55 protein-coding genes, 5 pseudogenes and 1 other annotated feature (2 of these 61 running past the window's edge) are annotated in these 55,213 nt (G+C 58.9%); of the genes and pseudogenes, 31 read left to right on the top strand and 29 right to left on the bottom strand.

What is annotated here, in order from left to right; genetic code table 11:
• A protein-coding gene (locus tag U5G49_RS30770; RefSeq protein WP_312861318.1) for a class I tRNA ligase family protein crosses the window boundary here: on the bottom strand, positions 1–162 show its 5' portion. 114 nt of this gene lie to the left of the window's left edge; the window shows 162 of its 276 coding nt (coding positions 1–162); its start codon is at positions 160–162; the stop codon falls past the left edge of the window.
• Positions 163–229: 67 nt separating this feature from the next.
• Entirely contained in the window at positions 230–1,204 is a 975-nt protein-coding gene (locus U5G49_RS30765; protein WP_246289204.1) for an AraC family transcriptional regulator, read from the bottom strand.
• Between the two features lie 83 nt (positions 1,205–1,287).
• Here U5G49_RS30765 and U5G49_RS30760 point away from each other — a divergent pair, with 83 nt between their 5' ends.
• Positions 1,288–2,028 (top strand): SDR family NAD(P)-dependent oxidoreductase, encoded by a 741-nt coding sequence (locus tag U5G49_RS30760; RefSeq protein ID WP_193445418.1) that lies wholly within the window; start codon positions 1,288–1,290, stop codon positions 2,026–2,028.
• Between the two features lie 119 nt (positions 2,029–2,147).
• On the opposite strand, the gene U5G49_RS30755 is transcribed toward U5G49_RS30760, so the two are convergent.
• The gene (locus U5G49_RS30755) at positions 2,148–3,041 is read right to left on the bottom strand and encodes a LysR family transcriptional regulator (protein ID WP_047620188.1); all 894 of its coding nucleotides are present in this window, start codon (positions 3,039–3,041) and stop codon (positions 2,148–2,150) included.
• Positions 3,042–3,193: 152 nt separating this feature from the next.
• Here U5G49_RS30755 and U5G49_RS30750 point away from each other — a divergent pair, with 152 nt between their 5' ends.
• The 6 genes and pseudogenes from U5G49_RS30750 to U5G49_RS30725 all read left to right on the top strand — a co-directional run bounded on the left by U5G49_RS30750 (position 3,194) and on the right by U5G49_RS30725 (position 8,060).
• Positions 3,194–3,856 (top strand): hydrolase, encoded by a 663-nt coding sequence (locus tag U5G49_RS30750; protein WP_047620189.1) that lies wholly within the window; start codon positions 3,194–3,196, stop codon positions 3,854–3,856.
• Between the two features lie 202 nt (positions 3,857–4,058).
• Complete coding sequence (locus tag U5G49_RS30745; RefSeq protein WP_047620190.1) at positions 4,059–5,090, top strand: LLM class flavin-dependent oxidoreductase; 1,032 nt, start codon at positions 4,059–4,061, stop codon at positions 5,088–5,090.
• A gap of 37 nt (positions 5,091–5,127) precedes the next feature.
• A complete protein-coding gene (locus tag U5G49_RS30740; RefSeq protein ID WP_193445324.1) occupies positions 5,128–6,057 on the top strand; it encodes a LysR family transcriptional regulator in 930 nt (309 codons plus the stop codon).
• 126 nt (positions 6,058–6,183) lie between these two features.
• Positions 6,184–7,119 carry a pirin family protein gene (locus tag U5G49_RS30735; RefSeq protein WP_193445323.1) on the top strand — a complete coding sequence of 312 codons (936 nt, stop codon included), beginning with the start codon at positions 6,184–6,186 and terminating at the stop codon, positions 7,117–7,119.
• Between the two features lie 77 nt (positions 7,120–7,196).
• Positions 7,197–7,482, top strand: a pseudogene (locus tag U5G49_RS30730) (GNAT family N-acetyltransferase); the annotation flags it as partial.
• A gap of 83 nt (positions 7,483–7,565) precedes the next feature.
• Positions 7,566–8,060: a hypothetical protein gene (locus U5G49_RS30725; protein ID WP_376770329.1), complete on the top strand. Its 495-nt coding sequence runs from the start codon at positions 7,566–7,568 to the stop codon at positions 8,058–8,060.
• Between the two features lie 225 nt (positions 8,061–8,285).
• Here U5G49_RS30725 and U5G49_RS30720 read toward each other — a convergent pair whose 3' ends face one another.
• The gene (locus tag U5G49_RS30720) at positions 8,286–9,212 is read right to left on the bottom strand and encodes a LysR family transcriptional regulator (RefSeq protein WP_193445322.1); all 927 of its coding nucleotides are present in this window, start codon (positions 9,210–9,212) and stop codon (positions 8,286–8,288) included.
• 252 nt (positions 9,213–9,464) lie between these two features.
• Between U5G49_RS30720 and U5G49_RS30715 the strand changes: the two genes are divergently transcribed.
• A complete protein-coding gene (locus U5G49_RS30715; protein WP_193445321.1) occupies positions 9,465–11,270 on the top strand; it encodes an amidohydrolase in 1,806 nt (601 codons plus the stop codon).
• Between the two features lie 555 nt (positions 11,271–11,825).
• Here the strand turns inward: U5G49_RS30715 and U5G49_RS30710 are convergent.
• Together U5G49_RS30710 and U5G49_RS30705 are read right to left on the bottom strand one after the other, a co-directional pair.
• The gene (locus U5G49_RS30710; protein ID WP_193445429.1) at positions 11,826–12,212 is read right to left on the bottom strand and encodes a hypothetical protein; all 387 of its coding nucleotides are present in this window, start codon (positions 12,210–12,212) and stop codon (positions 11,826–11,828) included.
• Positions 12,213–12,309: 97 nt separating this feature from the next.
• Positions 12,310–12,528 (bottom strand): helix-turn-helix domain-containing protein, encoded by a 219-nt coding sequence (locus U5G49_RS30705; RefSeq protein ID WP_193445320.1) that lies wholly within the window; start codon positions 12,526–12,528, stop codon positions 12,310–12,312.
• Positions 12,529–12,863: 335 nt separating this feature from the next.
• Between U5G49_RS30705 and U5G49_RS30700 the strand changes: the two genes are divergently transcribed.
• Complete coding sequence (locus tag U5G49_RS30700; RefSeq protein ID WP_193445319.1) at positions 12,864–13,082, top strand: hypothetical protein; 219 nt, start codon at positions 12,864–12,866, stop codon at positions 13,080–13,082.
• A 34-nt stretch (positions 13,083–13,116) separates the two neighbouring features.
• Here the strand turns inward: U5G49_RS30700 and U5G49_RS30695 are convergent, their stop codons facing one another.
• Complete coding sequence (locus tag U5G49_RS30695) at positions 13,117–13,662, bottom strand: helix-turn-helix domain-containing protein (protein WP_210262315.1); 546 nt, start codon at positions 13,660–13,662, stop codon at positions 13,117–13,119.
• Positions 13,663–13,833: 171 nt separating this feature from the next.
• Between U5G49_RS30695 and U5G49_RS30690 the strand changes: the two genes are divergently transcribed.
• Positions 13,834–14,130, top strand: a complete 297-nt coding sequence (locus U5G49_RS30690) for a hypothetical protein (protein ID WP_018245238.1) — start codon at positions 13,834–13,836, stop codon at positions 14,128–14,130.
• Positions 14,120–14,710, top strand: coding sequence for a type II toxin-antitoxin system VapC family toxin (locus U5G49_RS30685; protein ID WP_193445318.1), 591 nt, complete (start codon positions 14,120–14,122; stop codon positions 14,708–14,710). Before U5G49_RS30690 ends, U5G49_RS30685 begins: the two co-directional genes overlap by 11 nt.
• 387 nt (positions 14,711–15,097) lie before the next feature.
• On the opposite strand, the gene U5G49_RS30680 is transcribed toward U5G49_RS30685, so the two are convergent.
• Positions 15,098–15,934, bottom strand: coding sequence for an alpha/beta fold hydrolase (locus tag U5G49_RS30680; protein ID WP_193445317.1), 837 nt, complete (start codon positions 15,932–15,934; stop codon positions 15,098–15,100).
• Between the two features lie 80 nt (positions 15,935–16,014).
• Positions 16,015–16,770, bottom strand: a complete 756-nt coding sequence (locus U5G49_RS30675; protein ID WP_193445316.1) for an SDR family NAD(P)-dependent oxidoreductase — start codon at positions 16,768–16,770, stop codon at positions 16,015–16,017.
• 116 nt (positions 16,771–16,886) lie between these two features.
• Here U5G49_RS30675 and U5G49_RS30670 point away from each other — a divergent pair, with 116 nt between their 5' ends.
• Positions 16,887–17,798: a LysR family transcriptional regulator gene (locus U5G49_RS30670; protein ID WP_193445315.1), complete on the top strand. Its 912-nt coding sequence runs from the start codon at positions 16,887–16,889 to the stop codon at positions 17,796–17,798.
• Positions 17,799–17,937: 139 nt separating this feature from the next.
• Here the strand turns inward: U5G49_RS30670 and U5G49_RS30665 are convergent, their stop codons facing one another.
• Positions 17,938–18,816, bottom strand: a complete 879-nt coding sequence (locus tag U5G49_RS30665) for a LysR substrate-binding domain-containing protein (RefSeq protein WP_193445314.1) — start codon at positions 18,814–18,816, stop codon at positions 17,938–17,940.
• A gap of 140 nt (positions 18,817–18,956) precedes the next feature.
• On the opposite strand from U5G49_RS30665, the gene U5G49_RS30660 reads away from it, so the two are divergent.
• The 10 genes from U5G49_RS30660 to U5G49_RS30615 all read left to right on the top strand — a co-directional run bounded on the left by U5G49_RS30660 (position 18,957) and on the right by U5G49_RS30615 (position 28,973).
• Positions 18,957–19,718, top strand: a complete 762-nt coding sequence (locus U5G49_RS30660; protein ID WP_193445313.1) for an SDR family NAD(P)-dependent oxidoreductase — start codon at positions 18,957–18,959, stop codon at positions 19,716–19,718.
• 23 nt (positions 19,719–19,741) lie between these two features.
• Positions 19,742–20,581: a transketolase gene (locus U5G49_RS30655; protein ID WP_193445312.1), complete on the top strand. Its 840-nt coding sequence runs from the start codon at positions 19,742–19,744 to the stop codon at positions 20,579–20,581.
• Complete coding sequence (locus U5G49_RS30650; protein WP_193445311.1) at positions 20,578–21,615, top strand: transketolase family protein; 1,038 nt, start codon at positions 20,578–20,580, stop codon at positions 21,613–21,615. Before U5G49_RS30655 ends, U5G49_RS30650 begins: the two co-directional genes overlap by 4 nt.
• Before the next feature lie 59 nt (positions 21,616–21,674).
• Positions 21,675–22,682 (top strand): TRAP transporter substrate-binding protein, encoded by a 1,008-nt coding sequence (locus tag U5G49_RS30645; protein WP_193445310.1) that lies wholly within the window; start codon positions 21,675–21,677, stop codon positions 22,680–22,682.
• Positions 22,683–22,707: 25 nt separating this feature from the next.
• Positions 22,708–23,238: a TRAP transporter small permease gene (locus U5G49_RS30640; protein ID WP_193445309.1), complete on the top strand. Its 531-nt coding sequence runs from the start codon at positions 22,708–22,710 to the stop codon at positions 23,236–23,238.
• The gene (locus tag U5G49_RS30635) at positions 23,235–24,494 is read left to right on the top strand and encodes a TRAP transporter large permease subunit (RefSeq protein ID WP_193445308.1); all 1,260 of its coding nucleotides are present in this window, start codon (positions 23,235–23,237) and stop codon (positions 24,492–24,494) included. Before U5G49_RS30640 ends, U5G49_RS30635 begins: the two co-directional genes overlap by 4 nt.
• Positions 24,495–24,504: 10 nt before the next feature.
• A complete protein-coding gene (locus tag U5G49_RS30630) occupies positions 24,505–26,010 on the top strand; it encodes a sugar ABC transporter ATP-binding protein (RefSeq protein ID WP_193445307.1) in 1,506 nt (501 codons plus the stop codon).
• Positions 26,007–26,996 carry an ABC transporter permease gene (locus U5G49_RS30625; RefSeq protein ID WP_193445306.1) on the top strand — a complete coding sequence of 330 codons (990 nt, stop codon included), beginning with the start codon at positions 26,007–26,009 and terminating at the stop codon, positions 26,994–26,996. The genes U5G49_RS30630 and U5G49_RS30625 overlap by 4 nt, the downstream gene beginning before the upstream one ends.
• A gap of 41 nt (positions 26,997–27,037) precedes the next feature.
• Entirely contained in the window at positions 27,038–28,015 is a 978-nt protein-coding gene (locus tag U5G49_RS30620) for a substrate-binding domain-containing protein (RefSeq protein WP_193445305.1), read from the top strand.
• Between the two features lie 64 nt (positions 28,016–28,079).
• The gene (locus U5G49_RS30615) at positions 28,080–28,973 is read left to right on the top strand and encodes an amidohydrolase family protein (protein WP_193445304.1); all 894 of its coding nucleotides are present in this window, start codon (positions 28,080–28,082) and stop codon (positions 28,971–28,973) included.
• 93 nt (positions 28,974–29,066) lie between these two features.
• Here the strand turns inward: U5G49_RS30615 and U5G49_RS30610 are convergent, their stop codons facing one another.
• Positions 29,067–29,996 carry a sugar ABC transporter substrate-binding protein gene (locus tag U5G49_RS30610; protein ID WP_018244093.1) on the bottom strand — a complete coding sequence of 310 codons (930 nt, stop codon included), beginning with the start codon at positions 29,994–29,996 and terminating at the stop codon, positions 29,067–29,069.
• Positions 29,997–30,706: 710 nt separating this feature from the next.
• On the opposite strand from U5G49_RS30610, the pseudogene U5G49_RS37340 reads away from it, so the two are divergent.
• Positions 30,707–30,916 (top strand): annotated as a pseudogene (locus U5G49_RS37340) (ISL3 family transposase); the annotation flags it as partial.
• A 121-nt stretch (positions 30,917–31,037) separates the two neighbouring features.
• Here U5G49_RS37340 and U5G49_RS30600 read toward each other — a convergent pair.
• The 11 genes from U5G49_RS30600 to U5G49_RS30550 form a co-directional block, all read right to left on the bottom strand.
• Positions 31,038–32,219 (bottom strand): amino acid aminotransferase, encoded by a 1,182-nt coding sequence (locus U5G49_RS30600; protein WP_018245236.1) that lies wholly within the window; start codon positions 32,217–32,219, stop codon positions 31,038–31,040.
• Between the two features lie 55 nt (positions 32,220–32,274).
• Positions 32,275–33,057 carry an ABC transporter ATP-binding protein gene (locus tag U5G49_RS30595; protein ID WP_018245235.1) on the bottom strand — a complete coding sequence of 261 codons (783 nt, stop codon included), beginning with the start codon at positions 33,055–33,057 and terminating at the stop codon, positions 32,275–32,277.
• Position 33,058: 1 nt separating this feature from the next.
• On the bottom strand, positions 33,059–33,919 hold the full coding sequence (locus U5G49_RS30590; protein WP_026188656.1) for an ABC transporter permease: 861 nt from the start codon (positions 33,917–33,919) through the stop codon (positions 33,059–33,061).
• A gap of 24 nt (positions 33,920–33,943) precedes the next feature.
• Positions 33,944–34,960, bottom strand: coding sequence for an ABC transporter substrate-binding protein (locus U5G49_RS30585; RefSeq protein WP_193445303.1), 1,017 nt, complete (start codon positions 34,958–34,960; stop codon positions 33,944–33,946).
• A 125-nt stretch (positions 34,961–35,085) separates the two neighbouring features.
• Entirely contained in the window at positions 35,086–36,231 is a 1,146-nt protein-coding gene (locus U5G49_RS30580; RefSeq protein WP_193445302.1) for an alpha-hydroxy acid oxidase, read from the bottom strand.
• A gap of 3 nt (positions 36,232–36,234) precedes the next feature.
• Positions 36,235–37,524 (bottom strand): hypothetical protein, encoded by a 1,290-nt coding sequence (locus U5G49_RS30575; RefSeq protein WP_193445301.1) that lies wholly within the window; start codon positions 37,522–37,524, stop codon positions 36,235–36,237.
• A 32-nt stretch (positions 37,525–37,556) separates the two neighbouring features.
• Complete coding sequence (gene hutC, locus U5G49_RS30570) at positions 37,557–38,288, bottom strand: histidine utilization repressor (RefSeq protein WP_018245230.1); 732 nt, start codon at positions 38,286–38,288, stop codon at positions 37,557–37,559.
• 36 nt (positions 38,289–38,324) lie between these two features.
• Positions 38,325–39,338 carry a zinc-dependent alcohol dehydrogenase gene (locus tag U5G49_RS30565; protein WP_130729930.1) on the bottom strand — a complete coding sequence of 338 codons (1,014 nt, stop codon included), beginning with the start codon at positions 39,336–39,338 and terminating at the stop codon, positions 38,325–38,327.
• A 4-nt stretch (positions 39,339–39,342) separates the two neighbouring features.
• Positions 39,343–40,671: a histidinol dehydrogenase gene (hisD, locus tag U5G49_RS30560; protein ID WP_193445300.1), complete on the bottom strand. Its 1,329-nt coding sequence runs from the start codon at positions 40,669–40,671 to the stop codon at positions 39,343–39,345.
• A gap of 281 nt (positions 40,672–40,952) precedes the next feature.
• Positions 40,953–41,723: an SDR family NAD(P)-dependent oxidoreductase gene (locus U5G49_RS30555; RefSeq protein WP_193445299.1), complete on the bottom strand. Its 771-nt coding sequence runs from the start codon at positions 41,721–41,723 to the stop codon at positions 40,953–40,955.
• 121 nt (positions 41,724–41,844) lie between these two features.
• A complete protein-coding gene (locus U5G49_RS30550) occupies positions 41,845–42,222 on the bottom strand; it encodes a winged helix-turn-helix transcriptional regulator (protein ID WP_026230379.1) in 378 nt (125 codons plus the stop codon).
• A 94-nt stretch (positions 42,223–42,316) separates the two neighbouring features.
• On the opposite strand from U5G49_RS30550, the gene U5G49_RS30545 reads away from it, so the two are divergent.
• A complete protein-coding gene (locus U5G49_RS30545) occupies positions 42,317–43,063 on the top strand; it encodes an NADPH-dependent F420 reductase (RefSeq protein ID WP_193445298.1) in 747 nt (248 codons plus the stop codon).
• On the opposite strand, the pseudogene U5G49_RS30540 reads toward U5G49_RS30545, so the two are convergent.
• Positions 43,047–43,360 (bottom strand): annotated as a pseudogene (locus tag U5G49_RS30540) (transposase domain-containing protein); the annotation flags it as partial. The gene U5G49_RS30545 and the pseudogene U5G49_RS30540 overlap by 17 nt on opposite strands.
• 56 nt (positions 43,361–43,416) lie before the next feature.
• On the bottom strand, positions 43,417–44,004 hold the full coding sequence (locus U5G49_RS30535) for a TetR/AcrR family transcriptional regulator (RefSeq protein ID WP_112907553.1): 588 nt from the start codon (positions 44,002–44,004) through the stop codon (positions 43,417–43,419).
• Between the two features lie 98 nt (positions 44,005–44,102).
• Here U5G49_RS30535 and U5G49_RS30530 point away from each other — a divergent pair, with 98 nt between their 5' ends.
• The 4 genes from U5G49_RS30530 to U5G49_RS30515 all read left to right on the top strand — a co-directional run bounded on the left by U5G49_RS30530 (position 44,103) and on the right by U5G49_RS30515 (position 49,868).
• On the top strand, positions 44,103–45,215 hold the full coding sequence (locus tag U5G49_RS30530) for an efflux RND transporter periplasmic adaptor subunit (protein WP_018245222.1): 1,113 nt from the start codon (positions 44,103–44,105) through the stop codon (positions 45,213–45,215).
• Positions 45,215–48,325, top strand: coding sequence for an efflux RND transporter permease subunit (locus U5G49_RS30525; RefSeq protein WP_193445297.1), 3,111 nt, complete (start codon positions 45,215–45,217; stop codon positions 48,323–48,325). The genes U5G49_RS30530 and U5G49_RS30525 overlap by 1 nt, the downstream gene beginning before the upstream one ends.
• A 2-nt stretch (positions 48,326–48,327) precedes the next feature.
• Positions 48,328–48,951 carry a TetR/AcrR family transcriptional regulator gene (locus tag U5G49_RS30520; protein ID WP_018245220.1) on the top strand — a complete coding sequence of 208 codons (624 nt, stop codon included), beginning with the start codon at positions 48,328–48,330 and terminating at the stop codon, positions 48,949–48,951.
• 83 nt (positions 48,952–49,034) lie between these two features.
• Positions 49,035–49,868 (top strand): SDR family NAD(P)-dependent oxidoreductase, encoded by an 834-nt coding sequence (locus U5G49_RS30515; RefSeq protein WP_193445296.1) that lies wholly within the window; start codon positions 49,035–49,037, stop codon positions 49,866–49,868.
• A 311-nt stretch (positions 49,869–50,179) separates the two neighbouring features.
• Here U5G49_RS30515 and U5G49_RS30510 read toward each other — a convergent pair.
• Positions 50,180–50,277, bottom strand: a pseudogene (locus U5G49_RS30510) (IS5/IS1182 family transposase); the annotation flags it as partial.
• A gap of 85 nt (positions 50,278–50,362) precedes the next feature.
• On the bottom strand, positions 50,363–50,614 hold the full coding sequence (locus tag U5G49_RS30505) for a hypothetical protein (protein ID WP_193445428.1): 252 nt from the start codon (positions 50,612–50,614) through the stop codon (positions 50,363–50,365).
• Here U5G49_RS30505 and U5G49_RS30500 point away from each other — a divergent pair.
• The 3 genes and pseudogenes from U5G49_RS30500 to U5G49_RS37185 all read left to right on the top strand — a co-directional run.
• A complete protein-coding gene (locus tag U5G49_RS30500) occupies positions 50,513–51,217 on the top strand; it encodes a carbonic anhydrase (RefSeq protein WP_018444453.1) in 705 nt (234 codons plus the stop codon). The two genes, U5G49_RS30505 and U5G49_RS30500, sit on opposite strands and share 102 nt — an antisense overlap.
• A 7-nt stretch (positions 51,218–51,224) precedes the next feature.
• Positions 51,225–52,751, top strand: coding sequence for a SulP family inorganic anion transporter (locus U5G49_RS30495; protein WP_193445295.1), 1,527 nt, complete (start codon positions 51,225–51,227; stop codon positions 52,749–52,751).
• Positions 52,752–52,776: 25 nt separating this feature from the next.
• Positions 52,777–52,991 (top strand): annotated as a pseudogene (locus U5G49_RS37185) (IS3 family transposase); the annotation flags it as partial.
• Positions 52,876–52,988 (top strand) — a sequence feature (AL1L pseudoknot). It overlaps the preceding pseudogene by 113 nt.
• Positions 52,992–53,396: 405 nt before the next feature.
• Here U5G49_RS37185 and U5G49_RS30490 read toward each other — a convergent pair.
• The 3 genes from U5G49_RS30490 to U5G49_RS30480 form a co-directional block, all read right to left on the bottom strand.
• Positions 53,397–53,921 carry a hydrolase gene (locus U5G49_RS30490; RefSeq protein ID WP_193445294.1) on the bottom strand — a complete coding sequence of 175 codons (525 nt, stop codon included), beginning with the start codon at positions 53,919–53,921 and terminating at the stop codon, positions 53,397–53,399.
• 66 nt (positions 53,922–53,987) lie between these two features.
• Positions 53,988–54,533 (bottom strand): MOSC domain-containing protein, encoded by a 546-nt coding sequence (locus tag U5G49_RS30485; RefSeq protein ID WP_113543887.1) that lies wholly within the window; start codon positions 54,531–54,533, stop codon positions 53,988–53,990.
• A 248-nt stretch (positions 54,534–54,781) separates the two neighbouring features.
• Positions 54,782–55,213 carry the 3' portion of a hypothetical protein gene (locus U5G49_RS30480; protein WP_047623185.1) on the bottom strand. Its footprint extends 198 nt past the window's final position, so only the last 432 of its 630 coding nucleotides appear in the window; its start codon lies off the right edge, out of view — the gene reads right to left on this strand; its stop codon occupies positions 54,782–54,784.

Here is a 55,213-nt window from a genome sequence, read left to right as displayed (position 1 = left end):
GCTCGCCTTGCTGTGCCCAGTTTCGCCAGAACAGGTTTCGTCGGAACCGTAATCGAGCCTTCTGAGATAGTTCGCCAGAGCATCGAACCAGACATAGATAACGTCGTTGCTCCCAGGCACGGGCACGCCCCAGCCGCGTGCTCGTTCAGCACTACGCGACACGCTGATGTCCTCTAGTCCCCACCGAAGCCTTCGACTTTCTTCTTCCGTCAGCGGATAACGACTGGGTTCACCGCTCCAGATCAGCCATCGGCGCGCTGCCGAACATGCTCTTGTACTCGCGGCTGAATTGCGACGGGCTTTTATAACCTACCTCATACGCCACGCGCGAAACATTGGTGCTGCCGCCGGCAAGGAGCTTCCGCGCCTCAAGCAAACGGATATGGCGTTGAAACGCAAGTGGGCTGAACCCGGTGACTTCCTTGAAATGCCTGTGAAAGCTTGTAACGCTCATGTGAGAAGCCGCCGCCAGCTCAGGAATATTGACAGGCTCGCTATGATTGGAAGCGAGCCAATCGGCCGCCGACTTGAGTTGTTGAAATCGGCCGTTTCTCTGGCTGACCTGTCGGAGCGTGTCGCCCATCGAGCTCTGAAGCAGGCGATAATAAAGCTCAAACTCGTAGTGCGGTGCCAGCGCACCGATATCGTCGGGCGCTTTCAGCAGCCCTACGAGGCGAGCAAATGCGTCGCCGACGGGTCCGTCCAGACCGCCGGCGGCGACTGCGCATGTCCAACGGTCCTCACGCTTGGGGATATCGAGCATGACGCGCGTCAGAATATCGGCATCAAGATGAAGGCTGATGCCGACATAGGGGAAATTAGGCTTAGCGCCGGTCAATTGGTGGCTGTAGGGCAGGCCAAAGGACGATACCGCGCAAGCGCCTGTGGCCAGTTCGAACCGATTGGCGCCCATGATCAAGACTTTGGTTCCGCGCAACACCGCATAGAACATGGGTTCGAACACCGCCGGAGTGGGCGACGTGGCCCTTGTGCTTGTCCAAATCGTCAAGCGCGGAACGGGGGTAGGAACGCCGACTGTACCCGCATGCGCCGAAACAAATGGAGCAACGGCGTTCAGCAGAAGCGTCGATGGCTTCACAGGGTCGAACATCACGCCAGCATGTAGTGATTTGGTAGGATCAGGCAAGTGTCTGGGAAGATCAGGAATGTTGCCTGCGTCGCAACCGCCTATTTTGAGGCTCAACAAAAGCCTGCCGGAGCAGCCCGTAGCGAGGAATGAGCCTCCAAATCGGCGTCAAGGCGACAGGAATAGGAAAGGGTTCGACCATGCAGGAACTAGCTGGAAAGAACGCGCTCGTCACCGGTGGATCGCGTGGCATCGGGGCTGCGATCGCGATTGCTCTGTCGGAGAAAGGTGCGAACGTTGCGATAACGTACGAGCGATCCGCCGACAGCGCGGAGCGACTTTTCCGGACTATTGAAAGGAATGGGGGCAAGGCAATGGCGATACAGGCCGACAGCGCGGATCCTTCGGCCATCCAGCGGTCGGTGGACGAAACTGTCCGCACGCTGGGCGGTCTCGACATTCTCGTCAACAATGCGGCGATCGCGCGATACAACAACATTGCAGATTTCACGATCGAGGACATCGACGCGCTGCTTGCCGTTAACGTGCGTGGGCCTGTTCTGACCGCAAAGGCTGCCATCCCCCACCTCAAGGAAGGCGGGCGCATCATTACCATCGGATCAGCGGGCGCGGATCGCATAGCCGGCGTGCCTGGTACGGTCTACTATATGACCAAAGGCGCGCTCCAGGCATTCAACCGTGGCCTCGCCCGCGAACTGGGCGCCCGAGATATAACGGTTAATCTCGTCCAGCCTGGATCGACAAATACTGACGCGAACCCCGAGACGGGGGAATTCGCCGACTATCAGCGTGGTCTCACCGCCCTTGGCCGCTTCAACCAGCCGGAGGATGTCGCAGCAGCAGTCGCTTTCCTCGCAACGCCGGCCGCCCGGCAAATCACCGGCACCATCCTTACGGTGGACGGCGGCGCGCTTGCGTAGTGTTTGGTAATGGCTATTGGTTGCTCGGGCTGACGGCGTTCTACTCAAAGTATCTGCCGACATAGTCGCGGGCCTGCGCGTCAGCTCCGGGACCGTCTCGATCTGCCGCTCTATATCCGTTAGACGGGCTGTTCGTTTCCTTGCCCGCTATGATCGAAACACTCGATGAGCATTTCGGTCAGGACGCGGACCTTTCTAGAGGGGTGCTGTCCCGGCGGACGAACGACATAGATTCCGGCCGGTGGTGGCGGATGATTTTTCATGACCGTCACTAGCGCGCCGGAATTGATATAGCCCTGGGTGAGGCCATCGGGGAGGGCAGCGATACCCAAACCGGCCGCGGCAGCGACGACGAGAGCCGCCCCGTTGTCAGCCTTGAAACGGCCCTGCGGGCGAATGGTCAGGATCTTGTCGCCGTCCATCACCTGCCACGTTTCCATCCCCTGCATAAGCGCCTGATGCGTGACGAGTTCCTCCGGTGTTTCGGGGGAGCCATGGGCTTTGATATAGGCGGGGCTCGCGACATATTTTCCGTGGAGGGGGCCGACTCGTCTTGCAATCAGGTTGGAATCTTGCAGCGTGCCAACCCGGATCGCGCAATCAAACCCTTCCGCGATCATATCAACGAAACGGTCGCTATAGCTGGTCTGGATCTGCAGTTGCGGATGGCGAGATGCCATTTCCGCCAGAACAGATGCAAAGTGGGTGGGGCCGAAGGAAAGGGGTGCGGCTACTCTCAGGCGGCCGCTCAGTTCGCCGGCGGGCAGGATCGTGTCTCTGGCCAAATCGATCTCGGCGCTGACCCTGGCGGCATAATCCCGGAAAGTGGCGCCTGCTTCCGTCAAGGACGCGCCGCGTGTCGACCTTGCAAGCAGCTGGACGCCAAGCTCAGCCTCAAGCCTTACGAGCCGTCGGCTGACCATTGATTTGGAGACACCCAGCCGGAGCGCAGCAGGCGTCACTCCGCCGGCATCCGCAACCTCCACAAACGTCCGCAGATCTTCGATCTCCATCCTGCGTTCCTCGTTCCGCGACACTGTTCGGCACAAACGATGACTACCGCATCGAAATCGGGAATGACAAGATCCTTTCTCAGACGGCGCTTCGGAGGGTGTTCGCCCCTCCTGCAGTGTGTCTCAATCAACCGCCAACATAGGATGTAAATATGACCTTTCGTAACGGCCTTGACTCACTTCTTCGTCCCGAAGACTCCGTCCTCGTCATGATCGACCACCAGCCTTATCAGCTCGCAAACGTGAACAGCCACGATCCGCAGGCGGTCGTGAACAACACGACGGCGCTTGCGAAAGCGGCAAAGGTTTTCAACGTCCCTACGATCCTGACAAGCGTGATTGCCGGTCGCGGTGGCTTGCTCTTCAAGCACCTCACTGAAGTTTTCCCTGGGCAGGAGGTGATCGACCGCACATTCATCAACACCTGGCAGGACTCGAAAGTGGTGGACGCGGTCAAGGCCACCGGCCGCAAGCAGCTCATCATTGCTGGTCTGTGGACCGAAGTCTGCGTTGCGATGCCGGCTATCCAGGCTGCCGGCGAGGGCTGGGACGTTACGGTGATTACCGACGCATCGGGTGGCACCTCGGTCGAAGCGCATCAGGTCGCCATCCAGAGGATGATCGGAGCCGGCATCAACATGATGACCTGGCTCGCGATCGCCGCCGAATGGCAGCGCGATTGGGCTCGCGAGGAGACCGCGGCTGCACTGACGGACGTCATCATCGAGCATGCCGGTGGTAGCGGCATCGCCTATCTGTGGGAGCAGCAGCTCCTCAATACGCCGGTTCAGGCGGCCAGCCGGGTCGGTCTTTAAAAGCTGACTGGGATGGCGGAATCTCGAATTGGTGTCACCGTAAAGGCCCCAAAGTCGAGCCTCGCCATCCCGACTCAAGTTCACGCTTGGCCCAGCCGTCCACCGACGCTGCGACCACCGTGACGGCGACAATCTGAGGGCGGAAATGAAACTGGCCTGGTAGCGACGACAACGAACCGCGCAATCAACTTAAGGACCAAGCATGGAAATTGGTATCGACAGTTTCGCAGCCATCCTTCCTGATCCGAAAACGGGTAAGCTCCCGTCACCGTCGGATCGCATGGCCGAGCTTATCGAGGAGGTCGTTGTCGCTGATCGCGTCGGGCTCGACGTCTTCGGTATCGGTGAGCATCATCGGGCTGAGTTTCTCGACTCCGCTCCGACTGTCATTCTGGCCGCCGCCGCGGCCCGCACTACCCGTATCCGGTTGGCGAGCGCGGTCACGGTTCTAAGCGCGGCCGATCCGGTGCGTGTCTTCCAGGAATTCGCGACGCTCGACTTGATTTCCAGGGGGCGTACCGAGCTCGTGGTCGGTCGAGGCTCCTTTGTCGAGGCCTATCCGCTATTCGGCCTGGATACGCGTCATTATGACGAGCTCTTCGCCGAAAAGCTCGATCTGTTTCTCAAGCTCGGCGAGACGAGAGATATCACCTGGGAAGGCCGCTTTCGTCCGCCACTCAAAGGGCAAGGCGTCTTTCCGCGTCCACATCAATCGCGGCTTCCAGTCTGGATCGGCGTCGGCGGTTCTCCAGAATCCTTCGCACGCGCCGGTGTGCTTGGCCTTCCTTTGATGGTGGCGATCATCGGCGGCAGCTTCGAGCGCTTCCGGCCATTTGTCGATCTCTATCGCGAAAGTGGCCTGCGCGCCGGGCATGATCGCCAAAAACTTAAGGTGGGAGTCCATGCAATGGGTTTCGTCGGCGAGACCGACACTGCTGCAAAGGATGCCTTCTTTCCCGGATGGGCGCATCTGACGACGAAGATAGGCCGTGAGCGCGGCTGGTCGCCTCCGACGCGACAACAGTTCGAGATCATGGCGGGTCCCGACGGTGCATTCCTGATCGGCGATCCGAAAACTGTAGCGGCCAAGATGCTGCAGGCAAGCGAAACGCTTGGCGGCCTTTCGCGCATCACCTTTCAAATGAGTACGGCTTCGCTTGAAACGGCCGCGATGAAGCAGTCGATCGAGCTTCTGGGCACGCAGGTCGCTCCGATCATCAGGGCGGCACGATAGGACGGGTATCCACAGTGTCGCAACGGAGGAATGCCAGATGGACATCGAAGATCTGCGGGTATTCGTCGAGGTTGCCGATTCGGGAGGTATCACTTCGGCTGCGCGTCGACTGGGGGTCTCCAAGTCGATGGTCAGCCGCGCCCTTATCAGGATCGAGGGAGCACTCGGAACCCAGCTTCTTGCCCGAACGACCCGGGGAGCCGGTCTGACGGAAGCAGGGGTCCTGTTTCGGGATCATGCAGCGCGGGTATGTGCCGAGATCGACACTGCGCGCGAGGCGATCCTGCCCGAAGGTGACCTTCGTGGACGCTTCCGAATTGCAGTTCCGCTGACATCGGGTCCGGTACATTTCGCACCGGTTCTGGCCAAGATGGCGCGCCACCACCCGCAGCTTCAGATCCATGCCGACTATAGCGATCGGTTCGCTGACTTGATCGTCGATGGGTTCGATTGTGCAATCCGTGTCGGTGCTCTTCGCGAGTCGAATTTGATCGCAAAACGCGTCGGCCAGATCTACGGCAAGCTGGTGGCGAGTCCGGACTATATAAGATTGCATGGCTCGCCGGAGAAGCCGGAAGAGATAGCATCACACCACGCTCTGGTCGGTGCGGAGACTTGGCGATTCAGGGATGGCGAGAAAATCATCACAGTGCAACCGCAGGGCCGCTTCAGGACCGACAACGGCATGGCGCTTGCGAGCGCGGCCGCTGAAGGGCTCGGCATCGCCTGGCTCCCCGATTGCGTCACCCGCGACTACCTCGCTTCAGGGGCTCTCGTTCCTATCATGACACGTTTCCCGCTGCCGGTCGGCGGGGTCTATGTCGTGCGGCCTCCCAGCCCGCACCCATCCCGAAAGGTTCGGATCCTCTCGGAGTTCTTGATCGAATCCTTTGAGAAACACGGGCATCTTTGGGGTGCCGAGACTGATGCCGCGACAGCGGGTTCCGCTTTCCGCGACACAGTGTAGCGTTTCCCAAACCTAGTCGCGGGTGCTGTAGCTTTCTAGTTTCGGTGGCGGCTTTGGCCAACCGGGTAGCAGAGCGGAAGGGAAGCTCGGCGGCGCTAACCCTGCAGACTGAAAAGGAGAACATGCATGAGTTGGAACCCCGCAATCGCGCCAGCCTGTCCGGAGGATATCGGCTTGGATGCGATCGACACTCTCATCATCCCACGTTCGCGCGACCTTGGTGGCTTTGAAGTTCGGCGCGCCTTGCCTGCACCGAAGCGCCAGATGGTGGGACCTTTCATCTTCTTCGATCAGGTCGGGCCTGCGGAATTCCTGACTGGACAGGGCATCGATGTGCGGCCGCATCCGCATATTGGCCTCGGCACCGTTACTTACCTCTATCGCGGCGAATTTCATCACCGCGACAGCACCGGGGCCGACCAGATCATCCGTCCCGGCGAGTTGAACTGGATGGTTGCCGGGCGAGGTGTTTCCCACTCCGAGCGCACCACAGCGGCGGGTCGAAACGGGCCACAAAGCCTGCTGGGAATCCAGACCTGGGTGGCGCTTCCCGACAGCCACGAAGACATGACGCCCATGTTTGAACATTATGGTAAGAACACGCTTCCGATGGTCGAGGATCGCGGTGTCAAGCTGCGGCTTATCCTGGGTAATGCCTACGGCGAGGCCGCTCCCGCAACGATGTTTTCCGATACTTTCTATGCCGATGTTGCACTGGAGGCAGGCGCTCGCCTGCCCTTGCCGGATAATCATGAGGATCGCGGGATCTATATCGTTGAGGGCTCGATCTCGATTGCTGGCCAGGACTTCGAAGCACCGCAGATGATGGTGTTCCGTCCCTGTGACAGGATCACGGTCACCGCCGGGGGCCAAGGTGCAAGGCTGATGGCACTTGGCGGAGCCACACTTTCAGGACCACGCCACATCTGGTGGAACTTCGTCGCTTCTTCCAAGGAGCGTATCGAAGAGGCCAAGGCCGAGTGGCGCGCCCAGAACTGGGGGAAGGGGCGTTTCGATCTCCCGGTTGACGACAGGGATGAGCACATTCCCTTGCCCGATTGATTTTTGCCGATCGGCTTCAATTTGGAGACCAACTGAGAGGGGCGGGTCGGCGCCTTAAACACGAAGGAAATACGATGAGCGAAGAGGTTGAACGGGAAGATGGCGTGTCGAAGGGGCGGTACCGGATTGTCGTTGATCGATCCGAGGCCGAAATGACATAACAGCCGAGCGGGGCAAAAGCTGATCATCATCGACCACACGGATGTTCCTGCCGCGTTGCGCGGTCGAAAAATCGGCGAGCAATTGGTCCGGCAGGCGGTAGAGGACGCCCGGCGCGAAGGCATCTCGATCATACCGCTTTGCCCATTCGCGAAAGCGCAGATAGAGCGCCATGCGGAATGGCAGGATGTTTTGAGAAAGTGAAAAATTTTGCCGAACGCGGAAGAACACCCACCTGTTTCAAGAGGCGAAGCAGGCCCTTCAAGCTGCTGCCGGAGAGATAAACAATGGCCGAAAACACTCCTGATCTAACTTTGGCAGAGCGCCAGATCGCCGAGGTCATCAGTCGCACCGACAAGACTCTTGCTGCCGCGGTCTCCTGTGCTCTGGAGGATGCGACCAAACAAGCTGCCGAGGATATGCGAGCGATCGGCCAGGAAGATGCTGTGCCGGCAATGACATATTTCGCTGCAGTTGTTCACCAGCGAATGTATTGTCTCATGTGTGGCGCAGACCCGGATACATTCGAAGGGGAAACCCTGAAACTGCCTACCACGTCATCCGCAACTCCCAGAATATCGCCAAGCATTATTGGTCAGCAGACGTTGAGCCTTACCCAGCGAAAAGCGGTGGATCATCCATTGGCATCCAGCACCGCGCCATTATTGCGTCGGCGGCACCTTTCGTTGCGGATCAGCTCGGCACTAACAGAAAACCATTTCGACGTTCGGAAGGAACTGGCCGCGTCGGCGATCGCTGATCCAGGTCAGATTTATGTATAATCGGGAATCGCGGCGGCCTATTATCCGCCGGCAATTCTGCCAACGCATCCTCCGCAACATATGCACGCTGCCAGACAGCTTCCGGCAACCGGCTACCCAATACACACCCGACCCGCCCGCTTGACCGCGAAGGTTCGATCGGGAACTTGATTGAATTCAGGCCAAGTGATCTCTTGTGCCAAGCCGCAGAGTGGGAGCGAGCCGGTCGACCTCGCAATCTTGACGTTACCCACACGCTGATCGTTCGTCTTGCCTGCCGAGGCCCGCCGCGCCGTCCTTGACGGCCGCGCTTCCGAAACGTTCGATGAGCATTTCAGTGAGGGTTCTCACCTTTCGCGAGGGATGCTGGCCGGGTGGCCTTACGACGAAGATGCCGGCTGGCGGAATCGGATGGCGCGTCATGATTGGCACCAGTGCGCCCGAACGAATATGATCCGCGACAAGCGGTTCCGGCAGGTAGCCGATCCCAATACCATCCAGAGCGGCAGATACGAGCGATATTCCGCTATCGGCTACGAACCGTCCCTGCGGACGCACCGTAATAATCCTATCGCCGTCCATGAATTGCCACCTCTCGTCGTCTCGCATGACGACTTGATGATTTGCAATCTCGTCCGGTGTTACGGGAGCGCCGTGAACTTCTATGTATTCGGGACTCGCAACCAGTATCCCGAAGATCGATCCGACACGTCGTGCGATTAGGACAGAATCTTGGAGGTGGCCAACCCGAATGGCGCAGTCAAACCCCTCTCCGACGAGATCTACGAAACGATCGGTATAGGAAGAAAGGATTTGTAGTTGGGGATGTCTGCGCGCCATTTGAGAGAGGATAGGAGCAAAATGTGTTGGGCCAAAAGAAAGCGGCGCAGCGACACGTAACCGGCCGCGAAGATCTCCGGAGGGAAGAGTGGCCTCCCTCGCAACGTCAAACTCGCTGCAGATTTTTGCTGCGTGCTCGCGAAACGTCGCGCCAGCTTCGGTCAAGGAGGCGCCGCGCGTCGTTCGCGCGAGCAATTGAACGCCCAGGAATTGCTCAAGTCGCGCAAGCCTTCGGCTGACGAGCGATTTGGAAACGCCAAGCCGGCGCGCTGCCTGTGTGACGCCGGTGGCGTCAGCAACCTCCACGAAGGTGCGCAGTTCCTCAATATCCATTGGTGTTTCCTTTTAGGCGACATGGTGTCTCAGTTTGATGGCCTACCGTAGCCGAACTTGCAATGGCACTGTCCACCTGGACGTTTTCACAAGGGTTTTTGTCTTCCGACAAGTCGGCCTTCAACGACGACATGCGAAAAAAGTGATGACCTTTCGCGACGGCTTGGACTCACTTCTTCGCCCATCGCGCGCATCCGCATGGCACCGGCTCCGAATGACCGCATTTCGTAAAATCAGTCGAACGAGGGTAAAATGATCAGAAAGATATTCATCGCGTTTTTGACAAGTTTTTCTTTGTCTGTAGCTCAGGCACAAACGACGCAGGAACAGCCCAGCGCCGATCTGATCGTTATCAATGCAAAGATCTTCACCGGCAGCCGTGCCCAGCCCGAAGCTTCGGCTTTGGCGGTCAAGAACGGCCGCATTTATTCCGTCGGCTCTGATGCGGACATTCTCGGTCTAAAGAACTCCAACACCGAGACTATTGATGCTCGCAGCCGCACACTCATCCCCGGCATCATTGATGCCCATATCCATGTCCTCAACGATCTGGCTTATAACTACAATGTTCGATGGGATGGCGTGCCGACGCTGCGTCGGGCGTTGACGATGCTGAGCGAGCAGGCCGCACGCACGCCGAAAGGTCAATGGGTCAAGGTGATCGGAGGCTGGTCACCCTACCAATTTGAGGAGAACCGCTTCCCCACGCTGGATGAATTGCGCAGCGCCGTGCCCGATCGCCCCCTGATCGTGCAATATGCCTATAACCAAGCCTTCTTGAACAAGCAGGCGATGGAGGCGCTTGGCGTGGGTACCGATCGGTTTCCAAAGGTGCCGGACACCGAATTCGAAAGGGACAGCCGCGGTAATCCCACTGGTGTGATCCACGGTTATACTTGGTTGTTTCTCGCCCTCGAGAGCATGGTGCCGCAGCCCACGTTCGACGAACAAGTGAGTTCGATGGTCTATAGCATTCACGGTCTGAACCGGTTCGGCGTGACCTCGATCATCGATAACGGCGGTAGGTGGCCCTACCCGGAGGCCCAGGCGAGGGTAGACGTGCTTGCACGAGACAACCGTCTCAATGTGCGCATGCCCTTTGTGGACTTGCAACTCGGCGACGGCGGACCGGTGAACATGGTGGATCTGGAAATCGAGGCGATCACGAAAACGGCGCCGATAAGTGCAGGGCAAAACCTCCACCCCACCCTGGCACATGGCCATGAATATCGAGGTGCCGGGGAGGTTCTGAGCGGGGAAATGCACGATCATGAGAACTTCGACCGTCCGGCGGTCATCATCGAGCCCGAGAAGATGCGGCGCTTCGTCGAGCAGGATGTGATGAAGCTGGTCCAGCGCCGCATCCCGTTCCGCATGCACGTCAGCTACAACGAGAACATCTCCCCCTTTCTCGACGCGCTGGAGAAGGTGAACGAAACGATCTCGCTCGATGGCCTGAAATGGAGTCTCGAGCACGCTGAGACCATCAGTCCGGAGAACATCGCTCGGGTGAAAAAGCTAGGTGGCGGAATTGCCCTGGACGCCAAAATGGCGTTGCACGGCGATGGTTTCATCAGGACATATGGTCGCCAGAAGGCGTTGGAGACGCCGCGTCTGCGCATGCTCGTCGATAGCGGCATACCGCTGGCCATGACCACCGACGCCTTCCGGGCAGCCACGTTCAACCCTTGGGTGGCTGTAAGTTGGATGGTCTCTGGCAAGGCTGTGTCCGGATCCGAGATACTTGCCGAGAACAATCGCCTGTCACGCACCGAGGCGCTGAAACTGTTCACCAGCGGTGCCGCCTGGTTCATGAATGCAGAAGCCGAACTAGGCATAATCGCACCCGGAAAACTGGCAGACTTCGCCGTTCTCGACAGGGACTACTTCGCCGTGCCGGAAGATCAAATCAGCTCTATATCCTCTGTACTGACTATTATGGACGGAAAGGTGGTGTTTGGCGCGCAGGACTACAGCGCTCTATCGCCAAAACTGCCCGACATCCTTCCGGCTTGGTCACCCGTAAAATACTTCGGCGGCTATCATGGGGAAAAATGAGCCCAGCGGAACGGTTCCCCCTGCTCCAACGACAGTTCCATTTGCAGGAGCTCATTGGACCGCGGTTTCGCCGCCCGGCCGTACCCGGCCGCGGCGAAAGAACCATCGCCTTCGAGGAGAATGAAAGTGGCTGACTTCACCCTGCCTGCGAAGAGCCCATCATCACTTTTCGCAGATGTGCGCGGACATCACGTGCGATCTTTCGGGAACGTGGTTGAGTTGGCCGAAGTCATCTAGTGGCGCAGCCGCGCACGCCCCACGCACGAGCCCAAAACGATTTCACCACAAACGCGCTGGGTGACGGAATCCACCTTCAGCTGGTCGATACGCAACTGGGGTGGCCGTGTGCGCCCCATGCTTCGCCGTGCCAATGGCGCGGCGTCGTCCACCCACAGAAGCTGACGCAAGATGTGGCTACGTGCCGAAGGCTGAAAGGCTCGCAGATGATTGACCAACGGAGATGTTTCACCTCGCTTTTTCAATGGCGCTCAGCCTTCGGTTCGTATCTAGCAGTCGTCATGAGTGAAAGACGGACGAGTTATCGAGGAACCGACATCATCCCAAAAAGATTCTTTGGTCGGCGCAACGGTAGCGATATCGGCGCGGGAGATGACGGCGGAGAAAATCGTCGTCTTCAAGCGATAGGTTCGTCATCCAAATCTTATTTGCCCAAGGCGACGATGGGGCTATTGAGACGATATGAACTTCTGACCCATCAAAGATCAAACCGCTGCCCGCGTCCATCGAACAGGACCAGCGCACTCCCGGTTTGGTGCTCAATGACCCGGTAAATTGCGGTCGGCAAGCTGACGCGCGAGCGTCTCTAAAAAGCAAGGTTGCGACGAATGACTTCAGGCGCTCGGCAAATTGATTTGGGCCAGCCGACTCGTCCCAGCCGGGCTGAGTCAGGCGCTTAATTGTCCCTATAAGCTGTACCAGCATTGGACGGCTTCCCATTGAAGCGCGACCTCTACTCAGTGAGCTGCGGCAGGCACTCTCCTTGAAGTAGCTGTGTAACGATTTCAGCGCGGCGCGCGTCTCAAATCTTGTCTAAAACCCCTAGAGCGGCTGCGGTTCTTCGGATCCTCGACGCGTCGAAATCCGCGTCGTTCTCCAGAGCTGTCACCTCCGCAACAGTCAGACCAGTAGTTTCTGCGACGTCGTCCAGCGAATAGCCGTGAGCCTGGCGAGCCTCTGCAAGCAGGGCGCCGATGGACGGGACAACAGGGGATTTCGCAATCTTCGAGGCCATGTTCATGTCGTTGAGGCTCCTTTTAGCGGCCGGAAAACGTGCAAACCGTTTTCTAGTTCCACCGCTGCCGACCGCGTCCGGCAGCGGACGATTTCTCCGATTTCCGCGGGTGCTCTTTCTATCAGTTTGTGCGACGGAGTACAGATCTGACGTGATGAAGGAGCGCACGCCCCTTGCATGCGGCCGACGAGAGGTATCGTAGATGCCGCCTCAGGCGAAACAAACAGATCGAACTGCTGTCTTTCGCTACCTCGGGTTCATTCTTAAAAAAACGACTCTTCAGACTACATCGTCCGACAGATCCGCTATAAGGCATCCGCTCGTACAGATCAGGAGAAAACATGGAGACCGTGGAGATCAGCAACCGCAGTGACTTGGCGCTCTGGGCGATCCAACGCGCGCAAGCAATCGTTGCGGCCGAAGGCGCGGCCTTCGCGATGGCTGCTCGTGATATGAATGAGGAAGCGCTGGCGGAGACTGCCGCCGCACTTGGCAAGGCCATCAGCGATGCCATGCTCGAGGTCTTCGACGGCCTGCTAGAAGAATATTCTCAAGCTTGAGTCTCGGGATAGCAGGCGCTTTCTGACCAATATTTTAATATAATTTTTGGTCAGTAATCGAGTGAAAAGCCAGGAGACCGACGATCTGTTTGATTGACTTGCCGGTGTTCACTAGAAAGTCGCTGGCCCGCTGGATGCGCACCGTCATTTGATATTGCTTGGCCGACATGCCGGTCTGCGCGCGAAAAAGGCGCCGAAAATAGAGGTAGCTGACACCGAGTTCCTCGGCGAACTGTTCAACCGAAAGCGACAGGCTGCAACGCTCCATCAAAATCATTCGCGCACAACCGACGAGCCTGCCGGATACGCTTCTGTTGATATCGGTGGGCCGGCATAAAAGGGCCAGCAACTGAAGTCCAAGGGTTGAGATGCGCGGCTGATTGCGCGCGGTATCGTGCTGCGCCAACGCGTGGATCGAAGTGAACAAATCTGAAATCTCGGAGCTGCTTGGTCGCTCCGGTTGCGCCGAGCCGGCGTCGCATCCGAAATTGAAGGCGCTTCCCCGGCATTCGATCCAGTGCTCGACCCATCCGGTGCGGCGATCCGGGGCATGCCGGTGCCTGGCACCGGGAAAGAGCAGGAAAATAGAGCCTTCGGGTATCGTTGTCGGTCTCCACCCGCCCGGTGCCCGCTCCCCGTCGTCTTTCCCATGGTGGATTGCCGCGAACTCCTGGATCGCAACCCCTACCGCTGTTGAACCTTGCCCTCCTGTTCAACACAATCTATATTCTGTTCAACACAGGAGAATCTTATGGCTACCCAACCACGAACTGTTGCGGAAAGCGAAGCGGAAGTCGCGTTGACTCGCAATCGGCTCGTACTTGAGCAAGCGAAGGCCGTCGGTCTCCTTGGTACGGCGAAGAATACCCGCTTGTCGGGGCGAGTGCCGTCGGAGTTGATCGAGGCAGCCAAGAAGCGTGCCCATGTTACATCTGACACTGAGTTGCTGGAATTGGCGCTTTCACGGCTGGCTCTCGAAGACGACTTTGGCGCACGTCTGGTGGGCCGCAAGGGCCGCATCCCGACGGATATCGACCTTGGGATTTGAACTCTCTGAAATCCTGCGATCACTAAAGCCCCAGAAGCGCGTCTGGACACTCGAGCGCAGGCCCGACGAAGATCTTCCTTGGGCTGCCGACGAACCGGCAATCGGAGGGCCTCTGTTCCTGGATACGAGCGTCTACCTGGATGTGCTTCAAGGGCGCTCGCCGGTGGAGGTCGATAGGCTGATCACGTATCGCCTATGTCACCATTCGGCGGTCTGCCTGTCTGAGCTGACCCATGCCTTCGGCCGACTGGACCCCAAGCACGCCACTACAAAAGCGGTCCTCGAAACGATCGCGACGACGCTCGAAGACATTCCCGTACACCGACTTCACACTCCAGATGCAGCCGTCTGGGGACATGCCGGGGTGTTGGCGGGTCTGCTCTTTCGCTTGAGCAAGCTCCCAAAGGGGGAGGGACATGAGCGCCGCTTCGTCAATGACGCCATGGTTTTCTTGCAGGCACGGCTGCTGGGTGCGAGCGTGCTGACTGGCAATGTTCGCGACTTTGATTTCCTCTCACAGATCATACCGACCGGTCGGGTCATCCTCTATCGAGCCCCAGTGGAGGCGCGATCATCATAACGCCGAACTCTCCCTCGGTCGCTATTCTGCACGAAGCGAAATAGCCGGGGAGGCGCTGGCAACAGATGTAAAACTGCAGCATACGCAGGCATTTCTGCGTTTTGTGGACGCCGGCTTGATCCGGTACAGAGCGGGACCCGTCTCGACTACCGCCGGCGCAATCAAGCTTGCCGTAGAGTTTGAATGACTCAAACTGCGTGCACAGAGATCCACCTTGAACGGCTGGCAGATGCTCAACCTTGTTGACGGACGGATTTTGACGGCGCGCAGCGGTGCGATTGTCGGAGTGAGGCGATGTGTCAAATTCAGCTGCGTCAAGCCATTTGCGCGCTTTCCTGGTCCGGATCCGTGCGGCGTCATGATGGGGATGGAAAAGAGTTCGGTCGGCTAACTTGATAACAAGAAGCTAGAGAGCAGTTCGTTGAAACGGTCTGGTGCCTCAAGAAAGGGGAAGTGCGCTCCACCTTGATTGTCTTCGAAGATGATGAGCGTTGATCCCGCGATTTGGCCGTGGATCCACTCCTGCGAGCGCGCATCGACGTGACTGGCACGGCCGCCGACGATCAGCGTTGGCCGGTCGATCCGGGTAAAGATATCACTCCAGTCGATTGTGCAGTGATTGACGAATAGGCTCGCAACCTGACCGGGATCGACTCTGAGATTCTCCGCCAGCAACCACTCCTTCAGATCTGCCGGAATCTGCTTGGTCACCATCGAGTCTAGAAAGGCGCCTCGTGTTGCATGCCCATCAGCGCCTATGATCTGCTCAGCAATTGCAAGCATCGTTGTGCTGTCGAACAGGGCTCCGGCATTGACCGCATCTTGTTCGCTCATGCCGGCTTGGCGCATAACGGAGGCCGGTTCATCAACGAAGACAAGGCGGTTGAAATGCCTCGTGCCGAACATGTCGATCATTGCCCAGACCACAGAGGCTCCCATCGACCATCCGACGATGTCGGCACGTTCGATTTGTTCATGCCGCATCAGTTCCTGAACGTCGCCAGCGAACCGATATATCCGATAACCATGCGTCGCATGAGGCGATTGACCATGACCACGGAAGTCTAGGGCAACGACACGCCGGTTCCTGGCGAAATGGGCGATCTGATGCCGGAACATCGCTGCCGACTGTGACCAGCCGGGCAACAGGATCAGCACTTCGCCCGATCCCTCGTCAGTATAGGCGAGTGTTGCCCCGTCCGATGTCTCGAATGTCTTCTTCATCTGCCGTTCTCCTCCTCACAGTCTTCGTCAATTCGCCATCGCTTGGCTTTCGCCTCCCGCGGTCCAAGCAATGGCGCAGATCAGTATCGCATGAAGCCCCCGTCTACATTGAGCGTCACGCCGGTGATGAAGCCGGCGGCCGGCGAGACGAGAAAAGCAGTCGCCTCTGCTATGTCCTCAGGCTGTCCCGTTCGGCCAACCGGGGTTGTGGCAATAATGCCCTCTCGCTGCTTGTCCGTCAGTGACGAGGTCAGATCTGTATCGGTCAAGCCGGGGCATATTGAGTTGCAGGTCACACCGAAAGGACCGGCTTCTAGCGCGATACCCTTGGTAAATGCGATCACAGCGCCCTTCGCGGCGGCATAACAGCTGTTGCCGAACAGACCACCGCCTCGCTGGCCGGCTACTGAGGCGATGTTGACGATGCGGCCCCAATTCGACGCTGCCATATGGGGAAGGACGGACTTTGTCAGCAGAAAAACCGAGGTAAGGTCGATGGCGATCAACCGCTGGAATTCAGCAAGCCCTACATCTTCAATTGGGCCTGTTGAGACGATGCCGGCATTATTCACCAGTATATCTATTCCCGAGAATCGAGCCGCTGCTTCCCGCGCTAGCTGAAGGACGCACATGGGATCGGCTAGATCGACCTTCATGAAGGCCGCGGAATCGCCGCGCTCGGCAAGGTGGCGGACGCGGCGTTCACCGGCCTCGTAGTCTATGTCCGAAATGATGACGTGCGCTCCGCGTGCCGCCAGCCGGTCAGCTATTGCCAAGCCTATCCCGCGTGCAGCCCCCGTGACCAAGGCCACGCGGTCCGTCAAGTTCCGTTGCATACTCCCCCCGTTACCGATAGCGTTTCGGCAATGTCTCCGCGATCAGGAGATTAGATCTCGCCCCGGCAGGGTACAAACGACTTGTCCTTGCCCTTTCGTTAAGCGGAGCTTCACCGATGTCGCGGCTGGGCGTACCCCTAAGCAGCCTGGAAATCTTCGCCGAAGCTGGACAGGCATGTTCATTCAAGCGCGCAGCGGAACGGGTTGCGCTATCGACAAGCGCTGTCAGTCAGGCGGTCAGAAAGCTGGAGGAGCGGCTGGATCGCCGCCTTTTCGACCGTGTTGGCAACCGGTTGAAACTGACGCCAGAGGGCGAAAAGTTGCTCAAGCACGTGTTGCATGGGTTTGATGAGATGCGAACCGGTCTCAGGAGCATCGCCGACATTCGCGAAGATCCGATTTCGATCTGCAGCCCACCGGGAATAGCGAGCCAGCTCCTTTCCGTCGTCGTCCAATCGCTGCTGGCTTCCAAAGAGCGGGATATTCGCTTGGTTGCGGACGAGGCACCTGACTTTCGTTCCTACCGTGATTTCGATATCGCAGTCCTTTATGGCGAAGCGGCAGCGCGGCTGCATAATCTGGAGTCGCTTGGACCAGACGTTTTCGCGCCCGTCTGCGCTGCGGAGGTTAAGCACAGTCTTCAGTCCGTGGGGGATCTGGCGAACATGCCATTGATCGTCAACGAGACCAATGCGGTCACCTGGGTCGAATGGCTTGATCTGAACAATATTTCCCTAGCGCGCACCAACTGGTTGCGCTTCAATCGCGCGTCGCAGATCATACCAGCTGTGCTTTCCGGACTCGGCGTGGCGCTGGAATCACTTCGGGTGCTCGCGCCTCAGCTTGAGCGTGGCGAACTGGTGCTTTGCGATCTTCCCGGCAGCAAGCCAATTTCCCGGGAACTCACCTTCCTGCACGTCACTGCCAATCCAGCTCGAGTTGAGCGGGCAACAAAGGTCGCGAATCTCGTGCGATGTCAGTGCAGGACGGCCCTTGATGGGCGTCGGACCGCCCGAGACCAACTGTAGCCAGGTGATTGATCTGAGATAGTCACTGCGCGCCCAGCTTCGTCGGTTCAAATCTCATCAGGGCGCCTCCTCCAAAAACTGAGTTATCGCCCAAAAACTCGGTTCTGACGAGACGCGCAGATTCTGTGCCCACTACGCGTCAACTCATTGATGATTGCGACGTGAGCCAGTCGGCGAACACCTTCGAGAGCCGACGCTGGCTACCGGCTTTCGGGTAAGCCAAATAGTGGCCAATGTAACGATTGTCCCTGCTGGTGCTGAAAGGGCGCACAAGGCGACCACTTTCCAATTCCCGATTTGCGAGGGTGTTGGATTCTAAAGCGACCCCCAGGCCGTTGGCCGCCGCGTCCACGGCGAGAAAACTTCTGTCAAAGCTCATCGCGGGAAGAGGAGGGGGGCCGAGATTGTTAAGTTCGAACCAATCGATCCATTGAATGCGCTTTAAATCGCTTCTGATCAGCGGTAAGCGCGCAAGATCACGAGGCGTTTTCAGCCGCTCTGCCATCTTCGGACAGCACAGGGGCGACACTATTTCCTCTCCCAATGGCACGACGATAAGATCCTCTCGGTTAGAAGGCTCGCCGTAAACAATATCGACGTCGAAAAGGCCGTCGACGAACCGTGCGTAGTTCGTGCTTGCCGCCACCCTGACTTCTACCCCTTCGTTCTTGCTGAGAAAGTCCGGAAGCCGTGCCGACAGCACCTGCGCGGCATAGCTCGGCGCGCAATGAACCCGCAAAAGATGCGCCTTGTTCGATGAAATCATCTCAACACCACGGCGAAGTTCTTCGAAGGCGTTGGACGCGTGCGACAGAAGCGTCTGCCCTGCGAGCGTCAGCGTAACCTTGCGTGTGCTGCGCTCGAAGAGAGATATGCCAAGGTCGCGCTCCAGCTTTGATATCGCGTGGCTGACGGCACTCGGCGACAGGTGCAGCTCTTCTGCGGCTGCACGGAAAGAAGCAAGCCGCGCCGCGGCTTCGAAGATGCGAACTGCAGATAGGGAAGCCATCTGTAACATGACATTAGTGAACCAGATTCACCTACCGTTGTAAACTTCGCGTTTGTCGAACGTCATCAACTCAGACAGTCTCGACCCCGCAAGCCCACTGACTTGTCAATGATTTGCCAGATGCTCGGGATGCATCGGGAGGAGATTACATGCTACTGAATGGGAAGACCGCGGTCATTTCGGGCGCCGCGAGCAAGCGTGGCATCGGCCGTGCAACCGCACAGTTATTCGCCGAGCATGGCGCCCGCGTCGCCATCCTCGATATCGATGCCGACGCCGCAGCGGAGGCCGCCGAAGCGTTGCCGAGCGTCAACACCGGCAACCACGTCGGGCTGCGTTGCGATGTCGCAGAGAAGGCTTCCTGCGTGGATGCTGCATCCAAGGTCATCGCCTCGTTCGGTTCAGTAGACGCGCTGATCAACAATGCCGGCATAACCCAGCCCGTCACCACCCTCGATATCACGGAAGCCGACTGGCATCGGATCGTGGCGGTCAACATGACCGGCGTGCTCTTCCTCAGCCAGGCCTTCATCCCATACATGCGCGACAATGGCGGTGGATCGATAGCTTGCATGTCCTCCGTCTCGGCGCAGCGTGGCGGTGGCATCTTCGGCGGGCCACATTACTCCGCAGCCAAGGCAGGCGTGCTCGGCCTCGCCAAGGCGATGGCGCGAGAATTCGGTCCATCCGGCATCCGGGTCAACTCCGTCACACCTGGCCTTATTCAGACGGACATCACCGGAGGCAAACTCACTGACCAGATGCGCGCCGACATCATCAAGGGCATCCCGTTGAGCCGGCTCGGAGAGGCCGCCGACGTCGCCAACATCTACCTGTTCCTCGCCTCAGACCTGTCGGCCTATGTCACCGGCGCCGTCATCGACGTCAACGGTGGCATGCTGATCCACTGAGTCCAATCAGGAGATACATCGACATGACCCAGATTGGCCACAATATCAGCCTGACCGAGCGCGCCCGACGCATCCGGCGTCACGCGCTGCGCATGGGCGAAGTGCAGGGGCAGGGCTACATCGCGCAGGCGCTTGGCGTCGCCGACGTGCTTGCCGTATCGTACTTCCACGCCACGAGCTACCGGCCCGAAGATCCGGAATGGGAGGGCCGCGACAGGTTTCTATTGTCGATCGGCCACTACGCGATCGCTCTTTATGCAGCTCTGATCGAGGCCAAGATCATTCCCGAGGATGAGCTGGAAACCTATGGCACAGACGACAGCAGGCTGCCGATGTCCGGCATGGCCGCCTACACGCCTGGCATGGAAATCACTGGCGGGTCGCTGGGACACGGACTCGGCATCGCAGTCGGCATGGCCTTGGCGCTGAAACGGAAGAAATCGTCGTCATTCGTCTACAATCTGTTTTCGGATGGCGAACTCGACGAGGGATCGACCTGGGAAGCGGCCATGTCGGCGGGTTCCTACAAGCTCGACAACCTGATTGGCATTGTCGACGTCAATCAGATGCAAGCTGACGGCCCGTCGATCGGCGTGCTCAACTTCGAACCGTTGGCACCCAAGTTCGAAGCCTTCGGCTGGTTCGTCCAACGGGTCGATGGCAACGACATCGATGCTCTCGTAAAGGCGTTCGACGCTGCTCGCCACCACACGGAGGCAAAGCCTCGCATCATCATATGCGACACGAAAATGGCGAAGGGCGTTCCCTTCCTCGAGGCGCGAGATCGAAACCACTTCCTGCGCGTGGAACCGCATGAGTGGGCGGATGCCCTCAGGATCATCGATGCGGGAGGGGAAGCATGAGACGTTCGAAGTACATCCGGCCGGCGCATCTGGACAAAGGTGGCGACAAGCCCCGCTTGACGACGTCGGCGATGATCGCCTCCATAGCCGGCCCGGATCAACCGACCAAGCCCGCGCCCTTCGGCAACGCATTGGCAGCGTTGGCCCAAAAGGACGACCGGATCGTCGGCATGTCCGCCGACCTTGCTAAATATACCGACCTACATGTCTTCCGCGCCGCCCATCCGGACCGCTTCTATCAGATGGGCATGGCAGAACAGCTCTTGATGATGTCGGCGGCGGGCATGGCGCGCGAAGGCTTCCAGCCATGGGTGACGACATATGCCGTCTTTGCCTCCCGGCGCGCCTACGACTTCATCTGCCTGGCGATCGCCGAGGAGATGCTGGACGTGAAGATCGTCTGCGCCCTTCCGGGCCTGACGACCGGATATGGGCCGAGCCACCAGGCGACAGAAGATCTCGCGATGTTCCGTGGAATGCCGAACCTGACGATCATCGATCCGTGCGACGCGAGCGAAATCGAGCAGGCGGTGCCGGCGATCGCCGCCCACAAGGGGCCGGTCTACATGCGTCTTCTGCGCGGCAACGTCCCTTTGGTTCTGGAGGAATACGACTACAAGTTCGAACTTGGCAAGGCGAAGCTTCTTCGGGACGGCGGGGACACTCTCATCATCTCGTCGGGCCTGATGACCATGCGCGCGCTCGAGGCTGCCAAGCAGCTTCAGAAGGATGGCGTTGACGTTGCGGTACTGCATGTTCCGACCATAAAGCCGCTCGACGAAGCGACCATCGTCGCCGAGTGCCGCAAGGGCGGGCGGCTCGTGGTCGTGGCGGAGAACCACACGGTCATTGGTGGTCTCGGAGAGGCGGTCGCCGGAACGCTGATGCGTGCTGGTGTTGCGCCTGCGGCCTTCCGACAGATCGGCCTGCCCGACGAATTCCTGGAGGCGGGCGCCTTGCCGACGCTCCACGACCGATATGGGCTCTCCACCCTCAAGGTGACGGAGGCTGTCAAGGCCTGGCTCTCGACCTGACGACGGCGGCCGGTGGAGGAGACGCCGGCCGATCCAACAAGCTTGTGATGGAGGATGATATGAGCTTGCAGATGAATAGAAGATCTTTCCTGGCGAGCACCACCGCCGCGCTCGCGGCTCCGGCGATCGTGCTTTCGAGCCGGTCCGCCAGCGCCGCCGCCACGACTTTGACCCTCGGCCATGGTGCGGCTCCTGGCAACCCCAGGACAGTGGCAGCCAACAAGTTCGCGGAACTCGTCAAGGAGAAGACCGAAGGTCGTATCCAGGTCAACGTCGCAGGTGCCGAGACTCTCGGAAGCGACCCTGCGATGCTGACCAGCCTGCGGACCGGAGCTCTGGACTTCACCGCAAACAGCCAGGGCGCCACTTCCGCAATCGTCCCCGAGTTGAACGCGCTCGGTCTGCCTTTCGTATTCGAAAACACCGATAAGGCGATGGCGGTGCTCAACGGTCCGGTGGGGACCGAACTCAACAGGCGGTTTGAAGCGGTCGGCGTCGTCCCCCTCGATTGGTGGGACAACGGCATCCGTCATCTCACGAATTCGAAGCGCAAGGTCGCGTCACCGGCGGATTTGAGCGGCATGAAGATCCGCACCCCGGCCGATCCCATGACGATCGACATCTTCCAGGCACTGGGAGCGGGCACCGAGCAGATCGCCTTCGGCGAACTCTACATCGCCCTGCAGCAAGGGGTCGTGGACGGACAGGAGAACCCTCTGGCGAATATCGAGAGCTCGAAGCTGCACGAGGTCAACAGGTACATCAGCCTGACCGCCCACAAGTGGGAATCCACTCCGTTCCTGATGTCGAAGATAGCGCAGGCCCGGCTGGGACCGGATCTCGAGGCCGTCAGGGCTGCGGCCAAGGAGGCCGGAGCACTCCAGCGGAAGCTCTCGAACGAGAAGGCTGCTGAAGTCCTGGAGAACTTCAAGAAGAACTCCGCCGTCGAAGTCGTGGAAGTGGACCGCGAAGCCTTTGTGAAGGCCACCGCGTCTGTCGCGGACACCTGGAAGAAGAAGCCCTTCGGCGATTTCGTCGCCCAGGTGGAAGCCGCAGCGAGGGGCTGACGCCCCTCCCACATCCGGAGGCCTCATGAGCAGGTTTTATTCAGCCGTCGATCTCATCGCCGGCATCATTGTCGCATTCGCGCGTCTTGTCATCATCGTCAGCGGCATCGCGCTGACATTGGTCACTACCGCGAACGTCGCAGTTCGATACCTATCGGCCAGCGGAGGCCTGTCGTTCGCCCAGGAGCTGCCCATGCTGATATTCCCCTGGTTCATCATTGCGGGGATCGTCTTGGCAGCCCATGCCGGTGGACACATGGCCGTCGAATGGCTGTACGACAAGCTGGCCGGCCAGTCCCGGACGATGGCCCTGATCGTAGCAAACGCGATCAGCGTCGCCGCATTTCTGGTGCTGGCATATCAGGCGACCGTGGTGGCTGAGATCGCCGGGGCCGAACACAGCCCCGTTCTACAGCTTCCCAACAGCATCGGATACTACGCGCTGTCGATTGGCGCAGTGCTCGTGTCCATCGTCACCGTCGCCGCGACCGCTCGCGTTCTCCGCCTCGGCTGGGATCACCGCCTCGAACTCAAGCCCGAGGAGGTCGCGCTGTGACTATCGTGATGATCATCTCTTTTTGCATACTTATGGTACTTGCCGTTCCCGTGGGCTATGGGCTCATCATCGCGGCAGGCCTAGGCGTGCTCTTCAACGGCTATGTCCCTCTGTCGGTGGTGGCCCAGCAGGTCTACGACCAGACCCAGTCGTTCCCGATGCTGGCGCTTCCATTCTTCATGCTGGCAGGCACCCTGATGCTTGGCGGCGAGCTCGGGCGTCAGCTCCTGGAGCTCGCCTCTCGCGCGATGCAGCGGTGGAGGGGCGGACCGCTCTCGACCACTGTCGTATCCTCGGTCGTCTTCGGCGGCGTGTCCGGCTCGGCTGTGGCGAATGCGAGTGCGCTCGGCTCGGTGCTCATCCCATGGCAGAAGAAGCAGGGCTTTCCCCCAGCGCTCTGCGCCGCCAACAACGCAACTTCGGCCGTCATCGACGTCCTCATTCCGCCCTCGATCCCAATGATCCTCTATGCCCTGATCAGCGGCGTCAGCGTCGGCGATCTGTTCATATCGGGGATCGTTCCCGGTCTGATCATGGCTGCCAGCTTCGTGTTCGTATGCTGGTTCATCTCGGTCAGACGCGGTTACCAGGCGCAGCCTGTGAAGGTACGCAAGCGGGAGCTTGCCAGACTGGCACTCCAGAGCCTCCCCGCGATCCTGCTTCCGGTCCTCATCATCGTCCTCCTGCGATTCGGTTTCGCGACGCCGACCGAAGTTTCGGTCCTGTCCGTCGTTTATTCGCTGCTCCTCAGCATCCTGTTCTACCGCGATCTCACCTGGAAGCGCTTCTGCGAGAACATGGTGGAGGCGGGCGTCGCGACAGGCGTGGTGATGCTCGTGATTATGGGCAGCGCGGCAGTCGGCTGGGTGCTGACATTCGATCAGGCCCCGCAGCACATGGCCGAATGGGTCTCGACGCACATCTCAAGCCCGATCGTTATCATTCTTATGATGAACCTGATCATGCTGGTGGTCGGCATGCCGCTCGACATGCCGCCGGCGATCCTCCTGCTCGGGCCGATCTTCGTTCCTCTGGCCGATTCCATCGGTCTCGACCGGGTACAGCTTGGCTTGATGATGGTTATCAACCTCGGCATCGGGCTCTACACGCCGCCGATCGGTACGACCCTGTTCATCTCGTCGTCCATTGCAAAGGCCCCGCTTGGGACGACGACCAGCGAGCTCTGGCCGTATTTCGGAATGGCCATGCTCCTCCTCTTCGCGGTTAGCTTCGTGCCCGCGCTGACGATCTACTGAGGAGCGTCCGATGAGCGAAACGTCAAAAAACGTCATCACCGTCCGAGGCCTCACCAAGTCTTATGGTGCGACATCGGTCCTCAAGGGCGTCGACTTCTCCGTTGCGCGGGGGGAGGTTCAGGCGCTGCTCGGCGGGAACGGCGCCGGAAAGTCGACTATGATCAGGATCATCACGGGCGCGACTTCAAAGAATGAAGGAGATATTCACTTCTTCGATAGTGAGGGCAGGGAACGGAGCGAGGCCGAGGGTAGAGCGAAGGTCGCCGTCGTGCACCAGGAACTCGCACTCCTGCCGCATTTGACGGTCGCCGAAAACATTGCCCTACCGCATCACAGGAAGGGTGCGGGTCTGTTCCGGCGCGCGGTCGCGGCGGGACAAGCATACGACGCGCTGCGGATGATCGACCAGGACTTTGCTTCCAGGTCCTTGCACAGGCTGGTGGGGAGCCTGACCCTTCACGAAGGACAGATGGTCGAAATCGCCAGGGCTCTCTCGTCGGGTGCGGAATTGATCCTTCTCGACGAGCCGACTGCCAATCTCACCGCGCTGGAGACCGAGAGGCTGTTTGCGGTTCTGAGGCGGCTGACCCGGGATACCGGTCTGTCAGTTGTCTTCGTCTCCCACCGGATGAAGGAGATCAGACAGATCGCGAACGTCTGCACGATCATCCGCGACGGCCGGACAGTGGTCGATCGCCAGGCAATGGAAGAACTGACGGACGCCGGCATCATCGAAAAAATGGGACAGGTGGCGACTTCCCACGCGCCGGAGGGGGCCGCACCGCTGCCTGAATACAGGAGGGACGTCGGCTCTGCGACGGACATAATCACCATCGAGGAGGCCGGTTTCAGGCTGGAACTGCTGCCGGGCACCGTTCTCGGTGTTGCGGGCGCACCGGCTGGACCAGCGGCACTCATCGAAGGGCTGACGGGCGCCGCCCGAAAGAAGCGGTGGACGGTGGCGCGGGCCGGATGGCCGGACCATCTTCGATCGCCCCGCATGGCCGCCCGTCTGGGGGCCGGATTCGTGACCGGCGATCGGGCACACAAGGGAGTTCTTCACAGCCTTCCGATCATCGACAACGTCCTGGCATCCCGCCGCGTGACGAGAGGCTCGCTTCTCACTGGCCGCTCAGAAGGGGCCGAATGCATCGATCTGCTGAAGGCTTTGAAAGTCAAGGCGGCTTCCGTCTGGGATCTGCCGAACACGCTGAGCGGTGGCACGCAGCAAAAACTGCTGCTTGCCCGCTGGCTGGGTGTGCCCTCCCGGCTGCTGGTTCTGGAGGAACCGACAAGAGGAGTCGATATCGGAACCAAGCGTGAGATCTATCAGCTCATCAGACAGATGGCCGCTTCGGGCACAGTAATCATCTGGTGGTCCACTGAAAATGTCGAACTGCTGGAAGTCTGCGACCGCGTCATCGCCTTCGACACCGAGGGACGGTGCGCCGGCATGCTGGAGCGGGACGACTTCAGTGAAGAGAAACTTGTCAGCTTGACTGGAATGGCCGCATGACCGGGACCCAGGTACAAATCGCGCCGACAACCGAAATTAGACAGAGGGAAAGCCTCTACAGGAGCGAGATCGCGATCGCTTTAGCCATCGTACTGCTGGCTCTTGCGGTCGGCTCGCAGGTTCCTCAGGCACTCACCTGGGGTAACTTTGCCAACATCACCCAGGCAGGCGCGCCTCTTATCATCATGTCGCTGGGCGTCCTTCTTGTCGTCATCACCGGCGGTATCGACCTCTCCGTCGGATCGGTCTTCTCCTTGACCGGCATGGTGAGCGCGCAGGCGATGGCAAATGGATTTGGCGGGATCTCGGCAAGCTTGATCGGTCTAGGCGTCGGACTTCTGTTCGGATCGATCAACGGCTTCCTCGTCACGATCGCCGGCTTGGCGCCGTTCGTCGTGACACTCATCACCTTTGCCGTTGCCGGGTCGCTCGCCTTTATCGTCACGAACGGGCGCTCAATGCCAATCGGAGATCCGGATATCTGGCTCCTCAACAGCGGCAGTCTGATACCGGGTGTCCCGAACTATATCCTCTTCTGCGTGGTCCTTCTGATCGCGATCGAGCTTTTCTTGAAGAAGATGGTGGCGGGCCGCTGGTTCTATGCTGTCGGCAGCAGTTCGACGGCGGCCTATCTGCTCGGCATTCCCGTCAAGCGCACGAAGTTCATGGCCTATGTCGCGTCTTCGCTGCTCGCATCGTTCTCCGGCCTGCTGACGATTTCCTATATTCTGAACGCGGAATCCACGGCCGGGTCCAGCCTGATGCTCCAGGCCATCGCAGCCGTCGTTATCGGCGGCGCAAGCCTGCTTGGCGGTACAGGGACCGCGATCGGCGCGGTGCTGGGAGCCCTGATGATCACGGTCATCCAGAACGGCGTCAATCTCATAGGCATCAACAGCTTCTGGCAGGGGTCGGTCACCGGCGTCGCCATTCTCATTGCGGTCCTCATCGACCGCTTCAGCAAGTCGCGGCGGGGAGCCGTTTGACATCAACCCGGCACGAGCCGGTCTTTGGAGGAGGAATGAAAATGACAAAACTAAAATGTGCAGTTGGCCTGTTTGCCGGCGTCGCAATGGCTGCCATTTCGCTTGCGGCTGCGGCGCAGGCTGAGGAGAAAAGGACGGTGGCATACCTGGCGCCGTCGCTCGACATCTCCTACTGGCAGTGGGTCGGCTACGGCGTCAAGGAAAAGGCCAAGGAACTCGGCATGGACTACGTCGAGTACACTTCGGAAAACTCGCCGGCAAAGCAGATGGATAACGCGCGTACCGCAGTGACCAAGGGCGTCAACGCCATCGTAATCGGCCCCGTCAGCTCGACGAGCACGCCGCCGCTTCTCGCATACCTGAAATCGCAGAACATCCCGATCGCGTTCGCGGGCATCGGCCCGCAGCCCGGCCAGACCAACTACACGTCGTCTGTAACGGCAAATAACTACGAGACCGGCAAGGCGCAGGGTGAGTTCGTCTGCAAGCTTGCCAAGGATCGTGGCGGCAATCAGGTGGGCATGCTCTCATTGCCGCAGGACCGCGAGAACGCCCAGAAATATCTGAAGGGTGCAGAGGAGGCGTTCAAGGCGAACGGCTGCGATCTGGCGCAGATGCTCGAGACCAGGGGGCTTACGGTCAATGAAGCGGTAACGCAGGCCAACGATATGCTCACCGCCCATCCTGACATCAAGGCCATTTACGGGATGTATGATGAGGCCGGGACGGGCGCTGCGAAAGTGCTTCAGACCCGCGGGCTGACAGGGAAGGTCGGCATCGCGGTTGCGGACGGCAGCCCGACCACGATCTCGCTGCTGAAGTCGAACGCGATCCAGGGCATCTTCTTCCAGGAAGCCGTTGGACAGGGAATCGATGGGACGCAGCAGGTCTTCAACGCGATCTCCGGTGCACCGGTCAAGAAAGACCTCGCTCTCGTCATGCCCCTCGTCACGGCAGATAAGGTCGACACGCCCGAAGCAAAGGCCGTCATCGCTCGGGTATTCCCGCCGGCCAACTAAGTAGCACGGACGTCGGCTGTTCTGGCCGGCGTCCTTTTCGGCGATCTCTTGAAGGGCAGAAGGTATGACAGACCTCGCGATCATCGATCCGCATTTTCATCTGTGGGATCTCGACAACAACTACTATCCGTGGCTGTCGGACGGCGTAAAACCGTCTGCCTTCGGCGACTACACCGCGATCAACAAGACTTATCTTATCACCGACTTTCTGGCTGATGCGAAAAGTCAGAACCTCGTAAAGGCAGTTCATCTCGACGTTGGATACGACCCGAAGGATCCGGCCGGTGAGACTCGCTGGCTGCAAGGCGTGGCAGACAAGCACGGGTTCCCTCACGGTATCGTCGGATATGCCGACTTCCGAAAGCCCGACGTCGGCGACCTCCTCGACGAGCATATGTCCTGCGCGAACTTCCGCGGCATACGGCAATCGATGAACTACCACGACGATCCGGCAAAGACATATCTGACGGAGCCTGGAGTTAGCCGGACATCGGAATGGCGCAGGGGCTTCAAGGAGCTCGCCCGCAGGGGCCTCAGCTTCGACCTACAGCTTTACTACTGGCAGATGGAAGAATTCCTGGACCTGGCCCGCGACTTTCCCGACGTACAGATCATACTGAACCATACGGGCATGCAGGTTGACGGCCCGAGCCATTTCGAGGGGTGGCGAAATGGAATGCGGGCGCTCGCCCAGGCGCCCAATGTGGCTTGCAAAATTTCAGGCTTGGGAATGGGCGATTGGAGCTGGACCGTCGAAAGCATCACGCCGTATGTCGAGGAGGCGATTGCGGCATTCGGCGTCGAGCGATGCATGTTCGCTTCGAATTTCCCGGTAGACAAGCTGTTCGGCAGCTATGACAAGGTCATGGACAGTTTCAAGTCCATCACCGCCAGATATTCTCCAGATGAACGCATTGCGTTGTTCCACGACAACGCCGCGCGGTATTATCGGGTCTAGCCGCCGAGAACGTCGGCAGTCGCCTGCACCGCATACTGATGCGCCGAAGCCGCTGTGAGGTGCGGGCAAAGCCCGCACCTTTTGCTCATCGCCTCAGTTCTTGGTGACGAAGTCCTTGACGTTGGCAGGCGTCACGAGCTGGAAGGGAATGTAGACCTTCTTGTCGATCTTTTCGCCCTTGGCGAGCTTGAGCGCTGCATCGAGCGAGCCCTTGCCCTGGCCGGCGGCATCCTGGAACACCGTGACGTCGAGATCACCCGCCTGCATGGCGGCAAGCGCGTCCTGCGTGGCGTCGACGCCGCCGACGACAACCTTGGTCATATCCTTGCCGGCTGCCTTCAGCGCCTGGATGGCGCCAATCGCCATTTCGTCGTTGTTGGAGATCACGGCGTCGAATTCGATGCCGCTGGAGAGCCAGTTGGTCATCAGGTCGGCGCCCTGGGTGCGGTCCCAGTTCGCCGTCTGCTCTTCGACGATCTCCAGACCCTTGCATTCATCCGTCTTGATGACGTCGTGGACGTCCTGGGTCCGCATGCGCGCAGCCTGGTTGGAGAGCTCGCCCATGATCACGACGGCCTTGCCCTTGCCGCCGAGAATGCGGCAGATTTCCTTGGTTTCCAGCGTGCCGGATTCCTGCTCGTTGGAAGCGACGAAGGCCTGCTTGTCCGGCAGCGTGTCGACGTTGACCGGCTGACGGTTGACGTAAACCAGCGGAATGCCGGCATCGGCCGCGAGCTTCGACATTGCCGTGGTCGCATCGGTATCGACAGGGTTGACGATGATTGCATCGACCTTGGAGGCGATGAAATTCTGGATCTGGCTCTGCTGCTTGGAAACGTCGTTCTGTGCGTCTTCAACCTGCAGCGTCACACCGCTGAGTGTCTTTGCATAATCGGTCATGCCGTTGCGCAGAACCGTCAGGAAATTGTCGTCGAATTTCGCCATCGAGACGCCGACAGTTTCTGCGTGAGCCGCCGTCGACATGACGAGCGCCATCGCAGTGCCCAGGATAAACTTTTTCATTTTACTTCCTCCACAAAGCGGTGCCCGGCTGCACCCTCCTCACGCCGGAACTCCAGGCATTTGCTCTGAAGCCTATTCTATCTCGCGATCGATCTCGTTACTCACCGCTCTCACACACAGCTTCAAAGCGCCGGCGCGGCCGCCAACCGCCCATAAGAGCCGGACTCGTGTGGCTCAGCGCTTCAGTTGAGCCTTTTGTTTCACCGCGCTGGCCGAATCCTTCAAGTGAGCGCAAAGCGCGTGGATGGCATTCGCTATCTCCTCATGAGTTCCGTTTTTCCGGTGGAGCGAAATTGACCGCTTCACGAATCTCTACGCGAAATTCCGCAGCAATCCATCATTCTGGCAAGGAGCTCACTTGCATTCTTGAAAGAATGTTGAGGGAAATGAGGGAATCCCATCATCCCCAGATGTTTTCGGGATGACGATATCGAAGGGCACGAGCTGGCCGATCTCGGTTGAGAAAGTGATCGTTATTCCAGGTGCCCCCGACGAAATCCGGAACCCGGCAAGAAGCCAGCGCATCCCGAAAATTGGCGGGATTGCAAGCCTCAGAACACTGGAAATCGCTTGCGCCCTAGCCTCCAGCCAGGTCACCCAGATCTGCACTAATTGTCGAAATACCTTTGGGGTGACGTTCGTCCTTTTCGCTCAGTGAAACGCCCTTGTTGTTGCAAGGTGCAGCGGTGCTCCAAACTGCACTTCAAGGGTTGCTCCGCGTCGTCCGTCGGCGCGCGCGCGCTCCAACGGAAACGCTGAATGTCATTGGCATCTGTGACTGGGCCTGGCGTCGCAGCTGCCGCTACGGCAGCATAGTCTGTGATTTATAGAGGCGGAGCATCGTGGGGTTGTTGCCCGACCGCGAGATGGCAACGGCGGAAGCGTGGCTTGCCGTTCATCCAGGCATCACGGCCGTGTCGCACCGTTTCAGAACGCGTTCTGCGATAGCGAATGGCGTTGACGCTTCATTTGCAGATTGACCCGTTCAAGTTAGCAGAAGACGCCCACAGCTTCGCCCACTGAACTGGCAGGTCCTTGGGCTCAGAGCACCGAAACAACAGCCTTGGCGAGGTCGTCGAGCCGGTCTTCCCTGAGGCCCGCGACATTGAAGCGGGAATCACCAACCATATAGATGCCGAATTCATCTCGCAGGCGGTCGACCTGCGCTTCGGTCAGGCCGAGCCGCGAGAACATACCCCGATGGTCGGCAATAAAGTCGAAGCGCGAGGTGTTGGACTGGCGACGGAGCGCTTCGGCAAAGCCCTTTCGCAGGTTGAGCATACGAAGCCGCATAGCTTCTAGTTCGGACTTCCAGTCAGCGCGCAGTGTATCGTCCTCGAGGATAAGGCGGACGGCGGCGGCGGCATGGTCCGGCGGCATGGAATACAGCACGCGAGTGGTGGCGAGCGCCTGACTGCCAGCGATCTTTACACTTTCTGCGTCCCTGCCCATCAGGATGACGGCGCCGACGCGGTCGCGGTAGACCGAAAAGTTCTTCGAGCAGGAGGTGGCGACAGCCATTTCCGGCACCTTGCTTGCGAGCAGGCGAACGGCGGCGGCATCTGCCTCCAAACCGTCGCCAAAGCCTTGATAGGCAAGATCGATAAAGGGAAAAAGGTCGCGTTCGACGAGAAGATCCGCCACCAGACCCCATTGCTCGATCGTCAGATTGGCGCCGGTCGGGTTGTGGCAGCAGCCATGCACCAGAATGATGTCGCCGGCCTTTGCCTGCTTCAATCCCTTGAGCATGGCCTCGGCCTTCACCGTGCCGCTGGCGGGATCGAAATAGGGATAGGTCGCGATATTGAGGCCTGCAGCCTTCAGGATCGGTACATGATTCACCCAGGTCGGGTCGGAGAGCCAGACGGTGGCGTCCGGCCGGGCCTTTACCAATAGGTCGGCGATCGTGCGGAGTGCGCCCGAGCCGCCCGCTGTCTGGCAGGCGAACATGCGCGAGAGATCGGCCTTCTCGCCAAAGACCAGCTTCAGCATGGCCTTGTTGAAACCCTCATCGCCTGCCATGCCGACATAGGTCTTGCTCGTCTGGCTTTCATAGAGGCGCTTCTCAGCGTCACGCACGGCCCGCATGATGACGGTCGCACCCTGCGAATCCTTGTAGACGCCGACGCCGAGATCCATTTTCGTCGGCCGTGCGTCATTTCTGTACAGAGCCGAGAGGCTGAGGATCTTGTCTGGCGGCGCGGCAGTGAGGGTTTCGAACACGGCTTTTCCTTTGAATTAAGGTCGAATGCGGAGACGCTGCCCCGCGTCGGCTGAATCAATGCTCGAACTCGCTTTGCGACCCGGAGCGTATTGCGGCAAGAACCTGCTTTTGAAGAGCAACGAATTCCGACGTTGCAATCATGTCCTGGTTTCGTGGACGGGAAAGCCCGACGTGGAAAGTCGCGTTGATGCGTCCCGGATTGATGCTCATCGCCACAATTCGGTCGGACAGATAGACGGCTTCTTCGACATCGTGCGTGACGAACAGGACGGTCAGCCGATGCTCTTCCCAGATTTGGGTCAGCAGTTCCTGCATCTGGTGTCGGGTCAGAGCGTCGAGCGCGCCGAACGGCTCATCCATCAATAGCATTTTCGGTCGATAGGACAGGGCACGGGCAATGGCGACGCGCTGCTTCATGCCACCCGACAGTTGCGACGGAAATGCATCGGCGAACTTGGTGAGCTTCACCAGTTCAATGTGGTGGCGGGCGACATCCCGGCACTCGGCAGTCGGCAACCCGGCCGCCTGCAGGGCGAATTCAACATTCTGCTGCGCGGTCAGCCACGGCAACAGCGTGTAGGATTGGAAGACAACGCCGCGATCGAGCCCGGGACCGACGATCGGCGCTCCATCCGTCAGAAGAAGGCCATTGTCGAAGCCCTGAAGTCCGGCGACGATCGACAGCAGCGTACTCTTGCCGCAGCCGGAAGCACCGACCAAGGAGACGAATTCGTTGTCGGCGAGTTCCAGGTCGATACCGCTGAGGGCGTGGACGGGGCTCTTCCTGCCACCATACCATTTGTTCAGACCCTCGATCTTTAGTTTGGGTTCGCTCATCTCAATGCCTTGCAGCGTAACGGAAGAAGATGCGCTCCAGGGCCTTCATGCTTTGGTCTGTGATCAGACCGAGCAAGCCAAGGAGCAGGATGTAACCAATGATCGTCTGCGTCTGGAAATATCGCTGAGAGACGACGATCCGATAGCCGAGGCCGGACGTCGCCGCCACAAGTTCTGCCAGCACAAGCCAGGTCCAGGCCCAGCCGAGGCTGATGCGCAGCGTGTCCCAGATGCCGGGGAGGGCAGACGGCAGGACGATGCGGCGCAGGATCCTGGTTTCTGACATTCCGAGCGTACGGCCCAGTCCGACGAAGTCGGTCGGCACACGCTTGACGCTGTCCATGACCATCAGTACCTGCTGGAAGAAGGTTCCGATAAAGATGATGACGAACTTCTGGATATCGCTTGTTCCTGCCCACAGTATGGTCAGCGGAACGAAGGCGACAACCGGCATGTAACGAACGAAGTCGACAAAGGGCTCAATAGCCGCTTCCCACGTCTTGAAACAGCCGATCATGATCCCGATCGGGATCGCCAGGGCCGATGCAATAAGAAATCCGACGAGCATGCGATAGATGCTGATCCCGGCATCCGTCCACAGCGTGCCATCGACCGCCAGTTCCATCATCTTGGCCCACACCGCTCCGGGCGAGGGCAGAAAAATCGGTTTCACCCAGCCGGTGATGGTAGCAACCCACCACACGGCAAACAGCAGCGCAAAGACGGCAACGGCAATCAGAAAAAACGACCGGCCGCTGATCGGATCCCCGATCCGAAAGGCACCAGGTGGTCTACCGACGCCCGCGCGCGATGGCGCGCGGGACCTTTCTTTCGTTGTGGACGACAATTCTGAGCTAGACATTACGGTCCCGTTGGTGGCCAGAGGTCACTTGTTCGCTGCATCGACAAACGATGTGTCGATCATGCTGTCGGCGGAAACGTCCTGGGTCACGAGGCCGGCTGTTTTGGCCGCCTTCAGAACGTCGGCGAAGGTCTTGGTCTTGAAGTCACCGGCAAAGGCCTTGGCTGCTTCGGCAGAGCTGTAGTATTGGACACCGTCGAAAGCCGTTTTCAGATCATCCGGGGAGGCGCCTACGGCCTTCGAGATGATGGTGCGGTCCTCCTCGGTATTGGCCTTGTAGTCGGCCAGAGCCATATCCCAGGCCTTGATCATGGCCAGAATCTGCCCAGGCTTCTGCTTCAGCACCTCCTCCCGAACGACGAGAACGTCGGAGACTAGGCCCGGATCCTTGCCGGCTTCAAAAAGCAGCTTGATATTCTTGTCCTGGGCCAGCGCCGTTGAAATGTAGGGCTCGTAGGTAACCGCGACGGGAACACGGCCTGCAATCAGTGCCGTTCCAGCATCAGCTGCCGGCATCGGCACGCGGACGATATCGTCGATCGTCATGCCGTTGCTGGCAAGCGCGTAGTTCAGCAGGATGTCGCTTGTCGTGCCTTCCTCGAAGGCGATGTTCTTACCCTTGAGGTCAGCGACGCTCTTGATGTCGCTTCCGGCCAGGATCGCGTCCGCCTTCAGGCTGAAATCAAGAAGCGAGACGATCTTCACCGGCAGGCCGGCGGCAACCATGGCCATGGCCGTGTGCGTGGCGATATTGGCAGCGTCGAGCTGACCGCTGGCAAGTGCCGCGTTGATGTCCTTGTCTTCGCTGAAGTTGACAAGCTCGACATCCTCAAGGCCTGCTTTCTTGAACAAGTCCTTGCTGGCGGCGACGTGCCATTGACCGTAACCGAGCCAGGGCTCGATGCCGATCTTGAAGGTACCCGGCTCCGGTTTGGACGGGATTTGATCCTGGGCGTTAGCCTGCGCACTGGCAAGAATGCCGACGATCCCGAGCGCGATCGCTGCGCGGGAAAACTGCTTGCTGATGGATTTGTAGTTCATTGGGAACCCCTCTTTTGATGATTTTAACGGATCACAAAGCTTGCATCTTCTTAGGTTTGACGCCCGACCATCAAGCTCTTGGTGGCGGACATTGCGTACTTGTCTCCTTTCGCCGGCGTTAGCGGTTACTGTTTGAGTATGAGGTGCGAGCCACGTTCCTTTAAGTCGGCGATGGAGCTCACGCCCATCAAAGCCAAGGTAATCGAGATCTCCCGGCGTAATGTCTGGATCGCACGGTCGACGCCGGCCTGGCCTTTAGCTGCGAGACCGTAGGTATAGGCCCGACCCAACATGACACCATCGGCGCCCATTCCAAGTGCCTTGACAATATCGCTTCCCCTTCGCACGCCCCCGTCGAGCATCAGCGTGAAATCCGGTCCGACTGCGGCCCGGATGTCGGGAAGCGCTGCAATCGTGCTCATGGCGCCATCGAGTTGGCGACCGCCATGGTTCGAGATCACAATGCCGTCGACGCCGATCGCCTGCGCCTTTTTGGCATCCTCAGGTGAAAGGATGCCCTTAATAATCAGTTTGCCTTTCCACCGGTCGCGCAATGCCTCGATGTCCTTCCATGCGAGCCTTTTGTCGATGCGCCTGGAAAGATTGGCGGCCTGTTCGAGCGCTCCCCTCCCGAAGTCCGTGCGATGCTCGACCGCCCGAACGGAGGGAATGCCGCCGCGACCGACATCGAACAACCAGCCGGGCTTCCGGCATAGACTGGCGAACAGTCGAGGTGTGACACGCGTAAGAGATCGGAAGCCGTTGCGCACATCACGTTCGCGGATGGCGGTGATGGCCGTATCGACGGTCACGTACAGCGCCTCGACACCGGCCTGTTCCGCAGCGCTCAGAAACTCCTCGCAAAGCGCGCGGTCGTCGAGCACGTAAAGCTGAAAATGTAGCACACCGTCTGTCGCCTGCCGGAGGTCTGCCAGCGACGCGATCGAGAAGGTCGAAAGACAGAAGGGGATGCCGGCAGCGTGAGCGGCACAGGCTGCCTTTTGTTCTCCGTTTCTCGTGTAAAGGCCAAGAAAGCCGACCGGCCCCAGCATGAATGGAAGAGGATTGCGTTGCCCGAGGTATTCGGTCGCCAGATCAGGCTCGGCATAGTTGCAGAGAACGTTCTGACGCAGTTGCAAAAGCGAGAAATCGTCCCTGTTTCGACGATAGGTTTCCTCCGCAAAGGAGCCGCCGTCGATGTAGTCAAAGAAGAGCTTCGGCAATCGCTTGCGAGCGGCCAGCCGGAGGTCATCGATATTGACGATCGTCACGATTTACCCCTCCGGATCTATCGTTGCGAGGAAGCGGGTTATCAGGTCCTCGCCCTCATCAGGATCCGAGCCGACCATCATGGCCACAGAAAGCCCGATCAGGGAGGATGTCGGATTGTGGCTTGTCGCACCTGCACGCAGGTTCATGACAAGCGTCGGGCATAGGAAAAGCCCGAGCCGGACAACTTTTCGCCAGTCTTGAGGAAGCATATCGCGCTGTTTGAGGGCGGCAAGCAATGGCTTCCACATTGCTTCGGCCTTCGTTTCCAAAAGCGCCTTGCGAACCGGGGTCAGCTTCCAATCGAAATCCGCAAAGAGACGGCCGTTCTCGTAGTTGGCTGTGGCCTTGAATGTCTGTTCGGCAAGAGCCGGATCGTAGAGCCAGTAGGGATGGGCGAGGATATTGTGGAAGGTCGTCTTCACCTCCGCCAGAAGCGTCGGGATGTGCTCGCCAGCAAAGGCTGGGTCAAAGAAGGACAGGCTCGCGCGCCCTTCGCGCCGTTCGAACCAGACATTGGCGTTATGAGCGTCGCCGTGTGCCGTCACCCCGCCACTGTCGGCCAGACGGACAGGGTTCAGTCTTTCATGCGCGGCGTCGAAAAGTTGGCCGAGAGTTTCGCGATACTCGATGCCATTGATGACAAAGCAGGCTTTCGAGAGCGAATCCCAGGAAAGCGTGACGCCTGGAAAGTCAAATGTCTTGCCGACATAAAAACTCTCCAGCCGCCCGCCAGGGTAGGTCCCTTTCGGGGCTGTCACCAGTCGATCGCGGAACAGGCGATGAACCGGCTCCTTCATGACCGCATCTGGAGTGACAGGATGCAACGTCCTCAGGTAGACCGATAGGACGATCTCATTGAGCCGGCGCTCCGCATCCACGGCCTGGCGTGCCATTTGCTCATCATGAAGCCCGTCGAGGGTACGCAGAGCATCGGAAAAGCGCGGATCGGTCCTGCGCCTGTAGACGAGGATCTGTTCGCCTGGAAGGGTCGACATCATCAGCGGCTGATCTACCGGCAGGCCGGCCTTGGCAAGAATATCGGCGCGATAGTACTCACCGCTCATCTCCTGCTCGTTTTCCTCCTGATGGAATTTGAAGAAGTAGGGCTTTCCGTCGGCCTCGAAGAAGCCATTCAGTGAATTGAGGCTGTATTGGTCGTGGTTGATCGCCAGATCGCGTGCGTCGACCCCAAACAGATCTCGCAACAGGTCGGCAAGAAGAGCTTCGGCGCTGCCGTCGCCCCTCTTGGCTTTTTCCCGTATGGCTGCCGTCCGACTGTTGGGCTGCCCCATGCTCTCTCACTCCTGGAATGACGCGAAGGTTTTCACTTTTTGGGCGGTAAGTATCTGCTGCCAAGCGAATAGCGGCTGCCGACATAGGTGAAGGTATTGACCGTTGCGATCGCCTGCCCCGTCCACGTTTTTCGGTTGAGGACCAGGCAGCTATCGCGCTCACGAATGTGCAGGAGGCGTGCATGTCTCTCCGTCGCCGGAATGGCGCTGATGAGATGCTCGACTTCGGTTAGGGGTGTGCTGTGCTGAAGGTAATCGTAGGTGCCGATGGACGTAAAATCCTGATCGAGATAGTTCTTTACCAGCTCTGTATTGACGTAGCGCTCCTCCAGCTGAACAGGGACGCCATTCTCGTAGTGAACGACCATCGAGTGATCGACGGGGCAAAGCTTTCTGAACTCGAACGCGTCCAATAGCATTTGATCCGGCCGCTCGATCCGCTCGAGCAGGATCACCTCCGCGCGGTGTTGGCTTCCACGCGCCTTGATCTCGCTGATGATGTTGCTGATCTCGATGAGTGTCGACTGTGCTTTGGGAGGCGAGACGAACGTCCCGACCCCCTGGACCCTGCGCAGATAGCCTTCGGCGGTCAGTTCACGAAGCGCGCGATGGACCGTCATGCGAGAAACGCCGAGCGAAGACGTCAACTCGTGCTCGGACGGAAGCTTCTCGTTCTGTGGCCAGTTGCCATTCCCGATATTGTCGAGGACGAAGTCCTTGACCTTTTCGTAGAGCGGCAGCGCGGTGTTTGAAAGGCCGGGCAATTTCTATCTCCGTCTCACGCCGAGGCGTGTGCTCAATCAATCGGCTATTCGAATGATCGTCTTTATTCTGGTTGAGCGACCATCGATCAGTCGGTGGTACGCATCAGGAATTCCGTCGAGTGAGTTCAGGACCTCGCTAAATTGTAGAAGTGCAGGCTGAAGCTTTGGCAACAGCGCGATGGCATCGGCGAGTTCGTCTTCAAAGGCATGGCAGCCAATCAGGGAAATCTCACGCTCGACGAGGACATTGGGATCCAGATCCAGTTTCCCATGACTAATACCCACAAGAGCGAAGGCGCCGCCCCCGTCCAGAAGTTCGATGCCTTGCGCGATGGCTTTTGTACTTCCCGTTGCATCCACCGCGTAACGCAGTCGCGCGTCGCCGAGTGCAGTCCTTGCTTGCGACTTATCCAGTGCGACCACCGATCCTCCGCAAATTGCGGCCACCATCTCGGCACGGCTGCCATTCAAATCCGCAAACAACAACTTTCCATCGTGGAGATGGGAAAGCAGCAAACCGCAGAGACCGCCTATCGTCCCGCAGCCGACTAGGAGAATCGCCTCGCCTTGGGGTGGGTTAAGCCGTCGTATCGCATGAAGGGCGACAGCCAAAGGTTCGGCCATGGCCGCCACTGCAGGATCAAGTGACGGCTCGTGTTTGAAAACCAGACGAGCGGGTAGTTGGGCCTGCTCCGCAAATCCTCCGTCGCATACCTCGCCGACGAAACCGAGATGTTCGCAGATATTGGTGCGGCCTGATCTGCATGGTTCGCATTGGCCACAGTAAAAGCGGGAGTCAGCTGCGACGAGGTCACCGATCGCGAGACCTTCGACACCCTCACCAAGCGCGGAAACCCGCCCGCAAAACTCGTGTCCAGCGGTGGATGGGCGCCTGCTGATCCATTGACCGGTTCGGTAGTTGTGAACGTCCGAGCCGCAGATGCCCGCGGCGCGAACGTCGATCGTCACGTAGCCCGCGGGCGGCGACAGAGGTTTGTCGACTTCCTCGACCCTGAGATCAAACGCGTCGTAAAGCCGAACCGCCTTCATCCTGTCAGCCTCGCTTTGGCAGATAGTTGTCGCGGACCGCCGAGACTGCGTGCGCGTGGGATGAGAAGCCTTCATATTCCGCCAGCTTGTGGGCACGCTTCGCAAACTCGGGATAGGCCGCCGCTGTCACGTAGCCGATCGAACTGCGCTTCACAAAATCGGTCACCGACAGCGGGCCGAACGTGCGCGCCCAGCGGCTCGTCGGCAGCACGGCATTTGGACCGAGGCAGAAATTGGCGATGCTGACAGGCGTATGCGGACCCATGAGGATTTCTGCAGCCTCGGTGATCTTTCCGAGATGGGCGAAGGGATCCTGCGAGAGGATTTCGAGATGCTCCGGCGCGTAGGCGTTGACGAAATCGTAGCTTTCCTCGATCGAGGAGGTGAGGATGATCCCACCGCATTTGCCTGAAAGGACAGCGCTCGAAAACTGAACCCGCTGTTCGGTCATACGTGCCCAATGCTCCGGCAGCGCGGCGAGGGCCTCCTCGGCCACGCGGCGGCTATGGGTCACGAGATAGGCGGAAGAGTCGGGACCATGCTCGGCCTCGATCAGGAGATCGAGCGCGGCAAGGCCGCCATGGACAGTGTCGTCCGCGAAAATGATCGCTTCCGAAGGGCCAGCAGGCAGGCCTGTGTCGATGATACCTGACAGGCTCCGCTTGGCTGCGACCACCCAAGGGCTTCCCGGTCCAACGATCTTCAGTGCCGGCTTGATCGTTTCCGTCCCGTAGGCAACAGCTGCGACTGCCTGAGCGCCTCCTACCTTGTAGACAGTTTCCACGCCGGCCAGACGCGCTGCCACCAGCGTTGCGGCGTCCACGCTACCGTCCGGGGCAGGCGGAGTGACGATCGCCAGATTGGGAACACCTGCCACGACGGCCGGGACGGAGGTCATCATCGTGACCGACGGAAACGAACCTTTGCCGCGTGGAACGTAAAGCGCGGCGGACTTGATCGGGGTGAAGCGGTCGCCGGCAAAGGCGCCTGGCTTGATCTCCTTCAGCCACATGGCTTCAGGCTTCTGCTCTTCATGAAAATGGCGAATATTCTCAATGCCGAAGGTGATGGCCTCGATCACATCCTCGCTAACGAGCTTGAAAGCCGCGTCGAATTCCGCCTCCGTTGCTTTGATCGTTGCTTCTGTAATATTTGCCTTGTCGAGGTCGCGGCCGAAGCGGGCAACGGCGCGGTCACCCTCGGTGCGCACGGCCTCAAGGATTGGTGCCACTTTCTCGATGAAGCCCGAGATGTCTGTTTCGGACCGTCGCAAGAGCGCGGCCTGCTCGTCCGGTCCAAGATTGGAATATCCATGAAAGGTGACGTCGGTCATTGCTCATACCCTTATTGGCGCACAGAGGCGCTGACAGCCGCTGTCGTCCGCGCGCTGCCGGCGCGACGATATATCGTCCCTACAGGTCATGCGGAAACGCACCGCAAGTCGGTGGCAACCGGGCAATACCCTGCAAGCTGTTCGTGCGAGGATGCCGGATATGGTTATCCGGCAAATTCCCAGGAAGTCGAAGACTTCGTTCCCGTTTTATTGTCTAGAGTTGTCTATACATCTATAGACAATATGATCATTCCCGTGCTGTCAAGCGTCAATTTCCGTTTCTATATCGATGCCAGAAAGCCGCCGTCGACAGGAATGCATTGGCCAGTAATGTAGGCCGATGCGCCACTTGCAAGGAAGACGACGGCGCCGCCGATGTCGGAACCATCACCGAACCGCTTCTGTGGGATCTTGTCGAGCATTTTCGCAGACCAGCCCTTGTCCTGATAAAACCCTTCGGTCATCGCTGTTCGGAAATAGCCCGGAGCCACCGCATTCACGCGGATCCCTAGCGGCGCCCATTCCGCCGAAAGCGCGCGCGTCATACCCAGCAGTCCCGACTTCGAGGAGCCGTAGGGCACAGCGGTCGGGATGCCGACGTAGGACGTGAGGGAGCAGAGATTGATTATGCTTCCACCGTGGGGTCGGCGCGACATCCGGCGTGCTGCGGCCTGCGACCAGAAGAACGCGCCCTTGAGGTTGGTGCCGATGATCTTGTCCCAGATCTGTTCATCGACCTCGAGCGAGGGAGAAGTCTGTTCGTAGCCGGCATTGTTGACAAGGATGTCGACAGCGCCAGTGATGTTTTCGAACTTGCTTAGCGTCTCGTCGATGGACGAGATGTCTGTCACATCCTGGGCGCTCGTGATGCAGGTCCTGTTAAGGGCCTCAATCTTCTCTTTGGTTTCGCTCAGCGAATTTTGATCGCGCGCCGTAATGCAAACATCGGCACCCGCTTCGGCAAGCGCCAGCGCAATCCATTGGCCCAGGCCGCGGCTCGCACCGGTTACAACTGCCACTCTTCCTGCCAGATCGAACATCTTATTGGCCATGATGATCCCCTTGCTTTTGCAGGATAGAACCACCGTTCAAGAACGATGTCTATACATGTATTGACAAAGAGGCATTCCCATTCGTGCCAGAAAGAGGCGGCATCCTAACCCTACAATGTTGTCAGGTCGCTTTTTGATCCGCCAGTCGCTCCCTGCGCATGTAGGCCCAGTCAATAAGTTCGGCCATCGAGGGTCCCAGGGCTTTGCCCATCTCGGTCAGCTCGTATTCCACCTTCGGCGGCACCTGAGGATACACGGTACGGGTCACGATTCCGTCCTTTTCCAGTTCCTTCAGTTGCTGGATGAGCATCTTCTGGTTCACGCCTGCGCAGCGCCGTTCGAGTTCGGAAAAGCGAAGGGCCTCTTTCGCTCCGAACAGTTGGCAGATGATCACGATCTTCCACTTGCCTTCCAGCACACGCAGGGCGTCCGTAGTCGCTTCCGCCCATTTGAGATGCTGTTGCGGGTCTCCGCACTTCCAGTCACGATCCGCTGCCATACTTACCTTTTGGTGGGTAACCCACTTATCAGTTAGTTCTTGTTGATACTGCAGTATCTACTATCTTGTGGTGCAGAACAACAGGAGCATCAGCATGAAAATCGGCATAATTGGCATTGGCAACATCGGCGGCACCATAGCTCGCAAACTCGCGTCTGCGGGGCATGAGGTCAGGGTGGCCAACTCCAAAGGCGCGGTCGCTGTGCGGCCCTTTGCGGAGGAGATCGGAGCTGCGGCGACCGACACGAACGGAGCTATCTCCGGAGCGGATTTGGTCATCATGTCCATCCCGCTTCCCGCTATCGAAAGGCTGCCGAAAAACCTCTTCAAAGACGTCCCCGCGAGCGTGCCGGTCGTTGATACCAGCAACTACTATCCGGGGCTGCGCGATCCGCAGATTGCCGACCTTGATGCAGGCGAGGCCGAAAGCGTGTGGGTCTCCAAACAAATCGGCCGTCCCGTCATCAAGGCGTTCAACAACATCCTTGCGCATTCTCTGGCGGAAGTGGGTCAACCTGAAGGGAGGGACGGTCGGCTGGCCGTAGCGGTCGCCGGAGATGATGACGCAGCGAAGCAGCTTGTTATGGGGATCGTGAACGAGGTCGGATTCGACCCGGTTGATGGCGGTACGCTTGAAGAGTCCTGGCGGCAGCAACCCTCGACGCCTGGCTATTGCTGCGATTACGATGCAGTCGCCATGCGCAGGGCACTCAATGCGGCGGTAAAGGGTGAAGCACCCAAGAAACGTGAACAGCTCACGAGCAAAATGGCAACTCTCGGCCCGAGCCCCACCCATGATGATGTCGTGGCAATGAATCGCTCCCTCAACCCACTAACCTGAGGTGGCACCATGTCAAAAGTCGCGTCAGAAAACCCGTAGGAGGATCATATCCGCATCTCCACGGAAGAAGGCAATCGATCCGCCTTTGCTCATGGCCTTTAGCGATGGCGGTGAGGGTGCTGGTTAAATACGCAAGCGGATCGACGTCATTTAAGTTGCTCGTCTCGCTGAGCGAGGCGATGGTCGCCCAGTTGTCCGCTCCCGCGTCATGCCCGGCAAAAGTGCGTTCTTGTGGTTGAGGGCAATCGGCCGAATGGTCCTGTCGACGCTGTTGTTGTCGATCTCGATGCGACCGTCCAGACCCTTCCCAGTATTTGGCGTCCGGACCAGGTCACCGAACCCAGCGATAGTCTTCAGGCGCTGCCATCACCGCGCGCAATGCGCCTGACTTCGCCAGCGGCTGCGTCGAGGATGCCTTGCGACAAATTCTCATCCTGCAAGATGCGCGACAGCGTGACGGCGCCCACCATCAGAGACAGTATCGCCATCGCCTTGCCGCTGGGATTTGAGCTCTTGGCGTCGTCCATCAGCTCATCCAGCACCTCAAAGTGAGCGCGGATACCATCCTCAAATGGACGCCTGACCTCTTCACTCTGCCGCGCCGCGTCCGATCCCAACGCCACTAGAGGGCAACCGTCACCCTTTTCTCCAAGATGTCCGGGTGAGAGGTAGAACTCCATGACTGCTTCGAGGGGATCGGAACTTGTCGCAGCCGCCGTCGACCATCTGCGTGTAGCGCTTTCCAGCGCGCGCCTGGACGCCTGGGCTGCAAGATCGTCCTTGGACGAGAACTGCTTATAGAACCCACCTTGTGTAAGGCCCGCCCCCTTCATCAGATCTTTGAGGCCAATACCGTCGAAGCCGTGCTCTCGAAACAGACGGCTTGCGACGTTGATCACCGTTTCCCGGTTCTCCTCGGCCTGTGCCCGGCTCACTCTCATACTGATCTCCGATTAGATTTCATTTGACATCTATAACGCAATTAGATTTAGATCGCAATCTAAATCATCCGGATCGCTGGTCAAGAAGAGAACTTAAGATGAAACGCAAACATGTCCTGACTCTCGTAGGCCTCGCGGCAGCGGCGGGTGCCGGTGCCTATTTCGTGGTTTTCGGAACCCCTAAGTCGGAGGCAGAGGCTGCGGACCCAAGGACTGCCTCGCCACTGGTCAGGGTGGCAGAGGCGACAAGGACTGAAACGGCAGAGCGATCTTTTACCGGCACGGTTGCTTCGCGAGTACAGAGCAATCTGGGCTTTCGGGTTCCGGGCAAGATCGTTCAGCGGATGGTCGATGTGGGCCAGCAGGTCAAGCAAGGCCAGGCTCTGATGCGCATCGATGAAACCGATCTTCAGCTTGCTCTGACGGCGAAGCGCAATACGGTTACCGCAGCGCGTGCTGTCCTGATCCAAGCACAAGCAGACGAGAAACGGTATGCGGCACTGGTCAAAAATGGATTGGCCGCCACCCCGCAGCGTTATGAACAAGCGAAAGCGGCCCTCGATACGGCCTCGGCACAGCTTGCCGCGGCTGAAGCGGACGCCGAGGTTGCGGAAAACGCCGCCTCCTATAGCGTTCTTCTTGCAGACTCGGATGGAACGGTCGTCGATACGCTCGGAGACCCGGGACAGGTGGTGTCAGCGGGACAAACGGTGGTTCAACTGGCGCAGGCGGGGCCACGTGAAGCCGTTGTCTGGCTACCGGAAACCCTGCGGCCCGAGACAGGATCCGAAGCGCAAGCCAGTGTCTATGGAGGCGAGGGTCTAAGTGGAAAAGCCCTTTTGCGACAGATTTCCGATTCTGCCGACCTGCAAACCCGGACCTACGAGGCGCGGTATGTTCTCGAAGGCGCCGCTGCCTCTGCCCCGCTTGGTTCGACGGTGACGATCAAAATATTCGACGCGAACCGGCGATCGGAGGTCGCCGTACCAGTCGGTGCCATCCTGGACGACGGCAGCCGGACAGGTGTGTGGGTTGTCAACGGGGCCACATCGACCGTGAACTTCAAGCCTGTCGAGATCAAGCGGATCGGCGAGGAAATGGCATTTGTCACCGGAATAGGGGTTGGTCAGCAGGTTGTCGCTCTGGGCGCGCATCTACTGGAAAATGGCGCGACCGTCAGGACGGCTGCGCAGCAAGAGGTGACAAAGTAATGAGCTTCAATCTTTCCGCCATCGCGGTTCGCGAACGCGCCGTTACATTATTCTTTATTGTCCTGTTGGCCGCCGCCGGGGTCTATGCCTTTGTCAAATTGGGCCGCGCCGAGGATCCCTCCTTCACCATCAAGACCCTGACGGTAACCTCAGTTTGGCCGGGCGCCACCGCGCGTGAAATGCAGGATCTTGTCGCAGAGCCACTCGAGAAGCGTATCCAGGAACTCACCTGGTATGACCGCGTCGAAACAACGACGCGGCCTGGCTACGCATTCCTTACAGTCACACTCAAGGATAATACTCCGGCGTCCGCAGTTGAAGAGGAGTTCTACCAAGCGCGCAAGAAGCTCGGCGACGAGGCTCGAAATCTTCCGCCCGGCGTCATGGGCCCCTTTGTCAATGATGAATATTCCGACGTGAGCTTCGGCCTTTACGCATTGAAGGCGAAGGGGATGCCGATGCGGGACCTCGTTCGGCAGGCGGAGGTCATCCGCCAGGATCTGCTGCATGTTCCGGGCGTCAAGAAAATCAACATCCTCGGGGAGCGCCCCGAAGAGATATTCGTCGAATTTTCCTATGCCAAGCTCGCGACACTTGGAATATCGGCGCAGGATGTTGCCGCAGGCTTGCAGAGACAGAACACGGTGACGCCCGCAGGCTCGATCGACACGCGCGGGCCACAGGTCTTCATCCGTTTCGACGGAGCCTATAATAGCGTACAGGCAATTGCCGACACGCCGATCGTAGCAGGTGGACGAACGGTGAAACTCTCCGATCTGGCGGATGTACGGCGTGGCTATGAGGATCCGGCCACTTACGTCATCCGTCACAATGGCGAACCGGTTTTGATGTTGGGCGCCGTAATGCAGCAGGGCTGGAATGGCCTTGAGCTCGGCAAGGCGCTTGAAGCCCGGTCCGCCGCGATCGCGCAGACACTGCCGTTGGGCATGACCCTTACAAAAGTTAGCGATCAGGCCGTCAATATCGACGAGGCGGTCGGTGAATTCATGCTGAAGTTCGCCATGGCGCTTGGCGTCGTGCTGTTCGTGAGCCTTGTCGCACTCGGCTGGCGCGTTGGCATTGTCGTGGCGCTCGCCGTGCCGCTGACGCTCGCCGTCGTCTTCCTCATCATGCTGGAAACCGGTCGGTTCTTCGACCGCATCACACTCGGCGCGCTCATTCTTGCGCTGGGCCTTCTCGTGGATGACGCCATCATCGCCATTGAGGTTATGGTGGTGAAGATGGAGGAGGGCATGGATCGCATTAAGGCGGCCGCTTATGCCTGGAGCCACACGGCGGCACCGATGCTGTCCGGCACACTCGTCACAATCATCGGACTGATGCCCGTTGGTTTCGCCAAGTCGACTGCAGGTGAATATGCCGGCAACATCTTCTGGGTCGTGGGATTTGCCCTGATCGTTTCCTGGATCGTCGCGGTGACTTTTACGCCCTACCTCGGCGTGAAGATGCTGCCTGACATCAAACCGGTGGAAGGTGGACACCACGCCATCTACGATACGCCGAACTATCGCCGCTTGCGCTCATTCATCGCGTTTGCGGTTCGCCATAAGTTCATGACCTGCGCCGTGGTCGGCGTGACGATGGCTGTCTCGGTCGCCGGGATGGGAGGGGTAAAACAACAGTTTTTCCCGACATCAGACCGGCCTGAGGTTCTCGTCGAAGTTCGCATGCCTGAAGGTACGAGCATTCAAACCACGACGGCCGCGGTGGAGAAGGTCGAAGACTGGCTGCAGGCCCAGCCGGAAACAAAAATCGTCACCAGCTATGTAGGGCAGGGCGCTCCCCGCTTCTTCTTTGCCATGGCGCCCGAGTTGCCCGACCCCGCCTTCGCCAAGGTTGTCGTGCTGACGCCCGATGCGCATGCACGAGAAGAGCTAAAGCATCGCCTTCGCGCCGCAATCTCTGACGGCCTTGTTCCAGAGGCATCCGTACGCGTCACGCAGCTCGTATTCGGTCCCTATACGCCGTTCCCGGTCGAGTTTCGGATCATGGGACCGGATCAGGAGGAACTCTATAAGATTTCCGAGCAAGCTCTGGCAATTATGAAAACTGTGCCCGATGTCCGTCAGGCCAATCGCGATTGGGGCAATCGCACGCCTGTGTTGCGCTTTGTCCCCGATCAGGAGCGGCTCAATCTGATCGGTCTTTCACCGTCCGAGGCAGCCCAGCAGATGCAGTTGCTGCTGAGCGGCATCCCTGTCACGCAGGTGCGCGACAATATCCGCAACGTACCCGTCGTCGCACGCAGTGCTGGCGAGAACCGCCTCGATCCATCACGCCTTGCCGACTTTTCGCTGATGAGCCGGAATGGTCGCCAGGTTCCCCTCGATCAGATCGGGCATTCCGAAATCCGGTTCGAGGAACCGATCCTGAAACGGCGCGATCGGACACCGGTCATTACGATCAGGTCCGATATCAACGAGGCGACGCAGCCGCCGGAGGTCTCCCAGCAGGTGATGAAGGCCCTTCAGCCGCTTATCGCATCGCTTCCAGTGGGATATCGCATTGAGATGGGCGGCAACATCGAAGAATCGCTCAAGGCCAATGTCGCACTTGTTCAAGTCTTCCCGTTGATGATCGCGGCCATGTTGATTGTCATCATCCTCCAGGTACGCAGCCTTTCGACGATGACGATGGTCATGTTGACCGCGCCTCTTGGACTTGCAGGCGTGGTCCCAGCGCTGCTTCTGTTCAATCAACCCTTTGGATTCAACGCCATTCTCGGTTTGATAGGACTGGCCGGCATCCTCATGCGCAACACGCTGATCCTGACGGAGCAGATCAAGGAAAACCAGGCTGCAGGTCTCGACGACTATCACGCTGTCATTGAAGCAACCGTCCAGCGGACTCGTCCTGTCATCTTGACCGCGCTCGCAGCCGTCCTGGCCTTCATCCCTTTGACCCATTCGGTGTTTTGGGGGTCGATGGCCTATACGCTGATTGGCGGAACGGCCGCGGGCACCGTGATGATACTGCTCTTCCTTCCAGCCCTTTACGCGGTGTGGTTCCGTATCAAGCCTGCAAAAGAAGAGAGCCACGAGGAAGCCATTGAGCGTCTCGAACCGCCGATAGCACTGGCTGCGGAGTAGGAATCTTGTGTCCAACCCGACGAGCCCTCCGCACCCGTACAGAAACTCACACCGATCTCTGGCGGGAGCGAATCCTCGATGTTGCGGAAGAACACTTTCGGCGCATCGGGTACAAAAAGACATCGGTAGCCGACATAGCATCCCACCTCGGGATGAGTAGCGCCAATATATATCGCTTTTTTCCTTCAAGGGCGGCGATCAACACGGCGATTTGTGGTCGCATCATCGGACAAACAATGCGGTCTGCAGCTTCGATTGCACAGATGGAGGGGCCGGCTTACGAGAAGCTGGTAGAACTTTTCAATCAGCTTCACAGGGAACGGAAAAACACCTTCCTGCACGAGAAGCCGGTTCATGATCTGGTTGTCGCCGCAACGGCACAGAACTGGGCGATCATCGGTGCGCATAATAAGCATCTCGTGGCGATCATCGAGGCGATTGTAAATGATGGGATCGACACAGGCGCGTTTCGTGTTGATGCGGCGAAGGCCGCCCGATCTCTGATGAACGCCCTCATGCCCTTCTACCACCCTGTTCTCATAGAGCAGGGGGTCCGAGACGGCGTAGATACCGAAGAAGGTCTGCGTGATCAGATCCACTTTATTCTGAAAGCAATCGATGCGTGAAGCGCTCGAATATCTCCATTCGCCATCAACCCCGAGGGAAACAAACATCGGGGGTCAGGTCCAGTTAATTGACAGGAAAACGAATGCAACACAGTGCTGACACGGGAAAGCAAATCTCCGTCGTGGAAAAAATTGATGACGCTCCCGGAAAACGTGCCCTGATCACCGGTGCGTCAAGTGGCCTTGGCCTCGAATTTGCTGAACTGCTCGCGGCGCAAAAAGTCAATCTCGTACTCGCGGCCCGGCGCAGGGAGCCAATGGAGAAGCTCGCTGCCGAACTTCGGCGGAAGCATGATGTCGATATCGTTGTCGAGCCAATCGATCTTGCCGCTCCAGGCGCTGCTGCCCGTTTGAAAAGCAGCCTGGATGAGAAGTCGCTACAGATCGACATCCTGGTGAACAATGCCGGATACGGGTTGCACGGCGATTTTCTCGAAACACCGATCGAGCGCACCACCGATATGATCCAGCTCAACATCACGGCGCTCACCGAGCTGAGCTATGCTTTCGGACGTGACATGGCCGCCCGGGGATCGGGCCAGATCCTTCTCGTCGCAAGTCTCCTTGCGCTTCAGCCGGTTCCCAGCTTTGCTGCTTACGCTGCGACGAAGTCTTATGTACTGGCGTTTGGAGAAGCCCTGCATGAAGAGCTCCGTCGGCAAGGCGTGGTCGTCACCAGCCTTTGCCCAGGGCACACCGAAACGGGTTTCGATACAGCTGCCGGGGCTCCGGTCTCACCCATACTGCGCCTTTTGACAATGAAGCCCCGTCCAGTCGCCGAAAGCGGCCTTCGAGCACTCTCTCAGGGGAAAGCGTCCGTGATCGCCGGGTTCATGAATAACGTCGTTGCCTTTTCAAATCGCTTGACGCCACGTTCGATGCAGCGAGCCACCATGAAAAGAATTCTTGGGCCATAGAATGATCATTGTTGCCGCCCCATACCGAAATCCGGGCAGGCCGGTTTCCAATCCCCAGCGTGCAATGCTTCATCGACATGGCATCTACCGCCGCAGCGGTCCCTTCAGTCGATTAATGCATCCTGAATACCCCGGCGATCATCAATGGGTATCGACACAACAAGAGTGTTGCTGTCGGTGCCAGTGACCGTGCTGTAGAGTTGAAGGGCAGTTCCGTAAATGACCCTTATACCGCCGCGACAAAGATAAAGTCGTTGCAAACTTCTCAAGCGTTGTGAAGGCGGTCAGTGGCATCAACTTCAGGATCGCTCGAACCATTCCGGCGGGTCGCGACAGGGCGAGCCGGTACGCGCCAAAGCACTGCTTCCACAAACATGCGGTTGTCGCGGCCGGACGAACTGCGTGTGCGGCAGCTTTGAATCTGAATTGCTTAGGGCTGATCGTCTTGCAAATAGCCTGCGACGTGAGTTGGAATTAGCCAGATCACATCTCGTTCAAAAAATGTTGCGCTGCAATATGATGTAGAGCTCTTTTTTTCGGAGTTCCTTTCCCTTTATCTGCGCTTGCGAAAAGATCGCTTCTGCAACCCGCCGGATGAGCGACAACCTCCCAACCCGACGTCCGGCTAGAAAGAGGATCCGAATATGGGTGATCTCCTGAAAGGTATCTCCAATTTTCGCGGCGCCGTGTTTCCAGGTCACTCGGCGCTTTACCGCAAGCTGGCTCGCGAAGGCCAGCAACCACATGCCTTGATGATATCTTGTGCTGACAGCCGCGTAATGCCGGAAACGATAACGCAGTCCGGTCCCGGCGATCTCTTCGTTTGCCGCAATGCAGGCAATATTGTTCCGCCCTTTTCGACCCTCAATGGTGGCGTCTCGTCGGCTATCGAATACGCTATCCTCGCGTTAGGTGTCAGCGACATCGTCGTTTGCGGTCACTCCGATTGCGGGGCGATGAAAGGGCTGTGCCGGCCGGAAATGCTGGAGCCGATGCCGAATGTCGCAGCCTGGCTGCGGCACAGTCACGCCGCCTTTTCGATTGTTTGCCAAGCCTATCCCGACGACCTTTCCGAAGCCGAACGTGTGCGTGCGGTGGGCATGGAAAACGTCGTCGTTCAGCTCGACCACTTAAAGACGCATCCGTCCGTGGCTGCAAAGCTCGCGACCAACGAGATCACCCTGCATGGCTGGTTCTTCGACATCGAGACGGGCGAGGTCCAAGTCTATGACGGGGCTTTAGCAAGTTTTACCGAGGTGCAGGAGGGTGAGGCGCTGCCAGTCGCCTTCACAGGGCGAAATCACCCGCATGTCATGCCGCGGGTTTCTGCAACGCTTGCCGGGGAATAGTGACATCATGAAAAACAGCTCTGCATTTTCGCGCGACCTGGCTTCGTCTCTGGTAGTTTTTCTTGTCGCCATTCCGCTCTGCCTGGGCATCGCCGTCGCCTCCGGGGTACCCGTGGCCATGGGACTTGTCTCCGGTATCATAGGTGGCCTCGTTGTCGGGCTTCTGGCGGGCTCGCCTCTTCAGGTCTCAGGCCCTGCCGCTGGTCTTGCCGTCATCGTCTTCGGCTTCGTCGACCAGTATGGAATTGCCCTGCTGGGGCCGGTCCTGCTCGTCGTCGGTCTCCTGCAGATCATAGCGGGTTTCCTCCGGATCGGCTCTTGGTTCAGAGCAATTTCGCCAGCCGTGGTTCATGGTATGTTGGCTGGCATCGGCATTTTGATCATCCTCGGGCAGGTCCATGTTCTGATGGGCTCAAAGCCGGCGGCCGGAGGCATCGAGAATGTCACCGCTTTCGACGAGAGCGTCGGCAGACTATCGGGCGCCAGCGTGACCAACGAGGCCGTCGCACTGCTGGTTGGTCTCATCGCTCTCCTCGCGATGGTCTGCTGGGAGAAATTCCGCCCCAAATCGCTGCCACTCGTTCCAGGGGCGCTTGTCGGGGTTGCAGCCGCCACGGTTCTGAGCACCGCGCTCGACCTCCCAATTGCCCACGTAGCTGTGCCTTCCTCACTCCTGGAGAGTATATCGCTGCCGACCGCTGAGAGTTTTGCCAACTTGGTGCAGCCCGGCGTCATCTTGGCGACCCTGATGATTGCCGTCATTGCGAGCGCTGAAACACTTCTTTCGGCAGCGGCAGTCGATCGGATGCATGACGGCGGACGCACGCGCTTCAATAAGGAGCTGTTTGCCCAGGGCGTCGGTAACGGACTGTGCGGCCTGCTCGGTGCATTACCTATCACGGGTGTCATTGTCCGGTCATCGGCCAATATTCAGGCGGGGGCACGCACGCGAATCTCGGCAGTATTGCATGGCCTATGGATCCTCGGCCTGGTGGCGCTTTTGCCGGATCTTCTGGAAATGATACCGTTGACGGCGCTCGCCGCTGTCCTGATTGTCACCGGCTGGCGGCTGATCAGCCTTCATCATGTGCGCCACCTGTTCGAACACCATGGTCTCATGCCGGTTGGAATCTGGGCCGTCACAGTGGCGATGGTCGTCCTGCAGGACTTGCTGGTTGGTGTAGCGCTCGGACTTGCGCTGTCGATCCTCGAAGTTCTTCCCTATCTGCGCCGAAAGCAGGCGATCCGGCATTCCGAAGTCAACGGCGAAATACATGTTCGGCTGCGCGGAGCGGTCACCTGCAAGGACGTGCCAGCGCTACTTAATACGCTCGAAGGGCTGCCTGAAGGTCGTAAAGTCAGTATCATCGGCAGTCACCTGCATTACATTGATCATACGAGCGCGGAGACCATCAGCGAATGGCTCCGGCGCGAGACGAAATCCGGTCGAACGGTTGAGATCCACCCGCCCCAGGCAGCGCGTCATCCCCGCCTCAAGCCGCTATTTGACCGATTCTCCGCCGAAGCCGCCTGATCGTCTTCGGGCGGGCAATTGCGTTAAACGAGCAGGCCTGCTGTGTAATGTTGCAGAAAGATGAAGGCTCTTGAGCAGGGAACCGCGAGCCTCGTCAGGCCCACGAGATCTAGCCCGAGACGTATGCTCATTTCACGAAGGCGGGCCTCGACCGCCCATTGAAGCGATGATCGTTCATCGACGAACACTGGAGTGTTCGGGGTCGAGCCGATCTGCAGGCAACTGCCGATCGGCTCGTCAATCCAGGGTGAGACTTCAAAGAGGACGGTTGCGGTATTCTTGGTGTCGTAAAAATGCGCTGAGGGTCAGCACGGCCGAGAACACCAGCAGGGTTACGGATCCGCATCGCCGGGCCAGCAACGGCATTTGTTTTTCACTTCCCGGAACAATTCTGCCAGTCGACAACCAGATCGAGGATGCGAAAAGGACCACGAAGGCGAGGGTCGCGGTGGCGGCTATCCTAGGCACATCCTGCGCGGGGGCATCATCGTGAGCCCGATGATAAGTGCTTTGTGCTTGGCCGAACGAATGGGAAGGGGTGCCTAGAGTTCGAGTCCACTCAAAAGCATAACGGCTCCAACACCGCACCACCAGGTAGCGGCCGTTGGCGCCTGAGAAACGGCTTGCCCTCGCTGCTCGCCTTCCCTATTCGTCCAAAATGCCTCCTCCACTCATGACGAAACGCTTCCTTGTCAAAAGGAGCGCCAGCGTGACGGGGCGAAGTCCCTGCCCATCGACGCCGACGTCGTACTGGCGGGGAAGAGGCTTCAATCTGCCATGCGAGTGGCCATGCAGATTGATCGACTTCTTGCCCATCTGGTTCCAGGTTCGAAAAGCGTAATGGCACAGGATAAGATGGCGTTCCTCGTGGCGGAGTTCCGCGTAATGCTGCACGCTTTCCCAGCCCGGCGAATTCGTGGTCGTCGCCGGGTCATTGTTGCCGATGATCAGGTGCTTTCGACCGTTCAACCTGGCAAGCAGCTCGGTACAATCGCCCGCTCTTGCCGACATGAAGTCTCCCAGGTGCCAAACCTCGTCGTCAGGCCCGACCGTTTCGTTCCAAGTGCGGATCAGGGCGTCATCGTGTTCGACCACGTCGGAGAATGGACGTCTGTCGAGGCGAAGGACACGCGGGTCGCCGAAATGAGTATCGCCGGTAAAATGGATCATGTGCAATAACTGGCGTCTGGCGTTCGAACGTCGATGCGAGGGTGCTTCATAAACAATACGGGCGCCCTACACGACTTCGAGCGGAAGCAATGGTGGGACGGGAAACTCGATGGCAATAGCGTCGCCGGGAACGACGACTCCGCCCTTGAGCACGATCGTCATGACGCCGGTCTTCCGAATGAGTTCGCCGTTCGGTCCTCTGCCGAGGACGGCTTTGAGAAGTCCCGGCTGGAAGTTGTCGATCTGCGAGCAGGGATTGCGCAGCCCCGTGACCTGAAGCTCGACGTTCGCACCGAGCTTCAGAACCGTTCCGCGCGGGAGCGCCAGAAGGTCGACGCCGCGGGTGGTAATGTTTTCGCCCAGGTCGGCCGGACCAACCTTGAAACCTTGATCGGCGAGCTCGTCCAAAAGCTCCGCCTGGATCAGATGAACCTGTCGCAGGTTTGGCTGACTGGGATCGGCCCGGACCCGGGAGCGGTGCTTGACGGTCACGCCCAGGTGCGCGTCGCCCTCGACGCCCAGACCTGCGAGGATGTGAATCTCATTCATCTGCCTCTTCGAAAACCGATGTTTATCATCCGTCGCGACTGCGATCACCTGTCCGCGGTCCATGCAATCCTCCTCAAATTTCACCGAGACGTTTCCATACCTTCATGTGCATCGCCGGGGAAGCCATGGCAGAATTCCTCCTGAAAATCCGGGGTCACGCTGCGGACCAAAGCCGATTCCTCAGCTACGAGTCATCTTCACCAGGGACCCGCACATCGATACGTTGAAGGTCAGGGCGAGGAATTTCCAGGAACCTGAATGTGAAACAGGCTTGTGCTCCTGGGAGCCAGGACAGCGAATATGGGGTGGGTTCACCGAAGAAGGCCGTCGACGTTGAATTCTTCCCAGCCGCGCAGCTTCGTCGCGGCATCGTCCGGATGTCGTTCGATCGTCTTAGAAGACTTGCCAGCATTCTTCAGAGATCGCGTCAGCTTCGCCTTGTATGCTGCCCTGCGTCGGTTCTCCGCGGTCGCCGCCAAATCCTCCTCCCGCCATTCATCGACGACGCCCCGATTGAGAAGGTCTTCCACGACGCGCGGGTCGAACACGTGGAAGGTGATCTTTCGTGCTCGACCGCGCAGTTTCACGGTGCGCGTGCCAGCGCTCGGCAGACGGCCGTCCTTGAGCCAGCGATGACGCTCGCTCGTCTTGATCGACAGGATATCCTGGATCTCGCGCGGGATTACAGGCATGCTTTCGATGTCTTCCAGCGCAGCGGCGACAACCGAGGCCGCGCCATGGAA

It is taken from the genome of Rhizobium indigoferae, from assembly GCF_034554815.1.
Lineage (GTDB): Bacteria > Pseudomonadota > Alphaproteobacteria > Rhizobiales > Rhizobiaceae > Rhizobium > Rhizobium leguminosarum.
This window is presented reverse-complemented; position numbering and strand designations above follow the sequence as displayed.

What these genes read in the sequence shown, in the direction of transcription:
- U5G49_RS30690 (WP_018245238.1), top strand. Translation starts at nt 13,834, where the DNA reads ATGGCTACCCAACCACGAACTGTTGCGGAAAGCGAAGCGGAAGTCGCG.
- U5G49_RS30545 (WP_193445298.1), top strand. Translation starts at nt 42,317, where the DNA reads ATGAAAATCGGCATAATTGGCATTGGCAACATCGGCGGCACCATAGCT.
- U5G49_RS30575 (WP_193445301.1), bottom strand. Translation starts at nt 37,524, where the DNA reads ATGGGGCAGCCCAACAGTCGGACGGCAGCCATACGGGAAAAAGCCAAG.
- U5G49_RS30530 (WP_018245222.1), top strand. Translation starts at nt 44,103, where the DNA reads ATGAAACGCAAACATGTCCTGACTCTCGTAGGCCTCGCGGCAGCGGCG.
- U5G49_RS30515 (WP_193445296.1), top strand. Translation starts at nt 49,035, where the DNA reads ATGCAACACAGTGCTGACACGGGAAAGCAAATCTCCGTCGTGGAAAAA.
- U5G49_RS30725 (WP_376770329.1), top strand. Translation starts at nt 7,566, where the DNA reads ATGGCCGAAAACACTCCTGATCTAACTTTGGCAGAGCGCCAGATCGCC.
- U5G49_RS30705 (WP_193445320.1), bottom strand. Translation starts at nt 12,528, where the DNA reads ATGAACATGGCCTCGAAGATTGCGAAATCCCCTGTTGTCCCGTCCATC.
- U5G49_RS30625 (WP_193445306.1), top strand. Translation starts at nt 26,007, where the DNA reads ATGACCGGGACCCAGGTACAAATCGCGCCGACAACCGAAATTAGACAG.
- U5G49_RS30750 (WP_047620189.1), top strand. Translation starts at nt 3,194, where the DNA reads ATGACCTTTCGTAACGGCCTTGACTCACTTCTTCGTCCCGAAGACTCC.
- U5G49_RS30755 (WP_047620188.1), bottom strand. Translation starts at nt 3,041, where the DNA reads ATGGAGATCGAAGATCTGCGGACGTTTGTGGAGGTTGCGGATGCCGGC.
- hisD (WP_193445300.1), bottom strand. Translation starts at nt 40,671, where the DNA reads ATGACCGACGTCACCTTTCATGGATATTCCAATCTTGGACCGGACGAG.
- U5G49_RS30680 (WP_193445317.1), bottom strand. Translation starts at nt 15,934, where the DNA reads ATGAAGAAGACATTCGAGACATCGGACGGGGCAACACTCGCCTATACT.
- U5G49_RS30535 (WP_112907553.1), bottom strand. Translation starts at nt 44,004, where the DNA reads ATGAGAGTGAGCCGGGCACAGGCCGAGGAGAACCGGGAAACGGTGATC.
- U5G49_RS30500 (WP_018444453.1), top strand. Translation starts at nt 50,513, where the DNA reads ATGGGTGATCTCCTGAAAGGTATCTCCAATTTTCGCGGCGCCGTGTTT.
- U5G49_RS30525 (WP_193445297.1), top strand. Translation starts at nt 45,215, where the DNA reads ATGAGCTTCAATCTTTCCGCCATCGCGGTTCGCGAACGCGCCGTTACA.
- U5G49_RS30550 (WP_026230379.1), bottom strand. Translation starts at nt 42,222, where the DNA reads ATGGCAGCGGATCGTGACTGGAAGTGCGGAGACCCGCAACAGCATCTC.
- U5G49_RS30650 (WP_193445311.1), top strand. Translation starts at nt 20,578, where the DNA reads ATGAGACGTTCGAAGTACATCCGGCCGGCGCATCTGGACAAAGGTGGC.
- U5G49_RS30630 (WP_193445307.1), top strand. Translation starts at nt 24,505, where the DNA reads ATGAGCGAAACGTCAAAAAACGTCATCACCGTCCGAGGCCTCACCAAG.
- U5G49_RS30565 (WP_130729930.1), bottom strand. Translation starts at nt 39,338, where the DNA reads ATGAAGGCGGTTCGGCTTTACGACGCGTTTGATCTCAGGGTCGAGGAA.
- U5G49_RS30505 (WP_193445428.1), bottom strand. Translation starts at nt 50,614, where the DNA reads ATGTGGTTGCTGGCCTTCGCGAGCCAGCTTGCGGTAAAGCGCCGAGTG.
- U5G49_RS30745 (WP_047620190.1), top strand. Translation starts at nt 4,059, where the DNA reads ATGGAAATTGGTATCGACAGTTTCGCAGCCATCCTTCCTGATCCGAAA.
- U5G49_RS30620 (WP_193445305.1), top strand. Translation starts at nt 27,038, where the DNA reads ATGACAAAACTAAAATGTGCAGTTGGCCTGTTTGCCGGCGTCGCAATG.
- U5G49_RS30490 (WP_193445294.1), bottom strand. Translation starts at nt 53,921, where the DNA reads ATGATCCATTTTACCGGCGATACTCATTTCGGCGACCCGCGTGTCCTT.
- U5G49_RS30610 (WP_018244093.1), bottom strand. Translation starts at nt 29,996, where the DNA reads ATGAAAAAGTTTATCCTGGGCACTGCGATGGCGCTCGTCATGTCGACG.
- U5G49_RS30710 (WP_193445429.1), bottom strand. Translation starts at nt 12,212, where the DNA reads ATGCTGGTACAGCTTATAGGGACAATTAAGCGCCTGACTCAGCCCGGC.
- U5G49_RS30740 (WP_193445324.1), top strand. Translation starts at nt 5,128, where the DNA reads ATGGACATCGAAGATCTGCGGGTATTCGTCGAGGTTGCCGATTCGGGA.
- U5G49_RS30495 (WP_193445295.1), top strand. Translation starts at nt 51,225, where the DNA reads ATGAAAAACAGCTCTGCATTTTCGCGCGACCTGGCTTCGTCTCTGGTA.
- U5G49_RS30595 (WP_018245235.1), bottom strand. Translation starts at nt 33,057, where the DNA reads ATGAGCGAACCCAAACTAAAGATCGAGGGTCTGAACAAATGGTATGGT.
- U5G49_RS30700 (WP_193445319.1), top strand. Translation starts at nt 12,864, where the DNA reads ATGGAGACCGTGGAGATCAGCAACCGCAGTGACTTGGCGCTCTGGGCG.
- U5G49_RS30760 (WP_193445418.1), top strand. Translation starts at nt 1,288, where the DNA reads ATGCAGGAACTAGCTGGAAAGAACGCGCTCGTCACCGGTGGATCGCGT.
- U5G49_RS30660 (WP_193445313.1), top strand. Translation starts at nt 18,957, where the DNA reads ATGCTACTGAATGGGAAGACCGCGGTCATTTCGGGCGCCGCGAGCAAG.
- U5G49_RS30670 (WP_193445315.1), top strand. Translation starts at nt 16,887, where the DNA reads ATGTCGCGGCTGGGCGTACCCCTAAGCAGCCTGGAAATCTTCGCCGAA.
- U5G49_RS30555 (WP_193445299.1), bottom strand. Translation starts at nt 41,723, where the DNA reads ATGGCCAATAAGATGTTCGATCTGGCAGGAAGAGTGGCAGTTGTAACC.
- U5G49_RS30615 (WP_193445304.1), top strand. Translation starts at nt 28,080, where the DNA reads ATGACAGACCTCGCGATCATCGATCCGCATTTTCATCTGTGGGATCTC.
- U5G49_RS30665 (WP_193445314.1), bottom strand. Translation starts at nt 18,816, where the DNA reads ATGTTACAGATGGCTTCCCTATCTGCAGTTCGCATCTTCGAAGCCGCG.
- U5G49_RS30485 (WP_113543887.1), bottom strand. Translation starts at nt 54,533, where the DNA reads ATGGACCGCGGACAGGTGATCGCAGTCGCGACGGATGATAAACATCGG.
- U5G49_RS30715 (WP_193445321.1), top strand. Translation starts at nt 9,465, where the DNA reads ATGATCAGAAAGATATTCATCGCGTTTTTGACAAGTTTTTCTTTGTCT.
- U5G49_RS30675 (WP_193445316.1), bottom strand. Translation starts at nt 16,770, where the DNA reads ATGCAACGGAACTTGACGGACCGCGTGGCCTTGGTCACGGGGGCTGCA.
- U5G49_RS30640 (WP_193445309.1), top strand. Translation starts at nt 22,708, where the DNA reads ATGAGCAGGTTTTATTCAGCCGTCGATCTCATCGCCGGCATCATTGTC.
- U5G49_RS30585 (WP_193445303.1), bottom strand. Translation starts at nt 34,960, where the DNA reads ATGAACTACAAATCCATCAGCAAGCAGTTTTCCCGCGCAGCGATCGCG.
- U5G49_RS30655 (WP_193445312.1), top strand. Translation starts at nt 19,742, where the DNA reads ATGACCCAGATTGGCCACAATATCAGCCTGACCGAGCGCGCCCGACGC.
- U5G49_RS30720 (WP_193445322.1), bottom strand. Translation starts at nt 9,212, where the DNA reads ATGGATATTGAGGAACTGCGCACCTTCGTGGAGGTTGCTGACGCCACC.
- U5G49_RS30735 (WP_193445323.1), top strand. Translation starts at nt 6,184, where the DNA reads ATGAGTTGGAACCCCGCAATCGCGCCAGCCTGTCCGGAGGATATCGGC.
- U5G49_RS30590 (WP_026188656.1), bottom strand. Translation starts at nt 33,919, where the DNA reads ATGTCTAGCTCAGAATTGTCGTCCACAACGAAAGAAAGGTCCCGCGCG.
- U5G49_RS30645 (WP_193445310.1), top strand. Translation starts at nt 21,675, where the DNA reads ATGAGCTTGCAGATGAATAGAAGATCTTTCCTGGCGAGCACCACCGCC.